At 53.6% G+C, this 57,671-nt stretch carries 48 protein-coding genes and 4 pseudogenes (1 of these 52 running past the window's edge); 33 read left to right on the forward strand and 19 right to left on the reverse strand.

Translation table 11 applies throughout. The annotated features are described in order from the left end of the window. Positions 1–102 precede the first annotated feature (102 nt). From J2751_RS11075 to J2751_RS11090, 4 genes and pseudogenes are all read right to left on the reverse strand, one after another. A pseudogene (locus J2751_RS11075) lies at positions 103–2,013 on the reverse strand (type B DNA-directed DNA polymerase); the annotation flags it as partial. 3 nt (positions 2,014–2,016) lie between these two features. Next, complete coding sequence (locus J2751_RS11080; RefSeq protein ID WP_209486048.1) at positions 2,017–2,274, reverse strand: hypothetical protein; 258 nt, start codon at positions 2,272–2,274, stop codon at positions 2,017–2,019. Then, a complete protein-coding gene (locus tag J2751_RS11085; RefSeq protein WP_209486050.1) occupies positions 2,274–2,969 on the reverse strand; it encodes a P-loop NTPase family protein in 696 nt (231 codons plus the stop codon). The genes J2751_RS11080 and J2751_RS11085 overlap by 1 nt, the downstream gene beginning before the upstream one ends. Positions 2,970–3,068: 99 nt before the next feature. Then, a complete protein-coding gene (locus tag J2751_RS11090; RefSeq protein ID WP_321168715.1) occupies positions 3,069–3,539 on the reverse strand; it encodes an HNH endonuclease in 471 nt (156 codons plus the stop codon). Between J2751_RS11090 and J2751_RS11095 the strand changes: the two are divergent. The 5 genes and pseudogenes from J2751_RS11095 (at position 3,489) to J2751_RS11115 (ending at position 6,621) form a co-directional block, all read left to right on the forward strand. After that, positions 3,489–4,398 (forward strand): annotated as a pseudogene (locus tag J2751_RS11095) (ADP-ribosylglycohydrolase family protein). The gene J2751_RS11090 and the pseudogene J2751_RS11095 overlap by 51 nt on opposite strands. A gap of 244 nt (positions 4,399–4,642) precedes the next feature. Then, positions 4,643–4,978, forward strand: a complete 336-nt coding sequence (locus J2751_RS11100) for a hypothetical protein (protein ID WP_209486052.1) — start codon at positions 4,643–4,645, stop codon at positions 4,976–4,978. Between the two features lie 102 nt (positions 4,979–5,080). Further along, positions 5,081–5,428: a hypothetical protein gene (locus J2751_RS11105; protein ID WP_209486054.1), complete on the forward strand. Its 348-nt coding sequence runs from the start codon at positions 5,081–5,083 to the stop codon at positions 5,426–5,428. Positions 5,429–5,615: 187 nt separating this feature from the next. Further along, positions 5,616–6,191, forward strand: coding sequence for a DUF7342 family protein (locus J2751_RS11110; protein WP_209486056.1), 576 nt, complete (start codon positions 5,616–5,618; stop codon positions 6,189–6,191). Beyond that, the gene (locus J2751_RS11115; protein ID WP_209486058.1) at positions 6,184–6,621 is read left to right on the forward strand and encodes a hypothetical protein; all 438 of its coding nucleotides are present in this window, start codon (positions 6,184–6,186) and stop codon (positions 6,619–6,621) included. The genes J2751_RS11110 and J2751_RS11115 overlap by 8 nt, the downstream gene beginning before the upstream one ends. Positions 6,622–6,635: 14 nt before the next feature. Here the strand turns inward: J2751_RS11115 and J2751_RS11120 are convergent. The 8 genes and pseudogenes from J2751_RS11120 to J2751_RS11155 all read right to left on the reverse strand — a co-directional run. Beyond that, positions 6,636–6,749 (reverse strand): annotated as a pseudogene (locus tag J2751_RS11120) (7-cyano-7-deazaguanine synthase QueC); the annotation flags it as partial. A 116-nt stretch (positions 6,750–6,865) separates the two neighbouring features. After that, a complete protein-coding gene (locus tag J2751_RS11125) occupies positions 6,866–7,117 on the reverse strand; it encodes a type II toxin-antitoxin system HicA family toxin (RefSeq protein ID WP_209486060.1) in 252 nt (83 codons plus the stop codon). Further along, positions 7,118–7,378, reverse strand: coding sequence for a type II toxin-antitoxin system HicB family antitoxin (locus J2751_RS11130; RefSeq protein WP_209486061.1), 261 nt, complete (start codon positions 7,376–7,378; stop codon positions 7,118–7,120). It abuts the gene before it with no gap. A 171-nt stretch (positions 7,379–7,549) separates the two neighbouring features. Then, a complete protein-coding gene (locus J2751_RS11135) occupies positions 7,550–7,732 on the reverse strand; it encodes a ribbon-helix-helix domain-containing protein (RefSeq protein WP_209486062.1) in 183 nt (60 codons plus the stop codon). A 229-nt stretch (positions 7,733–7,961) separates the two neighbouring features. Beyond that, complete coding sequence (locus tag J2751_RS11140) at positions 7,962–9,845, reverse strand: ATP-binding protein (protein WP_209486063.1); 1,884 nt, start codon at positions 9,843–9,845, stop codon at positions 7,962–7,964. Beyond that, the gene (locus tag J2751_RS11145; protein ID WP_209486064.1) at positions 9,838–11,118 is read right to left on the reverse strand and encodes a DNA double-strand break repair nuclease NurA; all 1,281 of its coding nucleotides are present in this window, start codon (positions 11,116–11,118) and stop codon (positions 9,838–9,840) included. The genes J2751_RS11140 and J2751_RS11145 overlap by 8 nt, the downstream gene beginning before the upstream one ends. After that, on the reverse strand, positions 11,119–14,427 hold the full coding sequence (locus J2751_RS11150) for an AAA family ATPase (protein WP_209486066.1): 3,309 nt from the start codon (positions 14,425–14,427) through the stop codon (positions 11,119–11,121). After that, on the reverse strand, positions 14,424–15,617 hold the full coding sequence (locus tag J2751_RS11155) for a metallophosphoesterase (protein ID WP_209486068.1): 1,194 nt from the start codon (positions 15,615–15,617) through the stop codon (positions 14,424–14,426). The genes J2751_RS11150 and J2751_RS11155 overlap by 4 nt, the downstream gene beginning before the upstream one ends. 271 nt (positions 15,618–15,888) lie before the next feature. Here J2751_RS11155 and J2751_RS11160 point away from each other — a divergent pair, with 271 nt between their 5' ends. From J2751_RS11160 to J2751_RS11180, 6 genes and pseudogenes are all read left to right on the forward strand, one after another. Then, positions 15,889–18,279: an MBL fold metallo-hydrolase gene (locus J2751_RS11160; RefSeq protein ID WP_209486070.1), complete on the forward strand. Its 2,391-nt coding sequence runs from the start codon at positions 15,889–15,891 to the stop codon at positions 18,277–18,279. A gap of 595 nt (positions 18,280–18,874) precedes the next feature. Further along, positions 18,875–21,007 (forward strand): hypothetical protein, encoded by a 2,133-nt coding sequence (locus tag J2751_RS11165; protein WP_209486072.1) that lies wholly within the window; start codon positions 18,875–18,877, stop codon positions 21,005–21,007. A gap of 8 nt (positions 21,008–21,015) precedes the next feature. Next, a complete protein-coding gene (locus J2751_RS11170; protein ID WP_209486073.1) occupies positions 21,016–22,203 on the forward strand; it encodes a BREX system ATP-binding domain-containing protein in 1,188 nt (395 codons plus the stop codon). Between the two features lie 240 nt (positions 22,204–22,443). Continuing rightward, positions 22,444–22,686: pseudogene (locus J2751_RS15545) on the forward strand (DNA-directed RNA polymerase subunit H); the annotation flags it as partial. Continuing rightward, the gene (locus tag J2751_RS11175; protein WP_394357388.1) at positions 22,684–23,844 is read left to right on the forward strand and encodes a BREX system ATP-binding domain-containing protein; all 1,161 of its coding nucleotides are present in this window, start codon (positions 22,684–22,686) and stop codon (positions 23,842–23,844) included. The pseudogene J2751_RS15545 and the gene J2751_RS11175, both read left to right, overlap by 3 nt. 804 nt (positions 23,845–24,648) lie before the next feature. Continuing rightward, entirely contained in the window at positions 24,649–25,002 is a 354-nt protein-coding gene (locus tag J2751_RS11180; protein WP_245202741.1) for a hypothetical protein, read from the forward strand. Between the two features lie 23 nt (positions 25,003–25,025). Here J2751_RS11180 and queC read toward each other — a convergent pair whose 3' ends face one another. The 3 genes from queC to J2751_RS11195 form a co-directional block, all read right to left on the reverse strand. Further along, complete coding sequence (queC, locus tag J2751_RS11185) at positions 25,026–25,715, reverse strand: 7-cyano-7-deazaguanine synthase QueC (protein WP_209486078.1); 690 nt, start codon at positions 25,713–25,715, stop codon at positions 25,026–25,028. Positions 25,716–25,809: 94 nt separating this feature from the next. Further along, the gene (locus J2751_RS11190) at positions 25,810–26,586 is read right to left on the reverse strand and encodes a 7-carboxy-7-deazaguanine synthase QueE (RefSeq protein ID WP_209486080.1); all 777 of its coding nucleotides are present in this window, start codon (positions 26,584–26,586) and stop codon (positions 25,810–25,812) included. Further along, a complete protein-coding gene (locus J2751_RS11195; RefSeq protein ID WP_209486082.1) occupies positions 26,586–27,047 on the reverse strand; it encodes a 6-pyruvoyl trahydropterin synthase family protein in 462 nt (153 codons plus the stop codon). Before J2751_RS11195 ends, J2751_RS11190 begins: the two co-directional genes overlap by 1 nt. A gap of 180 nt (positions 27,048–27,227) precedes the next feature. On the opposite strand from J2751_RS11195, the gene J2751_RS11200 reads away from it, so the two are divergent. The 5 genes from J2751_RS11200 (at position 27,228) to J2751_RS11220 (ending at position 33,678) form a co-directional block, all read left to right on the forward strand. Then, positions 27,228–27,887 carry a queuosine precursor transporter gene (locus tag J2751_RS11200; RefSeq protein ID WP_209486083.1) on the forward strand — a complete coding sequence of 220 codons (660 nt, stop codon included), beginning with the start codon at positions 27,228–27,230 and terminating at the stop codon, positions 27,885–27,887. Positions 27,888–28,332: 445 nt separating this feature from the next. Further along, positions 28,333–30,315, forward strand: a complete 1,983-nt coding sequence (locus tag J2751_RS11205) for a tRNA-guanine transglycosylase (RefSeq protein WP_209486084.1) — start codon at positions 28,333–28,335, stop codon at positions 30,313–30,315. 74 nt (positions 30,316–30,389) lie between these two features. Continuing rightward, positions 30,390–30,848 carry a DUF6884 domain-containing protein gene (locus tag J2751_RS11210; protein ID WP_209486085.1) on the forward strand — a complete coding sequence of 153 codons (459 nt, stop codon included), beginning with the start codon at positions 30,390–30,392 and terminating at the stop codon, positions 30,846–30,848. Continuing rightward, positions 30,848–32,092 (forward strand): tRNA-guanine transglycosylase, encoded by a 1,245-nt coding sequence (locus J2751_RS11215; protein WP_245202742.1) that lies wholly within the window; start codon positions 30,848–30,850, stop codon positions 32,090–32,092. Before J2751_RS11210 ends, J2751_RS11215 begins: the two co-directional genes overlap by 1 nt. Continuing rightward, a complete protein-coding gene (locus J2751_RS11220; RefSeq protein WP_209486087.1) occupies positions 32,092–33,678 on the forward strand; it encodes an ATP-binding protein in 1,587 nt (528 codons plus the stop codon). Before J2751_RS11215 ends, J2751_RS11220 begins: the two co-directional genes overlap by 1 nt. 56 nt (positions 33,679–33,734) lie before the next feature. On the opposite strand, the gene J2751_RS11225 is transcribed toward J2751_RS11220, so the two are convergent. Continuing rightward, on the reverse strand, positions 33,735–34,910 hold the full coding sequence (locus J2751_RS11225) for a hypothetical protein (protein ID WP_209486089.1): 1,176 nt from the start codon (positions 34,908–34,910) through the stop codon (positions 33,735–33,737). Between the two features lie 557 nt (positions 34,911–35,467). Here J2751_RS11225 and J2751_RS11230 point away from each other — a divergent pair. From J2751_RS11230 to J2751_RS11255, 6 genes are read left to right on the forward strand one after another with little or no spacing between them, the layout of a single operon-like run. Beyond that, positions 35,468–37,342, forward strand: a complete 1,875-nt coding sequence (locus J2751_RS11230; RefSeq protein ID WP_209486091.1) for a hypothetical protein — start codon at positions 35,468–35,470, stop codon at positions 37,340–37,342. A gap of 3 nt (positions 37,343–37,345) precedes the next feature. Further along, positions 37,346–38,314: a hypothetical protein gene (locus tag J2751_RS11235; RefSeq protein WP_209486093.1), complete on the forward strand. Its 969-nt coding sequence runs from the start codon at positions 37,346–37,348 to the stop codon at positions 38,312–38,314. A 2-nt stretch (positions 38,315–38,316) separates the two neighbouring features. Beyond that, complete coding sequence (locus tag J2751_RS11240; protein WP_209486095.1) at positions 38,317–41,238, forward strand: hypothetical protein; 2,922 nt, start codon at positions 38,317–38,319, stop codon at positions 41,236–41,238. Next, on the forward strand, positions 41,231–42,082 hold the full coding sequence (locus J2751_RS11245) for a hypothetical protein (RefSeq protein ID WP_209486097.1): 852 nt from the start codon (positions 41,231–41,233) through the stop codon (positions 42,080–42,082). Before J2751_RS11240 ends, J2751_RS11245 begins: the two co-directional genes overlap by 8 nt. Before the next feature lie 5 nt (positions 42,083–42,087). Beyond that, positions 42,088–45,915, forward strand: coding sequence for a DEAD/DEAH box helicase (locus J2751_RS11250; protein ID WP_209486099.1), 3,828 nt, complete (start codon positions 42,088–42,090; stop codon positions 45,913–45,915). After that, positions 45,908–46,588, forward strand: coding sequence for a DUF1998 domain-containing protein (locus tag J2751_RS11255; RefSeq protein WP_209486101.1), 681 nt, complete (start codon positions 45,908–45,910; stop codon positions 46,586–46,588). The genes J2751_RS11250 and J2751_RS11255 overlap by 8 nt, the downstream gene beginning before the upstream one ends. A 190-nt stretch (positions 46,589–46,778) precedes the next feature. On the opposite strand, the gene J2751_RS11260 is transcribed toward J2751_RS11255, so the two are convergent. Both J2751_RS11260 and J2751_RS11265 read right to left on the reverse strand, forming a co-directional pair. Beyond that, entirely contained in the window at positions 46,779–47,945 is a 1,167-nt protein-coding gene (locus J2751_RS11260) for an ISH3 family transposase (RefSeq protein ID WP_209486103.1), read from the reverse strand. A gap of 181 nt (positions 47,946–48,126) precedes the next feature. Continuing rightward, positions 48,127–48,357, reverse strand: coding sequence for a helix-turn-helix transcriptional regulator (locus tag J2751_RS11265; RefSeq protein WP_209486105.1), 231 nt, complete (start codon positions 48,355–48,357; stop codon positions 48,127–48,129). A gap of 177 nt (positions 48,358–48,534) precedes the next feature. Between J2751_RS11265 and J2751_RS11270 the strand changes: the two genes are divergently transcribed. The 7 genes from J2751_RS11270 to J2751_RS11300 all read left to right on the forward strand — a co-directional run bounded on the left by J2751_RS11270 (position 48,535) and on the right by J2751_RS11300 (position 53,603). After that, positions 48,535–49,131, forward strand: a complete 597-nt coding sequence (locus J2751_RS11270) for a hypothetical protein (protein WP_209486107.1) — start codon at positions 48,535–48,537, stop codon at positions 49,129–49,131. Further along, positions 49,131–50,087, forward strand: coding sequence for a hypothetical protein (locus tag J2751_RS11275; protein ID WP_209486109.1), 957 nt, complete (start codon positions 49,131–49,133; stop codon positions 50,085–50,087). Before J2751_RS11270 ends, J2751_RS11275 begins: the two co-directional genes overlap by 1 nt. Continuing rightward, positions 50,084–50,341 carry a hypothetical protein gene (locus J2751_RS11280; RefSeq protein ID WP_209486111.1) on the forward strand — a complete coding sequence of 86 codons (258 nt, stop codon included), beginning with the start codon at positions 50,084–50,086 and terminating at the stop codon, positions 50,339–50,341. The genes J2751_RS11275 and J2751_RS11280 overlap by 4 nt, the downstream gene beginning before the upstream one ends. Then, positions 50,331–51,179: a hypothetical protein gene (locus J2751_RS11285; RefSeq protein ID WP_209486113.1), complete on the forward strand. Its 849-nt coding sequence runs from the start codon at positions 50,331–50,333 to the stop codon at positions 51,177–51,179. Before J2751_RS11280 ends, J2751_RS11285 begins: the two co-directional genes overlap by 11 nt. Positions 51,180–51,633: 454 nt before the next feature. Next, positions 51,634–52,572, forward strand: coding sequence for a hypothetical protein (locus tag J2751_RS11290; protein WP_209486115.1), 939 nt, complete (start codon positions 51,634–51,636; stop codon positions 52,570–52,572). A gap of 2 nt (positions 52,573–52,574) precedes the next feature. Further along, positions 52,575–52,808 carry a hypothetical protein gene (locus tag J2751_RS11295; RefSeq protein WP_209486127.1) on the forward strand — a complete coding sequence of 78 codons (234 nt, stop codon included), beginning with the start codon at positions 52,575–52,577 and terminating at the stop codon, positions 52,806–52,808. Positions 52,809–52,853: 45 nt separating this feature from the next. Continuing rightward, on the forward strand, positions 52,854–53,603 hold the full coding sequence (locus J2751_RS11300; protein WP_209486116.1) for a hypothetical protein: 750 nt from the start codon (positions 52,854–52,856) through the stop codon (positions 53,601–53,603). Between the two features lie 445 nt (positions 53,604–54,048). Here the strand turns inward: J2751_RS11300 and J2751_RS15885 are convergent, their stop codons facing one another. Further along, positions 54,049–54,315 (reverse strand): UPF0058 family protein, encoded by a 267-nt coding sequence (locus tag J2751_RS15885; protein ID WP_394357387.1) that lies wholly within the window; start codon positions 54,313–54,315, stop codon positions 54,049–54,051. Positions 54,316–54,516: 201 nt separating this feature from the next. On the opposite strand from J2751_RS15885, the gene J2751_RS11310 reads away from it, so the two are divergent. The 4 genes from J2751_RS11310 to J2751_RS11325 all read left to right on the forward strand — a co-directional run. Then, the gene (locus J2751_RS11310; RefSeq protein ID WP_209486118.1) at positions 54,517–54,786 is read left to right on the forward strand and encodes a HalOD1 output domain-containing protein; all 270 of its coding nucleotides are present in this window, start codon (positions 54,517–54,519) and stop codon (positions 54,784–54,786) included. Positions 54,787–54,898: 112 nt separating this feature from the next. Next, positions 54,899–55,549, forward strand: a complete 651-nt coding sequence (locus J2751_RS11315; RefSeq protein WP_209486119.1) for a helix-turn-helix domain-containing protein — start codon at positions 54,899–54,901, stop codon at positions 55,547–55,549. A 62-nt stretch (positions 55,550–55,611) separates the two neighbouring features. After that, positions 55,612–55,977, forward strand: a complete 366-nt coding sequence (locus J2751_RS11320) for a HalOD1 output domain-containing protein (protein WP_209486120.1) — start codon at positions 55,612–55,614, stop codon at positions 55,975–55,977. Positions 55,978–56,119: 142 nt separating this feature from the next. Beyond that, a protein-coding gene (locus tag J2751_RS11325) for a hybrid sensor histidine kinase/response regulator (protein WP_209486121.1) crosses the window boundary here: on the forward strand, positions 56,120–57,671 show its 5' portion. Its footprint extends 623 nt past the window's final position; the window shows 1,552 of its 2,175 coding nt (coding positions 1–1,552); its start codon is at positions 56,120–56,122; its stop codon lies off the right edge, out of view.

Here is a 57,671-nt window from a genome sequence, read left to right on the forward strand (position 1 = left end):
CCATACGAAGAGCTTCGTCGAGTCGTCAGCAACAATGAGATTATCTCACGGGCTCACGCTGTGCCGGCTGTCGAGACCTCGGGGTAAACACGTACCCATCGTGTAGTCGTCGACGTGTTTGGAGACACGGTTGTCGATGACGAGGCGGGCGGGATCGACGTCGCCTGCACGCAGTCGAGCAAGGGCACGTTGAAGGCGATCACAGACGGCTTGTGGTGAGCGTGTCTCAGCGAAGACCGCGAGGGCGTCGGCTTGTAGGTCCTCGACCCATGGGGGAGTTGAGCGCTGTCGCCCCTCGATGCCGCGGGTTTTGATCGCGTCGCCGAGCTCGCCTTCGGCCTCGGGGACATCTTCGCTGCGGCGTTTGCCGAAATACCTGGTGAGTGCGCCGGACTCGCTGTTACGCATCGGGCAGAACGCAATCCAGTCGAACGCGCATTCGTACTCCAGTTCGATCCCGGTGGCTTCGGTGATTTCGGCGGCGACCGTCTGTAGGTCACGTTGGTCGCGGCCCGCAGCGGGTGTCACCCAGATCGAGTCGACGATGCCGTGGACGACTCGCCATCCGGCGTCTTCGAGTGCGGTCTTGGCGTCCAAGAGGAGTTCGCGGGCGAACGCGTTGATCGCTTCGTGACACTCGATCCGACCGAACTTCGCGTTCGAGAAGCCTTGGTACCCGAAGCAGGAGACGAGAATCCACTTGATCGCTGACGACGCCGCTTCCAGCTGCTCGCGTTCTGCGCCGGCGGCGGCTGAGATCTGCTGTTTGATGTCGCTTCGCGCGTCGATCAGCGGGCCGAGTACGTCTGGAAGGTACCCGTCACGATCGCAAATGGAGTACCCGAGGTCGGGGACATCGTTGCTGTCACAGCACCCGCAGCGGACGGTTTCCGGTGAGATGTTTCGTGTGCGGATGATGTTGGGGTACAGTGAGGCGAAGTCGAGTTCGTGAACGGTCTCGTGAATACCGACGTCGGGGGCGAACGTGGTGCCGCCGCGGTCGGCGTCGTCTAACGTCAACGCCGTTTTGAACAGTTCGGGTCGCCACGCTCGCCACGGGGTTAGGACGTCCCGACGTCGGGCTTCTCGGATCTGTATGGCGGTCAGGACCCGACCGATCGACGCCCACCCAAGCTCTTCTAACGGTAATCCGGCGCGTTCAACGAGATCGAGACAGCCTGCGAGGCCGGTTTCGTGGTAGAAAAACGAGTTGGATTCGTCGATGATGACGCGGCCGGGAACCGTGTACCGCGCCGGTGAGTGACCGACAGTCCCGTAGGAGGTGTATGTCGATTCGCTGGCGAGTTGGGTGTACCCGGGTTGCCGACCGAGTTCGAGGTTGATGCCGTATGTGTCGGCGGCCTCGAACAGGAGCGGGACGAGGTCAGCGCTCGACATGACCAGCACGTCGGGGTCGCGCTCGTTGAGCGTCTCGTGGACGCCTGTAACTACTTCACGTGGTGTTGTTCCGACGCGATCACCGTCAACGGTGAGTTGCGGGAGGGATTCAATGCCGGATTCGTGGCTGGGAAAGGTAAAGTGGAGCGTTTGAACGTCACGGACTGTTCGGTCGGGGGCGGCTGGTGTTCCTGTTTCGAGGCAAAACCGTAGTTGTCGCGTGAGATCGACGTTGTAGCACGTGTACGTGTCCGGTTGGTCGAACTGTCGAACACGCTTTGTGATTGTTCGGAGAGCGTCGATCGATGTCGCATCAACGCGGAGGAGTGGCCGGGGGTCCGTCCGGAACGTCTGGCGGTGGGACTCCACGTCGAGGGCTGCGACCGCTTGTTGACCGTCAAGGAACGATCGGAGCTGCGCAAGTGCGTTGGAGAGCTCGGTGCGTGGCGGTGGGGTCGGGTCGGACCCACCGCTCCGTCCGTAGAGATCGCTTGGAGCATCACCAACAAACAGGGTCGGTTGGTACTGTTCAATGACTTGGCGGGTGACGCCGTCTGTGGTGAGTGTCCATGCGGCGACGCGGGCGTCATCGAGGTAGTCCAGCGTGAGGGTCACGGATTACTCGTCGGTGAGTGCGTCGACTTGGGCTTCCAGTTCGGTGATCCGTCGATCCTGTTCGAGCGCGATCGCCATCCAGACCGGCGCTAACGGATTGGAGTGGTTGAGGTTCCCAGCGGCGTCAGCGTGGTCCCGAGCGTACACGAACAGGTGATCGAAAATGAACTGGTCGTCTCGCCGCAGCGTCCGGCGGTACTCGCTCCACTCGTTTTCAATCGATCCGAGTTGGTCTCGGTAGGTCGGGTTCGTCCGTCCCATCACTGCGTCCCCACAGGGCTTGCGGCGCGTTCAAGCGTTGACGCCTCGTGCATCCGGGCGCGGTGTTCGAGCACGTCCTGCCAGTACGCGAGTGTCGTCTGTATCCACCCGTCACTTGTGTGGTACACCAACGTCTCCGTGTCACCTGTTCTGTCCTTGAAGGAGGGGCCGAACGGTGTCACTCGGCAGTGGAGGTGTGTCGTTGCGGCGCGACGGAGCGGCCGTGAGAACTCGTCATCACGGCACCGTGTCACGATAACTGGAATGTCGTGTACGCGGGCGATCCGTGCAATCGACGCGATCGCCCTGATGAACAGTTGTTCGGCACGGTCGTCGGTGATGTCGGAAGTGCGGTACGTGCTATCGACCCCGGTCGCAACGACGAGCGACGGGGACACCTCCGTGTTGAGTCGGCCAGCGAGTCGGTCAAGTAGTGACGTGTGTTGGTGTGCGGTGAAGCCGCGGGCGACGTCGATCCGGGTGAGCACGCGGTCGGCTGGCGCGAGTTCGCGTAGCCGGGTCGTGTTCGCGCTGTTCGCGCCATCAACCCAGTAGGCAGGGCCGTCCCGGGTGAGGACGTGATCGAGGAGGAGTGCTTGGACGGGTGTCACGCCGAGATCAGCGTCAACATCGACGAGTGTGATGCCTGGCGTGAGTTCGGGGAGTTGGACCGTCGGTTGGTGTGTCGTTCGCATACTCACGACGATGGACAGATACGTAAAAGGGGTGAGCCACGCGCGGGCAGTGAAACTGGAAGTGGTATGCGTCCCGGATCTCAGTAGTGTCTCGATTCGTTACGATAGCCAGGAGAGGCCAGCGTTGAGATCGTTGAGGAACGATGGCTGGATCTGTACTGTGGGTGGACGCGCGAGTTGGTCGCCGTTCCGGTCAAGGATTGTTTCGCGGAGAAACGGGTGCGCTGGATCGAATGAGGAGCTTGTCTGGATGCGGTAGTCGCTGGCGATAGTGGATAGTGCGGCGTCAAATGCGCGGTGGTGTAGCGAGTTCAATACGAGAACGCTCTCCGGATGTTCGGCGAGCTCAGGGCGTTGGCTCCGCGGGAGAATATGTGCGAGATTGAGTAGCTCATCTTCTCGAATGCCAGTCAGGGTACACGCGTGATCGTAGTAGTCGAGTGTCTCTGTGCGGAAAGCGTCGCTGACAGTGACTTCCGCTGGTTCATGTTTTTCTTGCTGCTTGTTCTTGCGTAGCGTATGGATTCGGATCGTGCGCGTGGGGTGTTGCTTGGATTGGCATGCGGGGATGCGCTTGGCCGGCCGGTTGAGTTCAAGTCTGCGTCAGCGATCACTGCTGAACACGGCCGGCTTGATGAGATGGTCGGGCACGGGACGTGGAATCAGCCGGCAGGGACGGTTACGGACGACACTGACCAAGCGCGATGTATTGCTCAGAGCCTCATCGAACGGCGTGGGTTCGACCCGGTAGACATCGCGGACCGGTTCGTCGCGTGGTACGATAGCGAGCCGTTCGACATCGGACGGATGACGGCGAAAGCGATCAATCGCCTCAAACACGGCGACGCGTGGGACGAAGCAGGCCGTCACGTGTGGGAGAACAGTCCAGAGGGGGAGAACGCAGGGAACGGGAGCGTGATGCGGTGCGCGCCGCTCGCTATCCCGTACGCGAACGATGCCGACCGGCTTATCGAAACAAGTCAGCAGTCCTCGGAGATCACGCACGCAGACCCGCGGTGTACGTACGGGTGCGCGGTCCTGAACCTCACAATCGCAGGGATTCTGAACGGTACTGCTTCACCGTTACGAAACGCGCTCGATCGTGTCGATCCGGATGCACCCAACGAGCTCATGGCAGCACTAGAACCGCTTGCCTGCGGTGAGACACCGGGCTCACTGGACACATCCGGGTTACGTCGTCCATTCGCTGCAAACAGCACTCCACGACGCGCTCTCTGCAGAGAGTGCCGAAGAAGCGATCGTGACGGCTGTGAACCGCGGCGGCGACACTGATACGATCGGAGCGATCGCGGGGGCAGCCGCCGGAGCGAGGTTCGGAGCGTCAGCGCTCCCTGGACAATGGATATTCGTCCTTGATGACTCGGACCGGCTCGCTGACATCGCAGATCAGCTCGTGACCATCGTGTGACACAGAGGACACGCGTTCGGTACTGTACCGGCCGCTGGGATGGGGACCGCCAGTCCGACTTTCACTCGGGACACCCCTCCCCCGTTGTGGCGCGTTACATCCGCGCGCAAATCACTACCGACCGAGAGATCTCACAACGATTCGTGTGTAACTCAGTGACCGGAGTGAGGTCGTACGTCGCAGAACTACCTGTAGTAGTACAGAGGCGGATCTTCACGAAGCGCTAGATCTATTGGAAGAGACGATGGAACTGGCCTCAGAGGATTACGAAGAACGAAACGTCGCAGGGCGACTTGCGGAGACACACTGGAAGCTCGCCAAGACGATCAAACAAGAGAACGGTGTGACGGGCGAGTGTGGGGAGCATCTCGACAAGGCTGCTCAGTACTACTGTCAGACGTTGCCTCGCTACGACGGGAAACAAGGCCTAGCGAAGGTTAAGCGTCAGCAGGGCAAGCAGCATCCCGATGACGGAGACGAAGCGGCCGCCCGCGAATGTCTCGAAGAAATCGCTACTCTCGAAGGTGAATACGATGTGCACCTCCTCACTGATGCTGATAAACGCCGACTCGACGAGTGACAGTAGCGCGCCACGCTTCAGGTTTGACGTGTCGAGTATGGTGCCTACTCTCTGACCAAGGACTGGTTGGAGTTTTAGCATTTGGAATTCGTACGCGGCAATATGTATTCCGACGAGGGGTACCGGATTCGAGAAAACACGGGAGATCCATCGGCTCCGTCAGTCGATGCGGTTATTGATCTGGCATTGGAACGCGCCGCTGATCCGCGATCCACCGAACATCCAGATGGTCATTTCGACCAGTATATCAGCGACGCTGTCGAGCAATTCGGGGAAGACGACGTAGTGAACTGTATCCGTTTCACCCTCGTCGACGGCTATACTCATCGCATGGCGGGTACTGCTGCCTTCGGTGAGGATGACTATGCTTGGGGGATTGACGTTGGTGTCGCAGCGATCGCCTACCTACGAGATCTTCACGAACAGCGAGAGTCGGGAAGTGATTCATGACCTCATGCCATTCCACTCACCACAGCAGGGACGATCCACGACCACCTCAACGCACTACGCGACCCTTTCGTCGACGTATACGTACCCGTACAGAATCAATACCAGCAGGACTAAAACAGAAATAATTCAGCGCACCATAGATATATATCGCTACAACCGGTAGACCACCGTACGGAGCCTCTCACACATGGACCTCACAGACATCCCCGACGACGCATACGACGGCGGGGAGTCACCGCCTGCTCTCAACGAGCAGGAATCCCCCGACTCGCTCCTCAAGCGCGGGCCGATCCGAGAGCGACTTCTGGATATTGTCGTCGGGCTTCGCACGCCGACGAAGGTATCGACGATCGCTGAGCGCGCCGACTGTGACACCGAAACAGCTCGGGATTACTTAGAGTGGTTCGACGAGATGGGGATGGTTCAGCGGCACGATGGCCGCCCAGTCCGGTACGAACGCAAGGACGCGTACTTTCAGTGGCGACGCATCGACCGGATCCGCGAAGAACACTCCGAGCAGGAGATTGTCGACGCACTCGGTGATGCGCTCGAACAGATCGAGGACTACAGAACACAGTTCGAGGCAGAACACCCGGACGAAGTCTCACTCGTCGACGCAACCCAAGAGCAAAATCTCTCCACCGAAGCAGCTTGGGAAGCGCTCTCCGAGTGGGAGACACTCGAACAGCGAGCCGCACTCCTCGACGCAGCACGCCGAAACAATCCAGTCACTGGTAGCAAGCCCGGTCCAGTCGATGCCTGAGGACACGGCTGACCCGCCCAGTCGCGGTCCCACCGATACAGAAATCCTCGACCGGATTGCTACACATCTTCTCCGTAGTGAACGGTTCGACGACATCCAGACACGACCGGAATACGCGCCGAACGCAGTCGTCGCTGACTATGATCTCGAATACTATCCAGGCGGGGTCACCCGCGCGTATCTACGGATCCGCTGGTTCGAGACCGACGACTTCAGCATCCACTATTCTGAGCAGTATCAAACGAACAATTCGTGGGAGTGTCGATGGGATCGCCACCCCAACGATCACAACACCCGCGAGCATTTTCACCCGCCCCCGGATGCATCAACACCAGGCGACGATGCTGAGTATCCACCCGAGTGGCGAGACGTGCTCGCCTCCGTACTCTCTCGTCTTGACGAACGGATCGAGGCATTCTGGGACGAGTAAAATCGACTCGTGAGTTACGAAAACTCCGGCCGCTCAGCATACCCGATCGGATCGCGTGACCCGGCATTCCGGAACGCCTCAAGCCGGAACGCACACGCATCGTACGTCCCGCACGCCGGTTCCTCGTCCCAATCTCAATCGTCTGCTGAAACGTGCCAAAAGCGCCAGACTGCAATAGGATATCTTTGGAAATGATCCGAGTGTGCGCGAGTAAATGGTCGACGAGTCGGCGTCGAGCCGAACGTCACCGATGCTCGTCGATCCACTCACACCACGTGTGAAAGTCGTCGGCTCCACACTGGTCAGCAATCGACTGCAGCGTTCCGGTCGGAATCTCGTCTTCTGACGCCATAGGAACAGTCACGATCCGGACTTCGTCCGTATCTGGTGATTCATACCGCATTTTCAGGTGACTACCGACACGACCCGCACGCTTGTACCCGAAGTCGTGGAGAACAGACGCAATCTCGCGCCCGGAGAAGTTCGTCCGGACCATTCACCGCATAAATTCGGGAAGCTCCTTGTCACCGGGCTCCGTATCTTCGATGTCCCACTCTTCGAGGTCCTCATCAGTGACGGGTTCGCCGCCGCCTTCGTGAAGTTCGATCGCTTCTGCAAGCATTCGGAGAGCTTCCGCTTTCGTCTCGCCGAAGGAGGCGACACCGGTCTCGATATCTCTCGCAGTGATCGAGCCGTCATCTTCGTGTATGAACTCGACGCCTTCCCCGTTGGATGCGTCGCGTGTCGCACTCGCCATACTCTTTCTTCGTGGACCGCTCGAATAAGCGTTCTGTCGGATGCGACCAAAGAAGTACAAGAAATCGGTACTCACGTACAAACAGATATCACTCATCATCGCTTCTCTTGAATGCCTCCATTAGGGTGGGCTCCGTGATGGGACGTTCCCCAACCCCGCGTTGAAATGGTGTTACTCGGTCACCTCCGGATCGACCCGATCATGTCGTTCGTCGATCTCATCGAGCATATCGAGTGTTTTGCGAATCGAGGCCCGGACCGCGTCGCTTCGGTTGACAAACTTCCCATCATCACCAACGTGGGTATCGAGATCATCAAGCAACTCCTGTGGAATCTCCACGCTTACTTTCGGCATACCAATGTATTCTCACAGGAATATCATTAGCGTGTCGCCCACTCACACCAGACACACCACGGTCAGCACCTCACACTAAAAAACCGATATGATTGTGCCCGTTGCGTCGTGGGCACTCCGTTAGGAGAATTCGGGGCGCTCAGCGTACTCGATCAGATCGCGTGATCCGGCGTTCCGGAACGCCTCAACCGGAGTACGGACGCACCGCACGTCCCACAGCCCGGAATCGTCAGTTACCGTGTCGGGTGACGCAGTAGGGGAGACCTTTGACCTCAACCGCTTCGACATCTGGTGCTTTCACGACGGCTTCTCCCTTGCCGAAGTTCGGGAGATCTTTTTTGAACTCGGTGGGGATCGATGGCACGTCATCGACGACCTCGGCCTTCAGTCCGAGGAAGATGTTTGTATTGATTTGCTTGATCACGTCGTCGTCAACGTCATCCGGATTCTGTGTGATGAGACACAGTCCAAGCTTGTACTTCCGTCCCTGCTTGACAGCGACGCGCGCCCGTCGGAGAATGTATTCTTCGCGGAGGCTGCTCGCACTCGCCAGGTAATTGTGCGCTTCGTCAACCGCGACGAGCATCGGCGTGTCACGAACTGCCGGATCAACCTGATAATCATCGATCTTGTTCTCGATGATGTACGAGAGGATCGACAGTACAGTGAGGCTCTCTTTCCCGCCGTTGAGGTGACTCGTTGGGATCACCGTCACCTGCCCTTCGCGGAACACCGTATCGGAGATGTCCGGGAGAAACGCAGTTCCCTGGTCGAACACCTGCCGGAATGTGTCACGGTCAACACGCCGATTCACTGCACTCCACGTTCCCCCCGCAATGTTGTTCTCCTCGCGTAGTCGGCTCTCATCGTAGTCGTGCTCGTCGAGGAACTCAAGGAAATCAATGTACTTCGGACGGTCAACGGAGCGGTCAGGGTAGCCGCCCTGCGAATCGAAGCACGAAAAGTACGCGTTGATGCAGTCTTCGATCGCACCGCGTGTAACCTCGGTCGGCGTGTACGGCATCAGCATTTCAGGCCGACCACGGACGATCTCAAAGGGAATCGAGAGTTCACGGCTCTCCATCGTCGAAGGCGCATTCGTGCCGGCAACCTGCGGGACGAACACATTCAGGTCGTCGACGCCGCCGTGCTTGATGTTGTGTCGGCGGAGCTCCTGCTGTACCGCGTCATTGTTCACGACTGCGCTGTTGTCCTCGCGCATCTCCCAGTACTCGTTTTCGGGGTCGATGATGACGAGATTGAGCCGTCGCTGTTCCTCTTCACCTGTCTCGTGGTGGCGAATTGGATAGCGCTTCTCAGAGACGAACTGTCGCAACACGTTCTTCGTAAAGTGGGTCTTACCCTTCCCGGTCGAACCCGCAACGAGAGCGTGTCTGAACACGGCGGGCTCACCGTCCTCAACGTCTCCCGTCTCCCGATCGATCCCGGGGTTACTGAGGTAGTATGGGAAGTTCTCGTTGTTAACCGTCATCGGCTCGCCGCCGACAGAGAGCCATCCGGTGAAAATCCCCTCGCCCGGAATGTTCAGTCCGGTTCGGAGACAATCTTCATCACGAGCCAGCCGTGCTGGGGAGTTCGGTTTCGGAATCCGGTTGACAATGCCGCTCTCAATGTCATCCGATCCCACGTTTTTGAGAATAGCCAACGGTTCCAACTCGGCAACTTGGACGAACTCTGACTCGTCAAGGTCAACATGCGCGCTGATCTGGTTGTGGGCGTCAGATTTGTCGTCAAGATCAGTGTACGTCTCGTAGCGCAGCGAATCCGTCACTGCGAACAACTCACTCCCGTCGTCCGGATACGGGATCTGCACGTAATCACCAAGGCGGATCCCCGCTCTCGCTCCCGTTCGAATGAACGCGTTCACTTGATAGTCGCGTCTGCTGACGTGGATCTCCTCGCTTGCGAGGACGTGTCCAAGTTCATCATCTGTAGGTGTAGACACGCCATTCGGGACCGTTCGCTCCGGCACTTCAGTGCCGTCAGGCTCGGTGTCTACTGTACTTGATTCGTCGCTTTGTGTCTGTTCGGACTGCTCGGAGTTGTTTGCGACCGGGTCCTTGTCGAGAATGTCGTCGATGTTGTCACTCATAGGTTCGGGAATCTTCGAGGTGGCTCCAACGCCCGTCGCGGTTATAGTCGAACGCAGACTCGACCGTTTGGAGCGCGTCACGGATCGTTTCGCGGTTGTCGGGACTGATGCGTGCGATGCGGTCGGCGCGCGCGACGGCTCGCGGCACGTCGCTTTGACGGGCAATTTCTTTGAGCGCTTTCAGGAGGATCTGTTCTCGACGCTCGTCATCAGTGAGAAACAGTATCGGCGTCTCGATTCGGAACACGTTCCCCGTTTTTGGTGTGCGAACATACGCGAACGCACGCCGGTACGCGTCCGGTTGACCGTGGCTGAGCTCATCAGACACTGCTGTCAGCAGATCGAATGAGTTGCCCCGGAGTTCGACATCTGTTTGGACGAACCAGGAGGTGTACGTGAGGTGGTCAAGGCTGTCATCGCGGAGCACTTCCCCGATGAACTGGTGGTCGCGGAGCCACGGAACGTCATGTAGCGTCCCGTGTGGGCCCCGGAGATCGTGTTGTGTGATCTTCGTTCTGAGCGAATCTGTGAGTTCACCCATTGAGGAGGTCTTCACGACGCCCAACACGGGCACATCGCGTTCAAAACATGCATCGACGACTGCGACGTAGTTCTCGATGACATCAGTGGGAAGATCCCAGTTGCCGATCGGTGCGCCTTGCCCGGCACGGTCGAGCAGCGTCCAATAGATGACGCTGAGCGGATACACAGAACCGTCGAGGAACAGTGGCCCGTCCACCACGTCGAGACACCGCCGTGCGTGCTTCCCCTCTGCGAGCCGCTGTACGGTGGACGTAAGAATCGAGGTGACATTCGCTCGCTGACGCATCTCAGGGATGCGAATGATTTCGCCTTCGACACTCCCACGTTCAGTCTGTTCGTGGTGGAGTGTCACATCGTCGTCTTCGAGGTACACCCCAGTGACCACTGTCCCTCGGCGCTCGGCACTTCGATCGCTGTCAGCGCCGCTCACCCCGATTTTTGCGTGTGCTGTGTCGACGACGAGTCCGTTGTTGTATTCCAACGGCCGGGTCGTACTGGCATCGACACCGTACGTCGGCTCGGTCCACGGGTCGTCAGTCCATGTCCCGAGCTCCGCCTTGCGAGTCTTGAAATACTCCGGTTCGCCGATCGGCTCAACCGTTCCCCCGTCATACCCAAGGAGCCCGAACAGTTCGCGGGCGTGTGCGGCCTGATCATTCACTTCGCGCGGGATGCCAGCATCAACGCGTTCGGCGAGCTGTCGCACCACGTCGAAAGCGCGTTCGTCCATTTACTCGTCACCTGGGATGCGTCCACCTCGATACACGTCGACTCTACTGGCGTTCGTGGCGTCGTCGATTGAGACTTCAATCTCGTGTTCAGCGCCCTGAATGAGTCGCTCGTCATGAGAGACCACAATCACTTGCGGGACATCCCACTCGGAGATACTGTCAAGCATCTGTTCGAGACGCCCGATGTGGCCCTTATCGAGGAATGTCGTCGGCTCATCGAGGATGAATGGCGGAAGACGACCGCTGTCGCCCTCACGCATTTCGGCGATGAGTTTGTAGATGCCGGCTCGGAGCGCGAGGTTGACGATGGCACGTTCCCCGCCGCTGGCGTTACTCGGGTGTTCGAGCGTCCCGTCATCACGAAGTAACTGAATCGCATATGGTGTGCCATCGGGGCCCTCTTCGAGGATACGCACCTGCTGGTAGCTACTGTTCTTGTAGATGTCGCTGAAGATGTCGTTCGTGTACTGGTTGATGTAGGCGAGGTACTGCTCACGGAGATCCGCCTTTGTGCTCCGATACACCGCGATCATGCGATCGAACTCGTCAGAACGCTCTTCTGCCCACTTCCGTTTTTCCTCTTCGAGTGCGAGTTGGTCGCGGAAGTACTTTAGATTCTCAAGGTCATTTGTAAGCACTGTCCGTGCTTCCTTGAGCGAGTCTAATTCGGTAGTCAGTTCGTCTAGTGTGGCCTCGCGCTCCTCGATCTTCTGCGTCGCCGTTTCTAACTTTTCTCGCTGCGCTTCGACATCGATGGACCCGAGTTCATCGTTGAGCTCATCAATATCTTCCTCAACACCGGTGATCTGGGCGTTCAGGTTTTCGATTGTCTCCCGAGCGTGGCCGATATCCTTCTTATGGCCTGTGATCGTCGTCTCTAATTCATCGATCTCTTCGTATGCATCCACCGTATCGGCAACGAGCTCGCGCTGTTCCGTTGCGGTTTCAACCGCTTGCTGAGCGTCCTCAAGCGCCGATTCGGCCTCAGCAACCGTATCGCGCTGCGCTTCAATCCGCTCGTCGTACTCGTCGATCTCTGCGTTCGCGTCAGCGATTTCGGCTTCAAGCTCCTCCTGTTCAGCTTCGAGATCAGCGAGCTCATCCGCAAGATCGTCCCGTTCTTGTCGGAGTTGGTCGACGGATTCGAAGGCTGCAACAACGTCTTCGCCTTCTTCAATCTCCGCTTCGAGCGACTCGATGTCCGACTTGAGGTTAGCGATCGTGGTTTCGAGATCCTCAACCTCCGATTCAGCAGATTCGAGCGTGGTCTCAGCGTCAACGAGTTCGGACTCGGCCTCGGAATGATCGTCCTGTAACGACTCACGCTCGTCTTCGAGCGTACTCACGCGCTCAGCTTTCACCTCAACCGTATCGTCACGGAAGCCCCGCAGTTCGATCGCCTCTTCACGACACTCGTCGAGAGCGTCTCGCCGGTCGACAAGCGCATCGTGTTCTTCTCTCGCTTCGGCAAGGTCGGCTTCAACCTCGGTGAGTTCGGATTCGATGTCTGTGAGTTCGGTCTCAACGTGAGACGGATCGACATCTTGGCCGCACTTCGGGCACGTCGCTACTCCATCGAGTGCCTGTAGCTCGTCGCGGTCTTCCTCAAGCGTCGTTTTGCGCGCCTCGAATTCCGTGACCGTCGTGTTCGCTGTCTCGATTGCGTCCTGTAACTCTCCCTTCGTTTCCGGGATCCGTTCGTCGATGAGCGTCTGCAGCGTGTCACCGGACACGCTCAAGTCAACGGTAGTGAGATCGGCATCGAGGCCCTCAAGATCTTCCTCGAATTGATTTTTTGCCTCCGTTTTCGCCTCACGGGCGTCTTCGAGTTCCGACTCCACCTCCGCGAGGTCGTCCGACAACTGGTCTATCTCGTCACGTGCGTCCGTGACGGCTGCTTGCGCCTCTTCACGTGTTGATTCGGCTGCGTCGAGAGACGCCTCAGCAGCGGCACGCTCTTCCGACAGTTCATTTTTCTCTGTCGTCAACCCCTCAACGCGTGTGTCGACAGTCTCTCGCGTCTCGTCAGTAATTGTGTCCGGACAGGACTCGTCTGGGAGGAACTCGGTGGTTACAGCGTCTCGCTTCTCGACGGCGGTCGCAACGTCTTCCTCCGCAGCCTCGACATCATCCGCTACGCTCTCCTTCTCTTCGAGCAGGTGATCGAGGTCCGCTTCGAGCTCTGCGGCTTCCTCGCGTGACGCATCTCGTTCGTCGATAAGTCGATCTCGCTCCGTCTCCGCGTGGTCGAGCGTTCCCTCCCGATCTGTTTGCTCGATCTGTGCCGCTTCGACCGCTTCCTGTGCGGCACTCAACGCTTCTTTAGCGCTCTCTTCCGTCGAAAGATCAGCGGTTATCGGGTCTGTTGTCGATGGGTCATCGAGCTGGTTGAGTGCCTCTTGGTTCTCGTCGATATCATCGTGGAGCGTGTCGATCTCCGTTTCGGTCTCCGCAATTGCCGTCTCGGCGTCCTCGATTTCACGTTGTTTCGCTGCTCGCTCTTCGATGAGTTCCTCGCGCTCCTCTTCGGCCTCTTCAAGCTCGGTCTGTAACTCGTCGTGATTTTCAAGGCGTTGCTCGACGTCCTCTTTCGCGTCTCGGAGCTCCTGCAGGAACTCCTCTATCTCCTCGATTTCTGCCTGTTGATCCGAGATCTCCGCCTCTTTATCGGCAATGGCGGCCTCGTAGCCCTCGACATCATGATCAAACTGCTCGTCAATGGTCTCACGATGGTTCTCAGCGGATTGCTCATTTTCACTCGCAATGCGACCCATCGCACGACGGGCACCCTTTGCCCGGAGTTCATAGCGATCGATCCGATCGAGTCCGAGCAGGTCATCGATGAGCTCCGCCCGAGCGTCGTCGTCAAACAGGCTATCAACCTCCCCCTGCTGTACGTACACCGAACGAGAGAAACTGTCCTCGTCCATGCCGACCACATCGACGACTTCCGAACTGACGTCACGAATCCCTGAGATGGGCTCCGAGAGTGCGGGCGAGTCAAGCTCTGCGCTGTTTTGCCCCTCCGTATCGATTGACCATGTGACGGTGTACGGTGTCTCTGCCACTTCGAACGTCAACTCGATCTCGCCTTCTCTCGTACCTCGCCTGACGATATCGTCGAGATTGAAATCGTTCGACCCGACGTTCCGGATATTCGAGAGGAAGAGTCCGCCGAAAATCCCCATGAGCAGTGTCGTCTTCCCGGCACCGTTCTCTCCATGGACGAGCATCGTTCCCTCGGGGAACGCGATCGATTCGTCCTCGTAGCTTCGGATGTTCTGTAGGTCTAGATCAGTGACTTTCATTCGTCAACCTCCAACGATTCGACGCCCTCCGGCGTCTCTTCCGGTCCGGCATCATCAAATGCTTCGCGCTGGGCATCACGGAGCGACTCAGCGAAGGTGTCCGCGACACGATTCACGTTCGTGTCGAGTTCATCCGCTTTCCGAACCTGCTGATCGACGTCGAGCGCAACCGTCGAAAAGTCCTCATCCGCGAGTTTCTCCTCGATGGCCCCGTCGAGTCCCTGTAGCGACATGGCCTCGATTGACTCGACGTCAAGATCAACGCGCCCACGATTGTCGTCGACGCTCACGACAGCAGCACCGGCTTCGCGTGCCATCTGCGTCACCTCGTTGGCAGTGACCGCGGCCCGCTCACCACTCAACTCGATCTTCGCCACAGCCCCCTCAAGATCATGTCTCTCAAGCACGTCACGGGCGTGGGTCGCCCCGTCATCCTCACCGAAAGCGATTTCAAACACCGCGAACGGTCGCGTCTCCAACTCAATCTGCCGACGGTGAATCCCGCTGTTATCGATATCGAGCAGCTGTACGACGCCCGTCTCTTCCTGATCTTTCCCGCCACGCTCTGTCGCACTCGCGTACCAGACATCAGTCCCGTCCACGACCGAACTCGCCGGCTGGTGGAGGTCGCCCAGCGCGAGCCCATCAAGATCGATCCCGGCTCGGTCAATAACCTCGGAAGCTGGGTAGACACGCCCCATTCCGTGAACAAGCGGCGTGAGGAGTTCGTGCATACACAGGATCGTCCACGCCGCCTCCGCAGGCGGTTCTTCGAGTTCTAAGTCGATATTGTCCCACACGCTCGGCCGCACGGCGTCGATCCCGTACAGCGCAACCTCACCGACCATCGTCGGCTCTTTGCCGAGGCGAGCAGCAGCGCTCGTCCGCCGGAGGAGATCAAGCCACTGCTCGTCGTTTTTTCGTTCGTGGTTCCCCACGATCCCGTAAAACGGAATTCCGTGCTCTTCAAGCGGCTTCAACGCATCAGCGGCCCGCATCACCGTCGGGAGCGACGGAACCGGATCGTCAAATAAGTCCCCCGTATGAATCACGGCATCAACGTCACGCTCGACCGCAACCTCGATCGCCTGCTCGAAGGCTTTTGCAAAGTCCTCACGTCGAATATCCGATCCATACTGTCGCTTCCCCAGATGGGTGTCACTGATGTGGAGGATACGTGTTCTAGGCACTACCAGTAGATGTTAGCGTGGCTATATAAAAGTCGAGTAACCGGAGTGAAAGTGGACGACTGCGGCGACTCTACCGTCGTGATCGCAGTGGAGTGTAGAGTGACTTGTTATACTCTTCACAGCGGGAATTTCTACGCTCTAGATTACTCGTAGACGGCGTTTGTTCGATGAAATTGCCCTTGGAATCCCTCTTGTTGCGATGAATAACCATCTATGGGAGCATATGTAAACCGACACATCATTATGACCTGCGAATAGAGTAGAAGTTCAGGTGAATCTCTCTTATCATCATGCGAACCCGCGCGGGGGAAATGAGTCCTTCCTCTTGCGATTTCAATCTGCGAACACCGATAGTCCGACAACCATCTTAGTCGATGCCGGGGCAGAACTTGAGCTTGATCGGATACTGAATCCCGGCGAAACAATTGATGCTGTCTGTCTCACTCACGCGCACTCGGATCATTACCAGTCTCTCAATCAGTGTGTAGACCCCGACACGTCAGTATACACCTCGCCAGCAACGGCGAAAATCATCGGCGACGTGTTCGATATCGCCACACAACAGACAGGCGTTGAAGCGGATGATTCGATGGTAGCGGCGATCGAACCGGTCGACGAGTGGACGTCGGTCGGATCAGAAGTAGCGTTTCATCCGGTTCCTGCCGGCCACGTCCCAGGGGCAGTGGGGTACCTATTCCGATTTGAGAAGGATCAGGGTGTCGACACCGGGTATATTCTTGCGACGGGTGATTTTACACTCACCCGGGCGGGCGGCTATCCGGGACTCCCACTTGAGTCGATTCAAGACGTAGATGTTCTATTTCTCACCGTGGCGACGAGCAGCAACTTCTCTTCAGAGTTGTCTGAGGGGCTAGGTATTGCGCTACAGCAAGCACATAGCGGAATGCAGACACTCGTCACGACAAGCGGTATTGTGGGTGTTCACGTTGCGTATCTATTGGGCGCGTTGATTGAGCAATTTGAACTTGGAGTCCAAGTACGCGTCGTTGGGCAGGCCGCAAAGCTGTATGAGCGATTGGGATACGAGGCAGACACTGTCCAACCTGTCCCGGAGTTTTCGCATACCGATGAGGCCTTAGGACGCGGGATAATCACGATCGCTGGCCCAGATGTTCCGAGTGAACGTAGTTCTGGCCGACTATATGGCGTGTTACGGGATCAGCCAGACGCGTGTGTCGTACAGCTGATTGGGTCCGGTCAATCTCCGATTCGGAGTGGACAGTGTACCGTTCATGACTTCCGCATCGTGAACCATCCGGAATACGACGCGCTTGAATCGGTACATGAGTCGGCTAACCCACAGCACACCGTTATCACACATACGCATCGCGGGGCTGGTAACCAATTCAATTATCTCGATAGTAACGTTTGGTCACCATCGGATGCTGACGAGTACACGCTGTACGCGAATGGACAGTGGCGCGCACCGCCGTGGGCTCCCAACGGCGGTCGGACCCCAACACAAGCCACGACGCAAAGCGTCCGTGCATTAACTGAAACAGATCTCTTTTCCGATGTTGATTTGCCCAGTCTATCACGTTCCCCAACGGTCGATCTTCCCGCTGAAGGCATTGACATCGAGCACGTGAAACAGGTACTGGCCCAGGAGACGGCGTATACCGGCCCGACCACAACAGAGGCTTCTGATAGCGCTTCCGGCTCCTCGACGGCAACTGCCCGAAAATCAGACTCACCCAGCATGACAACCTCAGATGACGATCAGGACGATACTAAATCCGACTCGCAAGGCTCACCTGCCGAATCCGTAGGGCTTGTTCGCACTACTGGCGCATCATTCAACCAACTTGATGACTGGGTTGTGTCTGCAATACAATCCGGGGAGCTCTCAAAAGGAGATCTCAAAGAAATCGTACGGCGTAGTCAGCAGCCAGCGACATCGGCAGACGAAACCGAGTCACCTGATGATGATAATACCGATAGCGCTGGTGATGCCGATCACAATACATCACAATCAGATTCAGCTCGTTCAACCGCTGAGTCTGATGATTCGGACGCTACTACGCCGGCAGACAGTGATGAGGATGTGAATTCTCCTGATGCTCCATCTGTGTCGTCGGATTCGAAGCCGGAAACAGAAACAACCGAAACTCAATCCACATCGGAGAATTCGGAAACAGAAACAACCGAAACTCAACCCGCACCAGAATCCCCCACTACATCGCCTGAGCAGGAAGACCACCGGGCATTCTCCGTTGTGTTAGAGCCGCTAACAACTGCACTTGCCACTCACCTCATAGCAGAGACTGACGAAGGTCCGATGACCATCGCTGATGTTGCTACCGACGCGACGACAGCATACCTTGGTGACCGACTTCGTGGAGCAGAGACTGAGCCGGAGACTAGTGCCTCCTCACAATCGTCGATAGTGGATCAGGCCTTAGCTGGCGTAGTTGCGGATTCCGATGAGTTCAGTAATCTTGATTCGTTCAAAACCACGGCCTACGGAGAACTCCTTGGAGATCTTGTCGGACTCGACAAAGACGATCAGACACCAAGTGTAACGATCCGCGTTGACCCAGCCCTCGTTGACGCCGTTACCGAACATCCTGCGTCGCCTACTCAATCACGTGATGATGTCGTCGCTACCGCGGTTCGATGGTACGCAGGGACCGACACATAGTCTACATCTAGCTTCTTGATTACGTAAAATCATCAGAATGCGTCGGGATCGGGTCGGTAACCCATTGGTTCGATAATCCTGAGTAGAGAGTTCTAAGCAGAGTCCTCAGAGGAGGAATAGAAATCAGCCACCATCGAGTGGGCGATCAATCATCTGTTGTATACTCACTTCCACGGCGTCATCAAAATGATATCCTACTCTTGTGTCGAAAACCCATAGAGACTGAACCTCCTGGATAATAGTTCGCGGAGAATAAACATCTAGGGAGATAGATTTCGTCAAACAAGACTTGAAATCTCCAGTTGTCACCCACCTTCTTTTTCGACTACGGCTTGTCAAGCTGGTCAGCAAGATAACCCAGAACGTCTGTTTTCAGTTGCCTCTTTCTCTTCTCAAACTTCTCGTCATCGGCTGTCAGCTGTACCTCCATATTAGACACACTAAGCGCACGAGGGCCCTGAGAAAAATAGTTGATTTACCAATAATACACTTCCACCGACGGTAACGTTCCCTCACTCCTCGTTCTCAAGATGACTCGATTCTACACCCGGTTCTCATCAGTAGTTTTTACCTTCATCCTGTCTAGTTTCCTGTAATGAGCGATAGCGAATCCGGACTCTTTGCGTCTACCCCGGAAGCGGTGTTCTACTTAGTGTCTGATGAAGATACGGCAGAGGAACTCACGACTGAAAAAATCGAAATTCTCGATGAGCAACCGGGTGTACAAGCAGCGCTTGAGCTAGAACAGTTGCCCGACTCAAATCTATTCGACCAGATACTGAAACAAGCCAAACTCGGGTCTCGCTGGGGGAAAGACCTCTCGAAGGTGTACCGTGACTATCTCGAAAACCGCATCGAGCAGGTCGATGAAAGCGTTCTTGCTGATGAACTCGAAGCGCAATTCAGTCGCTACGATGCTGACCCATACGAATCAGCTGTTCTCGGCGACCCGATGACGGTTGGGATTGACCTAACGAGCCAAATACAGTCAGAGCTTGATCAGTGGGACCAACAACAATTCACACGTGCTGATCTTGCCGCTGCCGTTGGGATCTCAGATCAATCAGATCTAACTGACCGGAACACTCGCGGTGGGATCGTTTTCTCGAGTGGCACTCCGCTATCTGAGTTGAAGCACAACCGTCAATTCGTGCGCGCAAGTCACAACCTACAACAATTGCTTCTTATTGGGCTCGATGTGGCACTCATCGCCCCGGTTGGTGGGCCCGACGAACAGGAGACTGTCGAAACAACGTTCCGCGGAGTTGGCTCATTCACGGTTGAGTCAGTATCTGGCGCTGAGTTCAACGTTGGCGATGAAATCGCTACAGCCGTTGATGAATGGTATGACAGATTACTCTACTCTGTCGCCGACAACCGGGTCGTTGAAAACGTAGTCCGTCCAGCGAGCGTTACTGCCTACGATCTCCCAAGCGAAGACTGGGCACGCCACTTCAAGAACGCGATTACAATCGGGCTTCAAGGCGTATACTCAGAAAAGTCGTTCAGCGAAACTCGGTTTAACGACATGTGGGAACAGCGGGTTAGTTCCCATGAGAACTACGATCAATACCGTTCACGGCGGAAGACGTTCCCTGAAGTCAAAGTTACTAGGAAAAACGATGGTGGGACTCACAACTTTGCGCTTTACCACGAGGGTCCCTCAGCGACTCCGCATGTCTGCGGCTTGCCTACACAGAGTTCGAATCCAGAAGAAGAGCTCGTGGATCTGATTGAACGATTTCTTGATGCCGATCGTGTCTCTGAACAACGGTGGCAACATCTTCTTGAGGGCTTTGAGGGGATCGCTGAGTCACTTGATGCGCCGTCCAAGGATCTCGTCACGAACGCTCTTCTCCACAGACACCGGCGACGGCAACAACTAACTCCGCTTCTCCCCCCGTCTGAAGAAGATACAGACACGTTCAACGCTAAGAGAGAACACCACAACTACGACGATGAATGGTACGAGGATCACTGGGCAACTATCCTCTCCGATTATAAAATTACAAAACAGGGAGGTGTCAGAGCTATTGAGCGGAAGCAGAACCTCCAAAACTCACTTAATCCTGAGTGTGGCGCAGATACAGCGCTCTACTACAAATTAGAACAGGACATCAACAACGCATGGCAGTATTATCTTGATAGTGCTGAAAGGGAAATTCAGCAAAGTCTCCCTGACGATCAAAACCTCAGCATTGAACGTCGAGAGACCAGCTCTTCAAAAATACTCGATATTACTGTCATTCCCACCAACGGTGAAAAACAAACCGTGACTGTAGAGGTGCTACTCCCCTATAGCGAGGTCTACGTCAACGATACTGAAGTTCCTGCGGCCACAGTTACGAACACCGTTAGTGAAGTTATCGACACGCTCGGAACATCTCATCAAGCGCAGTCTCTCAATCTCTCCCACAAGGAGACAAGCGATGTACTATACGAGATAACAAAGATGTATTTGGACATAGCTGAATTCGAACAGGGAGAGCTCGTGTACTTCGACGACGTAATCGAGTTCTGTCAGTCATTGTCGAACATACAGGATATTTTCAATACACCTGATGAGAGCGTTGAGAAAAATGTTCGAGAATTTCTCGGAACAGAGGATTATATCAGCCGTCTCCGATCGAGTGTTAAATTCCATCGGAAGGGGAGCGATCAACACGGAAGTGTGAAAGTTCAGGGAGACCGATATATTGCGATGGAGTTACAAGAACAGTTACAGTAACGCAGATAATGACTGGTAGTGATGCAGGGGACGCCCTCCAGATCGGACAAGATACAGCTATTGATATCCTCACCCGGATTCAACAAGGTGTCCCACCCAAACCCGAGCATGTGAAACACATCCGCGTCGGTCGGGAGGCAGAAGAACGGCGATTATGCGATAAGCCGACTGAAGGACTCCAAAGCGTCCAGCGAGGCAGCGGACAAATTTTCTTCGTCTTAGGTGACTTCGGGTACGGGAAATCGTTCTTCATCAATCTGATCGCTGATAGAGCAACCGACATGGGCTTCATCCGATCCGAGTTCGACATTCAAGACCTCGAAGCAATCTCTGACAAGGGTGAACTCTACCGGGGAATCGTCCAGAACATTCGGTATCCAGATGAGAACGGGACTGGCGTCACGCCACTCCTCCGGCAATTCTGTGAAGAAGTATCTCGCAGCGAATTCGAACAGGTAGCCACCCAGTACGGATTTTACGGACATTCAATCTACAGTATTCTTCGGAATTTACTCGACGCATGGGCCAACGGGAAACTACACGTTGAGCGTGACGACGTCACACTAGACCGTGTTGACGTACTCAACGCCGCAAGCGGATATCTACAAGGGGAAAACATTGCACTCGAAGAGTTACACGCGATCGGGAAAGTCGGCTTCGACAGCATTACAAAAGAAAACGAGTACAATTATCTCCGCCATCTGCGATCCCTCGCCCTTGAGTTAGGGTACAATGGGTTTACGATCCTTATCGACGAAGCCGCGGAGCAACTTGAATGGAACCCCGAATCAGCGACTACACAACGGCTCATTGACCTATACAATAAATGCTATCAGAAAGGTCAATTCGAGCATATGATGTTCGTTTTTGTCGGAAACCAAGAGAAATGGGACTCACTAATTGACGAAGCAGGCCACCAAGCCTTACAAGACCGATATCGAGCAGCGAAGCTCGTCTTAAGCAACTTCACGGAGGAAGATTACGTAACACTCGTCTCCAAAGTGGCAAACCTACTTGAGATCGCATACGGTGAGTCAGCAACACTCACCGACGATGAAGCCCGTAACATCGTTATGAACGCAGCAGACCACCACGGCGGAATCAGTAATCTGAGCCCTCGGCGACTACTCCTCACCCCGACCGGCCAAGGGGAACAACAAACACTCGTAGACGTTCTTGAATCACGTTTCGAATAACGAATCTGCTTCGGAGAGAGCACCTCTTCTAACGGACGGTCACGACTTGATTATTAGTAGAAATCCACAAGAATAAGCCAGGAATTCGATACTCCTAATTAGCCAAGGATTCAGTCCATTCTATACATGACAACAGCGGTCTCCTCGTGCTCGGAATGCGGAAGCCCATTGGTCTCCGATGCTATATACTGCCCCCACTGTTTGATCGACCGACTTAAAGTCGAAGAATCGTGGTTCCCCATCTCAGGCGAGGGACTCGACAATACGACGGTCAACCATACGCTAGTGCCTGAACACCGAGTTGTGTCTGAGGAACGAGTTACACAGTTGTGCCGTGAATATTCGATCGACCGGACCGATCTGCCACGTATCAAAACAACCGACCCCGCCATTCAGCACCTAGCTTGCGAACCCGGGGACGTCATCGAAATCATCCGCGACAGTCGAACCACAGACACAGCCCGAAGTTACCGTTTAATCATCTCCGGGTCAGGCGGAACCAGTAGCACCTCCGCACAAGCGGAGTGGCGAAACCCTGCCGGGCCTGCCGAGACAACGTACTCACGCACAGGGGAACTTAATGATGTACAAGCACTCCACATTATCGAAAACCTCCGGGCACACATCCCACCTTCACAACCCGGAACCTGTCGACAAATCGCTATCGGCCGAGAATCAGCGATCGACACAGCGATCACCCGCGTAGAATCCGCACAACCATACACGTTCATCGAAGGTGAACTCGGATTCGGCAAATCCTTCTTCCTCCATTGGATGCGCGATGAAGTTCTGCCATGGGCTGCTGTGAGTCTCGTAGACCTTGATGACGAAACAAACTTCTTGAACCAAGGAGCGCTCATAGAAACCTTCCGGACGAACCTCGAAACTCCCCGCTCTCTTGACCACGTAGACTACGCCAATGGACTTGACGAACTATGGGACACGACCCTTCGAAAAGTCGCAGATCTGTGTGCGTCACACTATGAACGAGAAGGCTTCGAAATCCGGGAATCCCGCATGAAGAAATCGCTCGAATTAGCTGCAAAAGACATTCTGTCAGACACAGCGATTCCCCAACCCGTCATTGATCAAATCGGAAAAACCGCAAGTGAATACTTCAACAGTACGTCCCAAAGCCTCACTCAGAGTCTTCTCGAAGAAATAGAGAATAATGAACCCATGGACGTGCTCGGGTTGATTAGTTCACTCGCACAAATCAATGGGTACAGAGTATTGCTCGGTGTTGACGAACTGGAAAAATCCGTTCGCACCGAAGAACACTTCAAAGCACTTGACAACTTCGCTGACGCCCTCCCGAAAAACGTCTCTCTCTTTGTGACCGGGACGCCAGAACTCGTTGAAGGCGGCAAGCAAGGGAACGCACTCCGGGAAACCTATCATCCACTATACGAGCGAACAACCACTAACAGAATTCGACTTGACAGCCCCACTAGGGAAGCTCTCATCGAATTCTCCACTCGGATCGTCGATCTAGAGACCCAAGCCATCGAAGCACCAGTTAATCGTGAGTACGCCTCCACAATCGACGATCTCGGAGGATTCGAACAAGCAGCAGACTCGTTCCTTGAGCAGTACCCGCCCGCATTCCGAGCATACCTTGACTATCTCGAACAATACTAATAGTTCTCTCTACTTTGTTGGTTCCAATGGACGACATCATCAAACTCAGGAAAGAAATTAGAGGCTCTGTTGAAGTCCCCTTCTTCAGATACAATATCGAGTGAAACAGCCGGTCGGTGAGGGCTGCGCACTGAACGTAAATTATTGAGAGACGGCTTTATTGAAATCCTTGGTCGTAGATAGTTCGTCGAGGCCGTACTACATACAGAGCGCAAATCTATCACAGAGATCCGATCACAGATCACCCGAGTCAGCAACAGAAGGCGATTAAAGACGCTTTGAAGCGAGATTGGTGATAGCCGTCGCCGCTACCAGCGTCACAAGGACGGCAGCGCGTGTGCGTTCTGTCCCAAACACAGTTTCAGCGGAACGCCCGATCAGAACGAACGCACCAGCCCATATTGCTGCGTATTTCAACACGGCAAGCCATCCTCGAACCTCAGTCCAAACGAATTCTTTCATGCCTGCGAGGATCTCCCCGAGGGACTACATACTAACTCCGAACAATATCTGCTGATATGAATGTTCCCCATAATGACATGTGCCATGCTCGGTCGTGGGAATGAATGCCACCGCCATTGGATTCACACTCAGTATCTCGCACGGCGATCCTATCAGATTTCAAGAATTACAACAGAGCCTTCGAGGGTTAATTTGACTTGGGCGAGGTCGGCTCTGTAGCTGTACCAAATACTGGTGTGGTGTGCCGGTTTACCAGTCTTAGACAAACAGATCTGGTGACCGGTAAGGGCTCAGACACCCAGACACGAATGCTTTTGCGTGGGGTTTGAGAACTCACACGTCATGACAAATCACATGGAGCCCACCGAGGAGTATGACGGGCGAATCAGAGTGAAACTCCTTGATGACCATGCTGATACACGAGTGATCCCGTGTTCATCCTACACGAAGGCGATAACGCTCGTCAAGAAACATCAACACGAGGTCACCACCGCGAAAATCATCGACCGAGAGCAAGAAGTGGTCTTCAGCTCAGCTGACATGGACATCGACGTCTGGGAGTCGATTTGGAAAAACGAAAAACGTCGCCTATCAGTCAACGTCGAGGACCGCGACTGCCCGTACGATAACATCTCCTGCTTTTTCGATGACCTCTGTGTCCAATGTAAGATGGACAAATTACAGGACGAGTTCTAACTCATTCAGCAGGGGCGAAGATGTTACGAGAACTCCGGTCGCTCAGCATACGCAATCGGATCGCGTGACCCAGCATTCCGAAACGCCTCAAGCCGGAACGCACACGCATCACACGTCCCACACGCTGGCTCTTCGTCACGGTAACACGACCACGTCATCTCGTACGGCACGCCAAGCTCCAACCCCCGCTCCGCAATCTCCGTTTTCGACCACTCGACGAACGGCGCTTTCAGCTCGATCTCCGTCTCCGGTTTCGTGCCGACGTCGATCACGTTCTGAAAGGCGTCAAAAAAGGCGGGGCGACAGTCGGGATACCCAGAGAAATCTTCCGAGTGCGCCCCAATAAACAGCGCCTCTGAATCAGTCGCCTCCGCGTACGACGTCGCCATCGACAACAGATTGGCGTTGCGGAAGGGGACGTACGACGTCGGAATCTCATCACTCTCAAGATCCGCGTCGGCCACGTCCATCTCCTCATCCGTCAGGCTCGACGCGCCGATTTGAGAGAGATGGCCCGTTTCGATGTGGAGGAAGTCAGCCGCATCGACCTCCTCAGCAAGCGCCTGTGCGCACTCGAACTCTTTGTCTTCGGTGCGTTGCCCGTACGACGTATGGAGAAAGTACGGCTCGTACCCTTGCTCCATTGCTTCGTACACCGCTGTCGCACTATCCATCCCGCCGGACACCAGAATCACCGCGCTTTTGTTGCTCATGTCTGCTTGGTTGCGTCGAATCGATTATCGCTCTGTTCACCACACCGCGCTCGCGGCACCGCGCTCTGCCGACCGGCCTCTGAAAGTGACGTACTCATGTTCCCGGGGCGTCGTTCCATAGGTCCACGTGCAGTCGCGGCGTGTACCGGTAGCCGTACTCCATCGCTAACTCGGCGACCTCGCTTCGCGTCCCATCGAGTTGCTCGCGCGTCATGCCCTCCGGCATCAACAACACGTCATCATCGGCGACGGTCGTCGCCGTCGCTTCTCGTACCCGATCAACCAGGTCCGTGATCTCTGGGAGGTCCGATTCGTCGGTCACGACGAACTTGAGCTGCGTCTCGTACGCATCGACCATCTGGGAGAGCGCATCCATGTCGATCCGATTCTGTTCGTGTTTCTCTTCCCACTCGCCCTCCCCCTTCGGGTCACGCTCCGGTGTCGGCGTGCTGCTCGCCAGTTTTGGGCTGATACTCGCCAGATCGATCGGCGCATCCCGGTAGATCGTCCCGTTCGTCTCGATCGTCGCGTGATACCCCTCTTCGTCGAGCCGTTCGAGGAGTTCGACGGACTCCTCGTGGATGAGTGGCTCGCCGCCCGTGAGTACGACGTGGTTCGCCTGCTCGTGGGAGCGGACTTCCTCCAAAATCGAGTCGACGTCGCGCCACGCGCCGGTCGGCTCCCACGACGTATGGTACGAATCACAGAACCAACACCGCAGGTTACACCCAGAGGTCCGCACAAAGACAGAGGGGACGCCAGCAAGCGTTCCTTCCCCCTGTAACGAGTAGAACACCTCGTTGATCGGGAGGCCCTCACCAGCCGCGTCAGCGTCCGTTGTGGGCTCCTCGACGTCGCTTGCGACCGGCATTAGTAGGTCGCACAGAGCTCGCCGGTTTCGCTCACCGACACGGAGACGTCCGAGACGGTGTCTGGGAACGCCTCAAGCATCCGTTGTTCGAGGAGGACGCTCATCACCTCTGCCGTTGGTGGGTGATCGAGGACGACGAGGGCGTCGCCGTCGCCGGCCTGCTCGAACGCGTCAACGAGCGGGTCGCCTTCCTCAACGAGGAACCGGTGGTCCCAGGCGTCGATGACGTCCGTGACGTCGCCTTTGTCGACGACCCACCCTTCCTCGGTGAGTTCGCCGCTTACCTCGACGGTGATCTCGTAGTTGTGGCCGTGTGGCCGCGAGCATTTCCCGTCGTGGTGGAGGATGCGGTGGCCCGAGCTGATTCGGATGGGGTTGTCGGCTCCGATGTGGAGTGTTCGTTGGCCTGCTTCCTGAAGCACATCTGCTTCGGATTCGTCTCTCGATATACTTCGGGCCATACTCGAAGAATATTCGGGGAATATATAAAGATTGAGTTTCGTTACTTCATCGATGGAACAGCAGCACCACTCACGATCGTCTCTCCGCCGACTCTCTCGTTGGCCATCGGTACCCACCTCAGCCGAGCCGCAACACAGCACCGTACGCGGTGGTCCGGTCACAGACGGTGGTGACAGCTGATGGAGACTGAAGATACTCGTGCGATCTTTACAGCCGTATTCGCCGGCTCAATCGTCCTCGCAAACGTCCTCGCAGCGAAACTGACGTGGATCGAGCTGCCGGGGCTTGGCGGTGTCGCCGTCCCTGCTGGGTTCGTTGCGTTCGGCGTCGCGTACCTCGCCTCGGACTTGCTCGTCGAGTACCACGTGAAAGAGTACGCTGCGACTGTGGTCAACGGAACCGTCGTCACGCTCGTCATCGCGTATGCGCTCGTCTTCCTCGCCATTTGGATGCCGTCTGCACCGTTCTACGGTGGGCAAGAAGCGTTCGTGTCGACGCTTGGCGGCTCCGCATCGATCATCCTTGCCTCCGTCGTCGCGCTTGCCGCCGCCCAACATCTCGACGTCCGACTCTTCGCCAATCTGAAGAGTCGCACCGGAGGTCAGCATCGCTGGATCCGGAACTGCGGCTCCACGGCAATTAGTCAGGGCGTGGACACGGTCGTGTTCATCACACTCGGGTTCGCCATCTTTCCGGCACTCGGCCTTGGCGGGGACCCGACGTGGGGTTGGGCGCTCGTGTCGATCGTTGCTGGGCAGTACATCGTGAAGTTGTTTGTCGCGCTGATTGATACGCTCCCGTTCTACGCCGTTACGGAGTTCGTGGAGCGGCCGGCTTGATTACTTCATTTCGATTAGCATTAATTATCGATTAAAGGTCGTTTGATACTTTTCGAAGTGAGACAGCATTCTCAGGAGCGTTCCAAGGGCGCTGTGTGCGGCATCATACTTGAGGAGGGTCAGCATCAGCAGGAGCAAGTACCAACTGGCACCTGCGCTCTAAACCAACATCCTGCTTGTGCCCTTTGAGAATGTCTCTACTCACCAAGGTCGTATCCGAATACCCACTCATCAATCAGCCACCTACTGTCGAAGAATATTCTACCCAGAATCGCTGCGCCGTCGTCTTCATCGGCCAGGAGTCGGGCTCCGGTAGGAGCGTCGAACAGTGGTTCGACTACTCTACCGGCAGCCACGAAGTACACCCACGAACCGATATACGGCAGAGCGGTGAACAGGCAAAAACAAAGCATTTGCGTCCCCACCTGATAGAATACCCGAATAGATGCCGGAATTTGAAATAGAGTTGGATAACGAGGAGGAATTCGGTCGGCTAGGAACATTAGATGTCCCTCATGGCCCAGTCAACACACCAGCGCTATTTCCGGTAGTGAATATTATTGGGGGAACAACCCCGAAATCGGGAGCTGCGTGGCGACATTTCCGAGACAATCTTCTCGATAAGGATCACGTCCAGGGAGTGATGTTCCAGGCGATGAGCTTCCTAGACTACGGAGTTACTGCGAATACGCTCGGACGATGGCGAGATGAGACGTTTAGGGAGAAACTGGGTGATGACTTTGTAGATATCAAGTGCCCGATATTCATCGACTCTGGTGGATTCAGTTTGATGAACTCGGATACGTTTGGAGATCCGCCTTCTGAGGGGGGAAAAGAAAATGAATGGGGGTTATATACGAATCCGGACAGCATTCTCAAGCTCCAGGCTGATTTTGGAGGCGACATTGTTGCGACACTCGATTATCCAATTCCACCCGAGCTCCGCGAAGCTGAGAAGACCGAACGAATGCAGCGCAGTATCGAAAGTGCCGTGCGATGTCTACAACTCATCGAAAATCCGGAGCAGATTGAAACACGTAATGAGGGCGATCAAGCGAGCATCGAAAGGTTACGTAATAGGAAGACTGAGGGTACCGATCCGGGAGTCTTCGTCGCAATTCATGGACATGACTACGAGACGATCAGCTGGTATGTCCAAAATTTCCTAGACAGGATACAGGAAGAAGGTATCACACACCGGTTCAATGGTTTTGCGATCGGATCACTCGTTCCACTTCGAAGCCGAACGAATCTTCTAGTTGATATCGTTCAGGGTGCAAAAGACGCGATCCCAGCCCACTTGGAAGATGAGATCGCGTTACACATATTTGGTGTCGGGGGCAAACAAGTGTCCCTCCTCACGCTACTAGGGGCAGATTCGTTCGACTGCTCTACACATATGCAGACTGCTAGGTATAAGAAGTATGTCGTGCCAGGTACTTGGGAGCATATCAGTCTGGACAATATGGAGGAGTTCTTAGATGACGGCGAATTCCCATGCGAATTAGAGCACTGTACGCTCCGTAATCACCCAGAATGGGATCCGAAATCTGTGCGTGAGCGGCTAAATATGGAACCAACCTATGGAGCGGGTCCAACAAAAACGGAACCATATGGGCTGCTTGCGCGGCATAACTTCGAAGTATATAACGACGAGATGCGACGAGTTCGTGAGAAAATTCGGGACGGAGAGCTCCTAGAATACATAATCCAATTTGCCCGAGATCACGAGCAAATCAAGCAGGGGCTCAAATATGCTCAAATACGTGATAGGAAACTACAACAGCAACTTCGGGAACGGGGTGCATACGATCTGATTGTTGGTCCCGATATTGAAACTGACCAGGCAAAGCTCACAGAATTTGGCGGAGGTGTTGATGATCAGACACACCAACAGCGCGTCTCGCTTCAGCACACACCGAACAGTTTCAATATTCTCAATCATCGGTACACGCCACCAGCAGGAAAGAACATCCTTCTGCTTATTCCGTGTAGTAAGCGAAAGCCATACGCAGAATCTAGAACGCATCGAGTCGTCATCAAACGATTACAGGAACGCCGCGACAATATACATAAAGTGACAATTTCGGGGATGTACGGGCCAGTCCCGGAAGAGCATGAAACAGATAAGGAAGTGATGGAATACGAGTACGTACTATCTGAACAAGATACGGAACAAATAGAACTTGTCCGTGATCGTCTAATCTCATATTTACAAGAACACGGTGAGTCATATGATCTGGTAATTGGCTATGCTGCCAGCAGCACCTACCGTGGTGTTATCCAAGATGCGCTGAATGCCTACGGACAGGGTGAGCTCTTCCCTAAGGAACCAGAGGCGTTACGACTAACGGAACATTTCCGCAAAGAAAATATCAAAGAACTAATGGAGTATCTTGACATTTCAACCGAAGATATGAGCCTCTAATCCGCCTTATGAGAGATCTTGTCTAGAGTAAGAACACCAGTAACGTTAAGGCCGAGGTGAACAAAGCCGTCCCTATGCAAACTCTCTTAGTACAGTCCTGCTCTAAATCCAAGAGAGAACCAAGTGAGCCGGTTCCTGCGCTAGAATTGTACTCCGGATACTACTACAAAATTATAAAGAAAGCGAAACGAGAAGATGATTTTGACCCGAATATTGATATTTGTATTCTTTCAGCAAAACATGGCCTAATTGATTCTGACACGAATCTCTCTTTCTACGACAAAAAAATGGACTCGGGGCGTGCTCTAGAGATTCGGGACGAAGTGAAAGAGGCTCTTAAGAGTCGACTTCATGCTCATACGTACGACGAAGTTCTAATCAATATGGGCCAGCCCTACAGAGAAGCGATCCGCGGAATCGAAGAGGAAATCGACACTCCAGTCCATGTAATAGAGGGAAAGCTCGGAGAACGAGGTCGAAAATTGAAACAAAGAATTCGACAAAGTGCTCCTAGTTCTGTGGGGGCCGATTGATGGCTGTGGATAACCGACTTCAGCAAGCCGCTGGGTTCAATATTGAGGGAACAACAGGTGACGCCCGTGCCGGGGAACTCACTATTAATGGGGTTTCGATGGAGACACCCAGTCTCTTTCCGGTGATCAATTTCTACGGGGGTGGACGAAGTGGTAGTGTCTTTGGTGGGAGCACTCACCGTACTGTTAAAGAACTCATCAACGGTGATGACAGGGTCGCTGGCGTTGATTGTAGCCATATATTCGAAGGAGCCATGATGTCGGTTGGGTCTCTTACTGATTATGGCATCAATCGAGATCTCCTACAGACCTACCTTTCTTCACCAATAAAACGGCGCGCTGAGTTTCACGGATTTGAGGGAATCATATTCGCGGACTCTGGTGGATACAAAAATCTGACACAAGGGGCCTTAGACGGGAGTGACTTTGAGCTCGAAATGAACCAAGCGCGCGTGTTCGAGATGCAACAGCAACTCGGCGGGGAAATCATCGTTAACCTTGATATTCCTATCGAACCAGACGATTCATTCGAAGAGCGCTGTCGGAAAGCTCGTCTGACTGCCGAAAATGTAGACGAGTTTCTTGAGCTGTCCAAGGACTACCCCGCAGCTCGCTATCTCACTGTCCATGGGTATAATTACTCGATGATAGACACCTTTATGCAGGAGCTACAGAGCATACTGGGAGATATCGATATTTCTGCCACTTTCGACGGGATTGCGCTTGGCAGTCTCGTTCCTAAAAAAGATGATCGGGAATTGCTTATCAACGCCGTTCAAGGCTGCCGCGATGTCATGGCTGAACGGGGTTTTGACGACCTCCCGCTTCACGTTCTCGGGATCTCGAATACAGCGATTCCGCTGCTTGCAGCCGTTGGTGCGGATACCTTCGACTCCTCTTCATACATGCAAGCTGCGATCAACGGGAAGTACTACAAGTCCCTTCTGAGCACGGTTAGAGTCGAAGACGCGGACTTCAAGGATTGCTCCTGTCCCGTATGCTCTTCACCAGAACTCCGATCCCGGATGAACGGCAATACACAGTATCGCAAAGACCAGATGGGTCCAGCGGCTGTCCACAACTTATACGTACAAATGACTGAGCTCAAGAACATCCGTGAGAGGATACAAATGGATGGTACAGACGGTCTGGTTGACTATATCGAAAATACAATTGGTCGCAACGATAGTACGCGAAAGCACGCTCATCGCGTCGTCAACGAATCACTTGGAGGGTACTTCTAATGAAACGAACACCAACAGTCAATGAAGTCAACGAGTTCCTCGAAATTGCCAGTGATTTTGAGGATCCGCTTGAATTACTCCGTGAATCACTCTCGAACGCGTTTGATGCAGGGGCTGAATCTGTTGATATCAGAATCAAGTCCCAACCGGACGGCTCTGACATCATTATTGAGGACGACGGACACGGGATGAACGAAGAGGATCTCAAATCCTTTTTCGATCTCGGTAACTCAAGCAAGACTGACTCAATCGGATACAAGGGACACGGGACAAAGATATTCTACAAAAGCGATCATATCAAAGTGAATACGAGTAGAGATGGTATCACTCTCTCTGCCGAGATGAAAAATCCGTGGGAAAAGCTCAATAACCGAGTTCTTCCCGAATATGACGTTACAAAGACGGATGCTCCATCATCCCGATCTGGCACGCTAATACGGATTAGTGGATTCAAATCAGGGGAAGGGTTTAGTCCGGAATCACTCACCTATCCGAAGGTCCATAATTATCTGAAGTGGAAGACAATCGTGGGCTCCACGGCGCACTTCTTTGAAGATGATTTTCACGAGATGGATATCACAGTTGAACTGGACGACGAGATTGACGATTCGCGTGAGCAGCTCACTACCACAAATAAATTCGAATTCCCGTCGGAACAGCTCCTACCAGGTGACGGGGAATTCCCCGCTGAACGCATGTGTAAGTTGTACGGCCCAAATGAAATAACGCTGAACCACGCAGAGGGAACCTCTACTGTCGAAATAATGGGGATGGCAGGTGGAAAAGCAGCACGCAACGAACTCCCTACATTCGGTCGACATTCGACGCAGTTTGGTGTCTGGCTAGCAAAAGATCACATTAAGGTTGAGCGGTTGAACGAAGCCATCTCACATGATAATGAGTTCATCCACTTTCTTTTCGTGGCAAATTGCCAGGACATAGAGCTCTCGGCCAACCGTGGCAAGATCCGGAATAAATCGAGTAGTGTCTATCAGGCTCTCGAAGAGGAGCTCAGTCATTTTCTCTCGAAAGTCACCCACGACCCGTGGTTCGAAGGTTATCTAGAAGCTCGACGCCAAGGAGAATTAGCCCGAAAAGCTTCCTCAGAATCAACTAAAGCTCACGACCGTGTTGACCGCATCAAATCGAGAGGTCGATTCATGCCAAGTAATGATGCGGAGATTCTCTTTGGGCTACAGCGGCCCTCCGCCCAGAGTAACGCCCCTGAAATCTTTGTTGAGGATTACCATCCCACAGACGATATTACAGCCATCGTCCGAACCGATGGAACGCTTCAGGCAGCCGCTGTCAGTTCAACCTTAGTCGATTATTTCGATGATGAAGGCCCGTTGGAACCAGCAGAGCTACTTATTTGCTGGGAGTGGGGAGACACGGACGAATTGCGAGAGATCCAGCGTACTGGCTACCTTGGCAGCGACGTTGATATTGATTTTGAGCGATCAAAAGTCAGCTACGAGACAAAGGATGGTATTAGTGGCTCTTGTGATGTGATCATTGTTAGTAAGTATATTGACACACCTATGGTTGAAGAAGCTGGAACAGTGTCCTCTACATCAACAGACTGATTGACAAATTAATCTACTGTAGTCTGAATATCAAAGTTCACATCGAAGTAATCAGCCTACTCCCGTGGAATCCAAGGCTTTAGCGAGGGGTCGAAATCAGCCAATTTTCCGCTATGTCCGCTCGTTTCAGGAGCCAGCACCCCGATGTGTTTGAGCTGTTGGACAAAGTTTTGGAATATGTTTGACCGAACCGCTGCTTTCCAGATTTGCTCGTCTTTGAAGATTTGGTCCGCATCACCGGACTCAATAAGAGCACGTGCTTGCTCTCGGCCAGATTCAGACCGACCTGGTGAAGGATTAGCAGTGCAAAAGACGTTCAAGAATACGTTCGGGTATTGATTGACGAGGATTTCCACCAGCTCCGGGAATGGGAGTTCACCGGAAACCTCGGAAAGGGCTTGAAATAAGAGCCTGATCTCCGGGTGCTCAGTATACTGAGACCGAAGAAGTGTCGCTATTTGCGGGTGCTCATCAGCAACAACAGTCCCCCTGGGGGGTTTCAGTTGTTCCAACTCATCGAGTTCGCTTACACCATATCCGTTGAGCATCGTGCCGGCAAGTCTTCCACGGTCGGTGAGCTTAGATTTATTCTCATCAGATATTAGGCCTAAAACGACGGCACCATCATAGATATGCTCGGGTGCATGGAAGTCGTATTCATCTACAATAATATCGTGGAGAGCTGCCTTCGAAACTGATTCACGCTCTTGGAGGATGAGCGTCGGGGCAAGGAAATTAATGGGTTGTGTGAGCGCCATTCCAGCAATCTCTCCGGCTGACCCACGGCGTTGTAGGCGATACTTGAGTTGCCCAGCAACGTCTTGAACGTGTACATTAGCCTCCGTCACTGCGGGATTGGACCACTCACTGTTTGTATTATCTACTTCGATCATGCCAAGTCCTTTTGAAAGGGCAACGCTCGACACTTGCCGAATAGCTTTAGAATCAGCAGCTAGGTAAGATATGTGAGCCCCTTGTTGATAGGTCAATGCCTGTCCAATCCCCTTCAACATATCACCAGTACCCTTCACCTCTATCGCAAAAATACGATTAGTGTTGGTAAATCCAATCACGTCCGGAAAACGCCCCCCAATACTGATTCTGTGTTCACCACACCGCTCAATCACCGATCGATATCGGGTGGAATGGGACCCAGGAACGTGAACAAATGCATCATATCCTCTGTCCTCAAGATCGTCTACGACTTTCTCGAAGACTTCCGGTTCCTCCATTCTATATCACACATTTGATACAAGGGTAATAATTGTTTTGTAAATCAGAAGCACGTACTTGCCGAATCTAAACTCGTTCCGTCGATGAGATTGATGACCCGAAAAGGCGGAAGTCTCTACAGGACTGTTAGGTACCTCAAACTCCCCGAGCCATCCATTGTTGCTTTTATATTATACAGTGAAACTCGGCAGCTGCTGTTTCCCGCTTTACCAGAAGGTGAAGACGCTATTCGTCTATCGCTCTTCTGTAGGAGGTTGTTGATACAGTTGTTACTATCTGAGCGGGAACACTAATCGATTTTCTAAGCACCTCTACTGTTGACTCACAATTCAATACACGCAGCAGCAAATCGCAAGACGGCAATCCATCAACAATGTGCTACACAAGAGCATCGTCTATAGTGTAGCTTCAACCGTAAATTGCTAGATATCTGCTACGCCCAGTCTATCGGTTATTTCTAGCACTTTAGGATTGGATCCGCACTAGGTGGTACTTAGTAGTGCGCTAGATTCTAGCCACATCCCATATTTTTATCCTTCGGGTTAAATGAAAGAGTATGCCAGCCGATCACTTCGCCTCTCTTGTGTCAGAATTAGAATCTCGAAGAGGACCTAGCTATCTACTACTCTACCCCGAAGAGATGGACCGTGGTGACACTATACGGAAGATCAGAGAATCATTCACACAAGCCTCAGTGATAGAGACAGAACAACGGTCTATCATGGATATCCAACCTGTTGGCTCCGGCCCGCACATCGTTCCTTTGCTCGACTTGTCTGAGGCGACTACACCAGATGAATCGGAGGATCAGGCACTGAAGAGTCTCTGTGAGACATCACAGATAATATTCATCGCCCCTGACTGGTTCGAGATATGTCTGAATTACCCATCTCGTCCACGATGGACCTCGAGAGTTGACGTTATTCGACCTCTGGACTCGTCTTCGATAGAGGAGGTTATCACTCGGTTCCCCTCTTCAGCACCTCTTCTCGATAGGAGTCAGCGTCGGATAATGTATCGATACTTGGAGAATCGTCGATTCCGGAGGGCTGTCGAAGCGATGTCCCCTGAAACAAGTGAGCGTATCAACTCGGAGATTGAGCGGTACAGTCTCAACAGTCTCTCGAGTGAGGTCCAGCACTTACTTCCCAAACCGAATGACTCGCTGTTCCGTTCGCTTGCCGCCACCAAATTGCAAGAACTGGGTCATCTACAGTTGGCGGAATTCTATAGAATTTACGGGGAAAGTAGAACGTTGAGCAGTGTCCCAGAGGACTCACCATTCATCAATGCTATCTCGGATTCTCTTGTTGATGAGCTACCTCCGCCTCCATTCGAATCGACCGGAATACGAGTTCTGTTCAGCCTGCTCTTCCGACAGCACGAAACAGAGGAAGTTCTTACTGAAGAAGTTCACGAGTGGCAATCCGAAAATCCATCAGATTGGAGGAAACCTGCCGATTCCGGACTGCAGGAATATATCGTGGACAGGGTTGATTTGCTGAACAACATCTGTTCTAGTGCCAATCTGAGGGACTTTTACCGTCTTCTTCCCATCTTACTCTTCATTCGTATAATCCGTCACTCCCCCGCGACTACCGACCTCTTGGAGGGAATCGATCGATACCGGGAGATAAAGAATATCGAAATGACAAAGCTGGCTACAAAATCACTCGCTGATGGTTATCGGGGTAACGAATACGACGATCTCCACAATGTCGAGCGCATCGCCCGATTTTTAGAGGGTCATCGTCCGAAAGTAGTGCTCGTGGTTGACTCGCTGAATTTGATGCAGCAATCCACTCGAGATCTCGTCCAACGTTACCAGAAAGATACACCTGGATATGCTCTCGCACCGCCCGTCTCCAAAACTGATACATTTGTCGACGAACTTCGTCAGCGAGTCGATTTCGACACACTCGGTGGATATACCGATGGTGAAGATTTAGCCAATAATTCGATTCGAGAATTTGTCAATCTAGACGAAAAAAGAGAGGAGTTGACGGAACGTCTGAACACTGGTGAGTCATTCATCATATACGATCCGAGACTCGACGTACAGGCCCGATATGAGCAGAGCCGTGATGTGGAAGTCAATCAATATGTCAGCACGATCGAGAACTTTATCAAGAGCTATCGAGGTGTTGCAGATATCATGGTAACATCTGATCACGGAATGGTTCAGGTTCAACCCGAGCTCTCAGTAAGCGGAATAGGAGGTGGAACACATGAAAGAGGTCTCCTCACGAAGGAACAGAATCTAAGTGGTGATGATATGATAGAAGTTGAACTCGGTACAGATTACAGGGAAGGTTTATTAACACCAGCGAATCCACATAGCCGTATTGGTTCACATAACGAGCCGCTCTGGACACATGGGGGAATCTCGGTCGAGGAATCGATTGTGCCCTGCATAACCGTAGAGGACTAGATTATGGTTAATTATCCACCTCCAAAAGGAAAGTACGAGGCGCTTCTTAATGTTGTAAAGGTTCTGGCTGAAGACGGTCCGTTGTCCCCAAAAGAGCTTGTTGAGAAGGATGAGATACGAGCATTCGGGTATTCAGAAGCTGACGGGACAACACTAAGCCCGGGAAATAGCTCTCAAGCATACGACGAACTTGAGGATGTCCTAGGTGTCGTCACCAGCAATACAAATCGGAACCTTCGACTTACTAGGAGCTCCGAAGAAACCGACCCGTTCCTTCCAGATGCAAGTGGAGAAGGACTGGCCACCCTGCTGAATTCCGATGGCAATCAAGAGTTACGACGTGCGGAGGTGACGGCATTCTTACTCAGGAAACTGAATACCTATGATATGAGTATCCAGGGGGGAACAATCGACAAGGCATTCCACGAATTCACGAGAGTTCTCTGGAGAGAACGCGATTCTACGACCGGTGTTTACAAATCTGACTGGTCGCCAAAAAACCTCATCGGGAGTGATAAGCTTCCAGGTGGCGGTAAGTGGAATAATAACAAGGTCAAGTTTATCCGGGATCGGGCAGTCAATCTTGGGGTAGCAGAGCGTGAATACACGAATGCGGGCAGAGATAATCTCCTACCGGTCTTCAGTACAGACGTTTTCCAAATTGGCTTCTATCTCACTTATCAGTACTTCAAGCAGCAGGAGAACGAAACGAGCCCTGAATTTGAAGAATTTTATCAGAAATTCAAAACTGCGTGGTACCCCCTTCCAAGAGAATTCTACAATCGACATATCATGACTCAAGGACTATTAGCCCGTGAAACGATTATCTCCAGAAACTCACATCCGATTCTCTATTCGAAATTGGAAGAGGAAAACGAAGCTCAAGAACAATTCAAAGTTAGACACTTTGAGGCGGAGACGGCATGGAGTGAGGACATCACAGCGAGCGAATTCGAGATTGAGGCAGTATAATAATGGTAAATGAAAGTCTTCAACCAGTCTTTGGTATCGATCCGAAGCGATTCAATCAAACATTCGCCGAATACTGGCAGGACAAGGATAGCAGCGAGAACCGTGTTCATGTCGAAACAATCGTCGAACGGGAGGTGATAGATGCAGTCGATGAATGGAGTAACCGAATTTATCAAGAAGCCCAGAGTGAGGACCAGAGCACTGGTCTCTTTCTGATAATCGAGGGTGCACAGGCAACAGGGAAAACGGCGATGACGAGATACATTCGAGATCAACTGGACCCCCTCGAAAACACGTCTCGTCAAAATCTACCAATTGTCCTCCCAATCTGGCAGAAGGCCGATAGCAACCCAAGTTCATACAAATACCTCCAACAACTCCAAGATGAGGGCGAAGAATATCTTAAGGAGCTTGAGAACGTCCCAGATTTAAATAAGAAGCTCCAGCTTCTAGAGCAAATAAGTACCCAACTTTCAGAAGAAGAACTGTCCGCATTAACAGATGGGACGGACATTTCGGGAACCCAGTTCCAGAAGCTAGCAGAGCGGGCTGGATTCTTTGAAGGGGAAATGAATCCGTCGGATGTAGTCTCCGAACTTACTTCCAAGGGATACACGTTCGTGTTTATCTTTGATGAAATGGTCCCCTCTCATGCAAAGGAAGAGGCTCAAAACGTGCTAAAGTGGTTTGAGAAGCATCTCAATCCGCATGTGGGCTTCGTCCTGTTCTGCCACCCGGACATCTCGTCTATTACTCGTGATGATATGTTCGATCAGATGCGACGCCGGAATGGTGATATCACCCTTAATATTGCTGGTACAGAGCACCGGCTAGACGAGAACCACATCATAAACATCCGCGGACGGCAGGATGAGCTGATCGACCTTCGGCAGCTTCTGAACGAGTATTTCGATGATGTCTACCTTGATGAGCCAGAAGAAAAGTATGGGCCATTTACTGAAGCGAATCTTGAATGGATGAACTCTTTACTCGGGGCTCATGGACTAATTGGGAATCTTATTGATGGCGTTGGCTCTGCAATGAAGCGGTACGCGAAAGACGCCGATGAATCGAACGAGTATGGGGATATAGGTGCGTATCTCTATGACGAATGCGACCGCGCGATGAAGAGTGCCCGACTCAAAACGGCATTCCGATCTGTCAGCAGCCTCGATCCGGATGACCGTACAGAGGATGTGGCCATCGCAAAAGAGCTCATAGTCGGCTCCAGGAGCGTAGATGACCTCTCTAATAAGCAGAAGGAAACGCTTGAGGACGCGCTAGTACTGTACGATGACGATGGTGACCTCAAGATCCACCCTAAATTACTGGATCCCAATTTCGGCACCTCAGATTCAAATATTGAATCCGACTCTCGAGAGCGACTCATCGATGAATATCTCCGGAAAGCTGAGGAATTTGAGTCGGAACTAGAGGATGCAGATCGAGATGAACTCCGCCATGATATCGAGGATGCATTAATAGACGTTATCGAATGGTTCGGAACCCAACGAGCGAACATAACAGACCGATCCACGCTCTCGGTCCCTGGTCTCGACAGCCCTACATTCGCAGAGACAACCTTCTCACGGGTGGAGACTGGGGGACAGGCCGAAAAAATTCAGCCGAGATCGGGGGGATTAGAGCAGTACGAAGGCGAATTCCTCACATTCGCACTCTTAAAAGACGAATCACTGGCCGATAGCGGAATAAAGAACAAAATCCAAGACTTATATAATAAAGACTATCGAGATTCTGGAATTTTCGTCTTCACTGACGAACCCCCCGAGAGCTGGGAGAACCCTGACTGGCTCACAGATCAGATATCTACCCACCGTCAATGGACTCCCGATTACACGTGGGGGGATGTTGTCGAACGCGTCTACGTATCCAACCTCCAAGAACCGCGAACAATCAGCCGGATCTGTGACAACCGAAATTTCGAAACCGTCGTAGATCGGATATCAGCAATCCAGGCACTCTCTGAGGATCATCTAGCGCCCGATCTGTACGAGAACTTTATGGGACTAGCCAGTCGACTTCATGAAGGTGCTATCAACCTACAGGATAATATATACCTGAAGTACGATGGTCCAACGCTTTCCGAAGCCAAAGCGCTCAAAGAAGTGAAAAAGTTAGTCGAGGAGCACGGATTCATCACCGTAGATGACCTCATCAGCCTCCGTGGCGATTATCGTCACGAGCTAGAGGCACTCATTGAATCAGGTGGTCTTAAGGAAATCGACGGTACTAATGATACATTCGTGTTCTTGGCAGATGAGTACGGAGGGATATCCCATCTGACTGGGCGGAGTGTCAATGATCTTCGCAACCTCCGTCCGATTCCAGTTCCTGTTCTGGAAGAACTGGAGGAGATTGCCAAGATGCAGGAGGATTTGCAATCCGTCTACCAGAATCAGGACATCAAGGACGCTCTCACCGAACTCGAAGAAGCTGAATCACTAATTAATCATTTCGTCACCAAAGACAAGAAACTCGAACAGCTAACTGAAGAGATGACCGATATTAGTTCACTCACCTCTGTTCGAGACGATATGGAGTCTGTCGTCGATAATTTCAATTACGACGCCTACTCCCGAATAACACCAATGCTGGAAACGGATCGAAAAATTTGGAACGAGATTCAGGAGTTAGAGGATGCAGATATCTCGGATATTCATCGGACGCTATTCTACGCTCGGCTAGTTGAAAAAACTCCGAATGCTGCGGAGGACTATCTAGATGATGATGAGTATTACCCCTATTTGTTGTACAAATCCGAAGACCAAATCCGCGATATGCTGGTACAACTCCAAAATAAGGAGGATGAAAAAGTCAACGGCTATGAAAAGCAGACAGAATCACTTACTGAGAAACGTCGGAAAGTAAGAACATTTGTCGAAGGGGGTGATACCGATGAGTAACCAACCGGAGAGCGAAGAAGATTCGATTGATAGAACAGATATTGAGACGGCTCCATCGCTCCAAGAGACCGATCTAGAAGATGCACCTGTGAAGACGCTAACCGAACTCGATTACCAAGAGTCGATCCAGAATATCGGTAATATTGACTCCCAGTTAGATAACCTCTCTGATGCTACTGCATATATTCAACGTGTGCAGAGCGCTATCAAGGACCTGAAATCAGAATGTGGTATCACTTCGTTACAAGAACTTGACGAGTCGGTTGAGTCGAGATATGTCAAAATTGGTGAAGTCCTCATAGAACAAGTCGACGACGAAGAAGTACTATTCAAGACTAGTGACGAGCCGGAGAAACTCGTTACTGATATCGAGGATTATTTCGATGCGTTGGAAGACGAGTATGAGCGCCAATCGGCATTAAAGAGAGCTCGGGAGGATCTGAAAGAGTGTAGAGCTGAGCTGGAGGACCACCCTGGAACAGACGTCAATGAGGCAATCAGTATTTACAAAGACCAGCAGGAGAAACTCGAGACCGCCCATCATTTCCTCCAACTCAAGGATGGTGAGTGTAGTAGGTGTGGTGTGAAATGGGAAAATATAAGTAAAAATCGTCGAAGCGAGATTGAGCAGAAGCTAGAGGAACTGGAGGAAGAGTTTGAACCAGATGGTGGGAAATTCGATGAGAATTTCGCTCGGGAGACGAAAACCTCCGTTGATTCGAGCCTAGATGAACTTGAAGATCTACAAAACAAAATCCGAGGACTTGAGGACGAAATCGATCGCCACGAGCGGCAAGATACCGATACCCTCGATCGTCTCTCTACGACCTACGTGGAGGGCTAACAACAGTGAACGTCCACGAACTTACAGAACGTGCGGTGGGTCATTCTACAGAAACAATCTGGTGGAACAAAGGACTCACGAAGCTCAATCCTGAGTCAGTTGCGAACTACGATGAGTTCATGGAAAATCTGGTCCAAGTGCAGGGCCCCTTTCTTGAGAAAGTTCAGCCACCATTGTCGGCAAGTCAAACCTGGCAGGATTTCTGCTCTACTCTTGAAATCCATACCGACCTTCAGCAAGCTATCCAAACGGCTATTTTTGGTGATTCAGATGGCCGATTGTACGACCACCAAGATAGAGCTATCCGCCGTATTCTCGACTCCGTCGGAGAGATAGAGGGTAACGACGCTGTTCTCACGGTACCGACAGCTACTGGGAAGACGGAATGTTTCCTAATCCCCGCCCTGCAGGTGGCACTCCAAGCGAAGACGGAGACTAGCAATCAAGATGACATCAAGAACCTGATTATATACCCGCAGAAGGCACTAGAGACAGACCAGCTCAATCGACTGGTAGAGTACGGGTATTATCTAAATCAGGAACGAGATACTTTCAATCAGATTACGGTGGGAATCTTCGATGGGGATACCCCGCAAGGAGCCTATGAACTGTATGATGGGCAGAACATCCGCGGACTCCAATGTCCTGAGTGCGACCAGAAGCTCGAGTGGGATGGGAACACCGAATCATTGCTATGTGCCAATACCGATGCTCATGCTTCGAAGCAGTTCGTGGAAATTGATTTCCTGAAACTTACACGAGGTGCAATCGGGAATGAAGGCGCTGATATACTGATAACAAATCCTGAAGCCTACGAATTCCGATTCTTTTCCTCGGACTCCCGTAGCCTCGTTTCCTCCGACCAACTCGATCTAGTCGTCTTTGACGAAGCCCATGTCTGGGATGGCAACGGTGGTGCCGCCATCTCCCATTTCATCGAACGTTTGCGGGGACGATATGATGCAACGATGGTGCTGGCAAGTGCGACTATCGAGAATCCAGAGGGCTTTGCTAATGAGCTGCTGCGGCGTGATGAAGCACACATCGATCACATAGATTTTAGGCCTGCTCTTTCTGAATCAAACACGCCCGTAACCCTGGATGAATCAACGTCGATAGTAGACCCGCACGACGTAATCGAAGAGGTAATCCGGTGGGATGAAGGTACCATATCGACCCTCTCCGGGGAAGTGGCCGCTATTGGAACTGCCGTCGGACTTCTCGATGAGAAATCAGTGACTGCGTTCGGGCGGAGTGTGATTTCAGCACTCGACGACCCAGCTGAGTGGGACGATGAACCACTTCTATCGCTCTTTCAACAACGACACGATCTTCGTGAAACTTTAGAGACAGAGCTGCTGCAGAACGTACCACAGGTTGCTACAATCCGTCGAGAATTTGGCGATAATAAGTTTGTAGCACTCGATAAGGTAACTGCTGCAACCTACCCGGAACTCTCAACGACCGAAGCAACCGAGAATCTAGACAAGATCCTGACATGGTGTAAAATCGCCGGGATACTGTATGATCGGTATCATTACTTTATCAAGCCCTTCAGAACGTTCTACTTCTGTCCCGAATGCCGAACGTTGCACATCAGCCGGTCCGACAATTGTGTGTCACGAGGGCATAAGTTCTACCAAGTCGAATCCTGCTCCAACTGTGATACCCTCTATTATACCGATGGTGAATCCCGTTGGCCCATCGATCAAGAATGTTCGTGTTCTGGGATATATCAATTATCGGAGCAGCGAATCAATTCAACCACGTTCCTCTCATATCTTCTGACACAGTTAGGCCGCGACCTGAAGCAGTTTGGCCAAGGGAAGGCATTATGCTTCTCCAATCGGCGTAGTGATGCAGAAGGTATCGGTTCACTACTCCGGAGTCTGGATTATTCACTCGAAACACAGCGACTTTTGATCGCCAAACTTGAACGGGGTCCAAATGATGATAGCGAGCAGTTCTATACTGTAGAAGCTATCCAAGAGACACTCTATGATGAACTGAAGGAGATATACATCGACACTCCATATGAGTATCTAGAGGACGAAATTCTCTACAAAGGGCTGTCTCGAGATCTTTATCGATACTCTGACCCGTTGAATGGTGATAGCCACCGCCGATTGTTCGATAGTGGACTTATTAGTATAGTCCCGGAAGGGGATTCAGAAGTGGATTTCCTGATGAACGAGGTAGTGAAAGTTCTCGCTTTTAAGCCCCATCAGGACTTAGATCGGAAGATGAGCGTCCGGCGTGATGGACTTAAGGGTAAACTCGGGAATTCAGTATCACAGTACACGGATGCATCCCCCGACGTGAGCGACAAACTGAAGACCGCAATCGAGAAGCTCGAAAACCGCGGGGCTATCAAAGTCGATAGAGTTTCGGATGGAGAGGGAATCTCGACCATTTTGACACTTCGTCCAAGATTCCTTCATCTGAAAGCGAATAAAACGTCCAAGATTTGCAGTTTCTGTCACGCAGGTTGGCCGTTCTGGGATCGAAGTTTCTGTCCGGATTGTGGAGAGGAATTGACAGAGGTTAACCGAGATGGCGAAATGAATGTCCCGCCCTCAAATGGACAGTATACTACTCCGTATTCGCTTGACCACTGGGGGAAGGTTATCTATCAAGCAGATCCTGACCCAGTAGTCTCGGCGGTTCACAAAGCCGGCATTGACCCTGATACGAGAAACACCATCGAAGAAGCGTTCTCGGCCGAGCCTCCACGCATAAATATTGTTTCTGCCACAACCACGCTCGAGCTCGGAATCGATATTGGGAGTTTGGATTGCGTCATCAACCTTGGTATTCCTCCAACGAAGGCAAGCTATACACAGCGGGCGGGCCGGGCGGGACGAGATCTTTCGGAATCGTCTGTCGTCTACACGGTTGCAAATCCTCACAGTGCCGTAGATAACTACTATTTTGAGGAGATCGAATCCCGATTCCTGAATGCAGATCCGAAGCCGACTCATATTAACAGTCTTGGAGAGACTCCATTCACTACTCAACTGCTGTCGGAAGTACTCACATTCTTAAACCAGAACGGGGGACACTACGAGTCGTACGAGAGAATTGATACAGACGATGACATCGAGACAGTCCTCAATAACGTCTACACCAGTGTTGGGCTGTTCCTCAAGGATATCGAGACGAGTGAGGAACAGTTACTGGAGCACTTGACAAGCATGTTCAACTCCAAGTCTCGCCCCGAAATCCAGCAAAGAATGGAAACTCTCGTCGGGGAAGATGGGATGATCCGCCGACGGACCACGAGGAGGCTCTTCAAATTCTATAGCATTTTTTCTCGACTCACAGCATCCGATTCGAGTGTATCTGGTTTAAAACGAAGACGGGTGATCCAGGAGGAGATCCTTTCGGAACTCAGTCAGGAACTCGGATATCTACCGATGATACTATCACAAGCCGGACTCATAGCTCGGTTCCGCTCCTCTGATGATGAAGCAGTTCTTCTTAGGGAGGAAGGTTCCGAATCGGATACGAATCATTACCAGTATGAATCGAAGAGTCTCGATCAGGCACTCCGGGAGGCGTATCCTGAAGCTGTTGATACGTATTCTGGTAGCAGGTACGAAGTCGTGAACACGCAAGTTAGCGAGGACCCATTGTACACAGCAAACATTTGTTTGAACAATAGCTGTCCGCTTTCGTTCCAACAACAGCCGTCGGTGCTCACTGACTGTCCGCTCTGTGGGGAGCCACTCGAATCGATGCCCATACACGAATACCTGGGGGCAATTCTCAAACCAGCAAGGGGTTCAAAACGAACTCGACCGCTTACACTCAGAGGTGTGAGTGATGACTGACAGACTCGACGAGTTCGCACGACTAATCGACAACGAGAGCTTCGAGATGGAGTTGCTGGAACAGGATGTCAAGACTATCGAAGAACGGAAGATCGGACGAATCGAATCCCGTTTCGTAAAGAATCTACAGATACAACGTGCAGTCCCCCATGTCGAAATTACTTATAAATCTACATCAAAAATCAAAGAGGCCTATGGTGAAATACTTGCTATCGAAGATGGTGAATTAAAAAGTGAGCAGGCGATTGCAGGTTACGAATATCTGACTGACGGTTTTGAACTTCAACTGTCGAAGTCTACGCTTCGAAATCACGGTGGGACCACTTCCCCGGAAGATCTGCTTACCGCCCTGTACTCCCTCGGCTACGGCCTTCGAAGTGTCATGGCGCGACGGCTTGGAGTCAACCCAATAGAAATTCAATGTGAACCGCACCTTTTCCCGGAGCAGATTCGTTTGTTGATTTATGATAACGAATCAGGTGGCGCTGGGCTCTCGTATCCAATCTTCCAAGACATAGAGGAAGTTATGGATGAAACTGCCTTACAATTGCAATCTTGTACTTGCCCCGACTACTGTGAAAACTGTCTACTCCTGCCGCGAACGCCGACATTCTTGCTGGAAAATGACTTATTAAATCGTGAACTCGGAGCAGTTCTTCTTGAGCATCGGTAAGATGAGGGGAGATCCTCAGTACCTCACAAAGCATCGTCAGCTAACCTGACCTGAGCCGCCTATCCTGTTACAATGAGTCGTCGGTAGCGGTTGATCAACGCTGCTCGAAGCCGGAGCTGTCGCTGTCGGCGGCGATCAGCCGCCGACGCGACAGCGTTGCCACTCACGAGACAGTGTACTCGGTCGGTGACTACCGGTGGAACCGGTCGTCTGGTGGTCGATTCGCGGGGACGGCCCGACGCACCGCGAGGGCCGTCCACGCAGCCCGGCGGACCATATTGATGAACTCCTTGTACGGCCACCACCAGAGACGACGCCCGCCTCGGCGGGGCGTCGCCACATATTCGTAGTGGAGATACCGCCAAGCGTTCTGTAACAACAGACTCACCACGACGTACAGCAGTCTCACCGTCGCATCTCGTGTCGTTGTCGTCGCTATCGCTTGCTCGGACAAGCGATAGCTCGACTCGATACCGAAGCGTTTCGCGTAGTGGTATCGAGCGTCGCGTGGTGTCTTGATGAACGGCGCGTCAGCGGCGTAGCCGTGACGCGCCACACCGTGTTCGTCATACTTCCCGTTCAGGTACGTACAATCGATGTAGACGGGGAACTCGACGGTCCAGCTGTGACCGTCGAGATTCCCTGTCAGATCATGCTGAATGACACGACTCCACCCTTCCGAGAGCTCTTGTTGAATCGTCTTACCCCACCGGATGATCGGGATCACGTACGCGTAGTTGTGCGCTTGAAGCAGTGTGAGGCACTTGCTGTCGTAGAATCCGCGATCAAGATAGACGGCCTTGACCTCGGTGTCAAGGCCGTCGAGGACACCGAAGAACTCAGCGAGGACGCTGCTGGCGGTGTCGCCGTCTTCGAGACGGCGCACCGCCAGCGTGTAGCGTTTGTTCTTCACACGCGCGTAGAGCGTCGCGTAGGCGTGGAACGCAGTGGTTCCACGCTTGGCTTCTGAGTGATAGAGGTTCTCCGTGTCGTCTTCATCGCCGTAGTAGGGCCGCAGGTGGAGGTCTGCGCAGACCTCCACCTGCTCAGGAAGCAGTTCGACGATATCTTGTCGAAGGAGCGTGTTAGCGACTCGTTCGAGCCGTTCCGGCTCGAACTTCGTCCGGAGATGGTAGAGGATCGTGTTGGCAGCGGGGCCGTTCTGACTCGACGCACAGAGCGTAGAGACAGAGGTCCCGTCGGCGCAAGCGCCGACGACGACCTCATAGATGTCCTCAGCAGTGATTTCAGCGTTATTGGCTAAGGATAGCGGAACTTCCTGGTCGAGACTGTTGACGAGAAAGTTAAGAAGCTGGTCCTCGTGAATCTCACTGTCTGCTTGCTTGTTGGAGTGCACATCCTCAGCAAGCAGACGTTCTAACTAAGCGGCTTTGTGAAGTACTGATCCTCTATTACCCTGTCCGATAGTAGTATCAGTATATTAGACCGCTTAGACGTGGAAGTAGCTCAGTTGTTTAGCCAATGATACTGCTAGACAATTTCTCAGCGCCCGTGAAATCTAGCCAATAATTTTCATACTATTCAGTAACTTCCCATGCGAGTGAATTTCCAATCATCTTTTTTTCTACACGACCTTGATCTAGTAATCTCCTGAGACGGTAGTCGGCACTCTGGCGGGCAATTTCTAGCTCATCTGCTACTTCTTGGGTGCCGGCAGGTTCGTTCAATCGGACAGCTTGGATGATCTCATCATCCGTATGCTCCGCCTCAAATTGACCACTCTCATCCCTTTCTCTATCGCCATTCATTATCGTCAAATCATGGCTATCAACCTTCAGCGTTCTGGCTCAGATTCAGATACCAAAGATATTTAACCATATGCTACATAGCAGATGGTAGAGAGTCAGGTCGTAGGCATGATCGATCCGGAAATGCCCGAGTGCTAGAACACTCGGACCGGGCTTCTCACTGGCTGAGAGATACCCATGAATAAGGAAATCACAGATTGTCATGAGAGTATCGGTGAGGAACGAATTGAAGAAATATCAAAATTAAAACAAGTTGCGCTCGGGGAAGGGCCGGCAGCATGTCAAATCTGCGACCGAAAACTCCGGGAAGGCGACGAGCTGACCGCGTATGCCTTCCGGGCGGCTGGCAACCCCATTTTTGAAATCGGATACGTGATGTGCGGGGCGGACGAGCACGCGCACCCGACAGAGTTCATGAGGGGCGTCCACGAACTCGTCGTGACAGGCCGAATTGGCCTGTGTACCGATGTGGCGACTCAATCATCGTGGCTGGTACTCATCGCGCCAGAACCGATTGTGGAGAGCCGACCTAGGTCAAGCGACGCCTACACGATCGGCGAGAACACGACACGAGAGACTGACCCGCTCCACACACACCAGGCCACCGAGGCGGACCCGACATCACCGTTCGGAGGTATCCACGAGCGCGGGTCCACGCAACTCGAAGGGGCCACTGAACACACAGCTGATTACTCCCAGATAGACGGGACACACCAGGCCGAACACAACGAGCAGGTCCACCAACACGCGACCAACCAGGGGGGTGACGAGTAATGCCCCCGGCATTCGACACCGAACACCTCGATCACGAGATGTCGCTCCCAGACGACATCGAGAACCTCACACTCCCGGACCTGTACGTGGGGCTCGAAATCCCACTCCTCGCGCCGGGCGATGGGATCGTGACGGACCGCCACCATGCCTCGGCGGACCGGTACGAGGCGGACGACCCGCAGAACCAAATTGGCGGGATGGTGTCGCCGTTCCCACTCTCGGGGTGGCTCCGCCACGGCTGTGAACGCGTGATACAGGTCGCCGGCGGCACGGCGTGTCATCCGGGCGAAGCGAACGCGGACTACATGCTCGAAGACGTGTACGAGCGCGATCTCGACGCCGGGTACCACGAGAAAGGCTCGTGCGTCGATGGCGACGCCGGCTGCGTAATCTACGACCTGTTCGGTGGGTTCAACGATCGGGCGGGGCGGCTGATCCGCCGGCCACTCCGATTCTCGCCGATTCGTCGACAAGTCGACGTCCTCCAGGGTGAAGCGGAGGCGCATTACCGGCAGTTGAACACGCAGGTGCGTTCACGCAATAGCGAGGATGACGGGCAACCGCTGCGGATGGCGTCTCGGGATGTTGTCGGGAATCTGGTGGGGACGTGGAAACTCTCTTTTCGGGAGTTGAAGCCGGAGTACGTTGGGTTGCTCGTTGAGGCGGTCGATTACTTGGATGCGCATAGCGATGAGTTTGAGTTGCAGCTCGGTGGGGCGCGGAATTTCGGGGCGGGGATGGTTGATGCGCGTGTGATCAATCCCTTGTACTCGGATGCGGAGATCAGGCGGGTGTTTAATCGGGCGCAGGACGCGACGTCGGGGATGGAGGAGAAGGATGAGGTGTGGGCTTCGGAGTGCCGGCAGGAGTTCGTGAGGGCGTTGCAGGGGCGTGTGGCGTCGCGTGATGGTGATGTGCCGGTGCCTGACGTGTCGTCCGGGGGTGGTGCGGTGTGAGCGATGATCGTGATGACGGTCGTGGTGAAGATGATGGTGATGGTGTGTGGCCTGGTGAGTCGTATGATTCGCGGAAGGATGAGGTGGTGGAGCCGACGGGGTCGCCGGGGTCGGTGCAGGAGGTTGTGAGTGATGCGCAGGAGGAGTCGGAGTTGGAGGGTGAGTTGAATGAGGTTGCGTCGGTGACTGATGCGGGGAGGTCGGTGCAGCGGGTTGTTGAGGAGCCAACTGATGGTGACGGTGATGGTGAGTGATGAGGTGGGGGCGGTGGGGGGTGTGGGTGCGTTGGTGGCGGCGTTCAGGCATGATGTGCATAAGTTGCGTGGGCGGTCGCATGCGGATGCGGAGCGGGAGGTGTGTGGGGTGCGGGTGAACGAGTCGGTGGCGTGCGGGGCGGATGGGGATGCGGCGGTGTTGAGTCGCCCGGACGGGGATCCGGAGGTGACGGTGGAGCGTCATGTGTCGCCGGTGCGTCTCTCGCTCGTGACGGGGGCGACGGTCGCGGATCGCGGGGAGGTGCCGGCGTCGTTAGAGGAGGTACGTGGGTTGGTGGTGCCGGGGTGTTCGGACTCGGCGGAGTTGCACGCGGCGTGGTTGACGAGTGGCGTGGCGGCGCGGTTCAACGAGTCGGTGTACGTTCCGTACACGTCGTTGAAGTACCACACGTTGCTGGTGGCGGCGTTGCTCGATAATTATCGGGCGGGGTACGCGTTCGATGACCTGTTCATGGTGGCGGAGCGCCCGGCGCGTGGCCCGCCGACGGGCGAGGATGATGGAGCGGCGGCGGCGCTAGCTGCGGATGTGGTGGTGTCGTGCCGGACGGTGTTGTGGACGTCGGAGGTGGCGGTCAGGGTGACGGGTGACCCCCCATGTAACGGGGCGGTGGCGTCGTTGGGTGCGGGGCCGGTCCGGTCGTTTGCGGACACGTGGTCGCGGTTGACAGCCCAACCGCTGGATTTGGACCGGGAGTGGCTGCGCGTGGTGGATGCGCAGGTGCGTCGCATCCGGTCGTTTTCGACGGCGCTGCAGTACGTGGAGGATGTGGTGGAGGGCGGTGACGCGGTTGAGTTGCGTGGTGGGGTGGGGAGGTGATCCGGGTGGGTGGGTGGGCGCGGCGTGGGCGCGTGGCGTCCGTGGTGGGTCGCTGCGCGAGGGGCGTGGTGTTCGTGGTGGGGGGTTGGGTCGTGTCGCTCGTGGTGGGGCGACGCGATCGTTGGGTGGGTCCAGGGCTGCGGGTCGTGGTGGGCTCGCAGTCACAGTCGGTGCGTGGTGAGGGGAAGTTGGTCACCGGGGCGTTCGTGGTGGGACGGTCCGTGACTGACGCGGTCCCCGGGATCGGTGGGTGCGGGTTGGGGTGCGTGGTGGCGTGCCGGCCCGTGCGTTCCGTGATGGTCAGTGGTCGTGGTGGGCCACTGGAAACGGGGTGTGTGCAGGCGTTGTCTGACGGGGGCTTGGGAGCACTGGAAACGGGGTGTGTGGGATGTTCCGTGGGTCGTGTGGTGTGTGATCGTGGGTCGATTTGCAGTGGAAGTGGTGGGGTGGTGGCGTGACGCAGATTCAACAAGTGTTGTTTGAGGTGGAGTCGCCGTATGCGGGGCGGCCGTATCACGTGTCGGGGAATGCGTTGTTTAATGCGTTCGCGGACCAGGTGAGTGGTGCGGCGCGGGGTGCGGTGCATGTGAGTCACGGGGTGTTTGTTCCGTCGGAGTACGGGGAGTTCCCGGCGGCGCATTCGTCGCCTGGGTATGCGGGGAAACTCGGCGGGTCACTACCCGAGGTTGAGGCGTACGCGGATTTGTTTTTGTATCGGGATGCGGCGCATCGGTGGTTGTTGGACTCACGCCCGCGGGATGCGCAGAATACGTTGGATGTGCAGACGCATGGTGGGCGGTGGGCGTTTGCGCCGGAGTCGTTTTTCGGGGTGCCGGAGCATCATCGGAATTCGAAGCGGCGGGTCCCGTGGTTCCTGCACTGTTACGTGCACGCTCCGGGTAACGACTCGGTGCTGCCCGTGTCGACGGACGCGCTGGACGGCATCCAAGTCGGGGGCCAGCGGAACTACGGGTTTGGTGAGTTGTCGGTGGCGGACACGCAACTCGTGGATCTCGATGAGGTGTCGTTTGACGGGTTACGCGGGCATGACGAGTTCAGTATTGAATTGCTGTCGCCGTTCGTGCTGCAAAGCGGAGTTTCAGGTGCAGATCGGCAGTCGGTCCCGTCGTGGTGGGGTGCGTCGCGGGCAGGCGAGGTTGTCGATGGTGATGGGTTGCGGCGACGCGGTGAACGGCTGGTGACGAGTGACGGCGTGTTCGAGTTGGCGACGGTTGATCACGGGCACGTGGTGCCGTACACCGGAACCGACCCGGTTGGGACAGCTCGGAACGGGATCATGCGTGTTGGGACGCACTCTCGGTTCGGGTTTGGTGAGTTGCGTGTCAGGCCGGCTGATGCGGATCGTGTGCCGGGGCGGGGTGAGGAGTTGTGACGGTGCTGGAGGTGGTGGCGTTTGATATCGAGACGACTGGGTTTGACGTGACGGCCGAAGTGACTGTGGTCGGGTTCGCGGTGCCGCTTGGGTGTCGTGTGTTCGTGCGGGGAGACGCTGAGACGGACGGTGAGACGGACGTGTTGGTGGTGGCGTTCAACGGGGAGGCGGAGGCGTACTGTGCGAAATCAGAGTTTACAGTGAAGTCGTTAACGCCGACGGGGTACGATCAATGATTCGAGACACGAGAGATACGGGACGCTACTGGGAGGTGTACAGTCATGAGTGAGTTTGACGTGTGGGGTGCCAGTGAGTCGTTTGAGACCGCTGGGACGGAGTCACGTGAGCACTTGTGGGCGAAGCTAGAGTTAGAACGGCGGCGGCGGAGAGAGGAGGATCCGTGGTTTCCGGGGGAGTACCGGTTTGAGCGGAAGGTTGCGGATCGGGTGCCGGATTGCGTGGTGCTTGGTGAGTCGGTGAATCGGTGGATCGAGTTCGTGGTCGGGTCCGAGCAGGAGTACCGTCAGAAGACGCGGGAGGCACTCCGGTTAGGGTTTGTGATACACTGGGTGTTCCTTGCGGAGTGTGATGAGGCGATGCGTGAGGCGGAACGGGAGTTGACACCGGAGTTGAAAGAGCCGTTCCGGTTCGGCGTGTTCGACCCGCGAGACGGGACGCTGGAGTTGGGAGACCCGGTGACGTACAAGAGCTACGCGTTCCCTGTTGAGGGGATGGGTGAGTTCGAACCGGAATCGATCCTGGGGTATCGGAGCGGTGCGGCAGGGATTCGCCGGCGGTGTGGCGGATTCGATCTCGGGCAGTTCGAGTTTGCCGGGAGTCAACGGCGTCTCATCGCGGTGGATCCGAAAGGTGCGTATTTCCGCTCTGTGACACCGGGACAGTCACTTGAGGACGCGCCATGGGGGTTCCCGACGCGGGACGGGTTAGAACGATTAGTTGAGGACGGGCACGTCACGCGGCTCGGCCCAGTCGGGCACGGGAGGCAACTGAGAGACTCGGACGGGGAGTGACGGACGCGGGGCCTGTGGAGGTGATTTTCCACACTGTGAACGGTGCGGGGTTGATCAGGTGTGATACAGTTTTTCATGGTGCTGTGTGGCGATTCAACGGTACCAGATCTGTTGAAATCCTATTCTTCAGATATATTCTCACCTGAAACAGCCGGTCGATGAGAGCTGCGAATTGACCGCCGAGAATTCTGCCAGCTCAGAGAGATGTTCTGAGAGACGTGCGAGATACACAGCGCGTATCGCGCATAGGAGATGATTTCCCAATTATCGCTGATCGGTTAACCAAGTGATCCCATTCTTCGAAGACCGAATCCACATCGTTTCGGTATCCTTGTCTGTCGCATCTTTGGGATAGAACACGTAGATCGTGTCCTCGTCGTATCTCCCAAATTGTACCACATCCAATTCGCTTCCCTCGTCACTACGGTCATGCATAGACACCATCTTACAAGAGGGGCTTCCCCGTAGAACTGGTTTGTATCTGATGATGAGATTCGTCAATCAACTGGCTACAGTGACTTGACAAGTGTTTGACTGCGGTCGTGTGTGCGTCCTTCCCACGGTGGATGTCGTGCGGGCGGGTCGGCTGTGTTTTATAGTGGACAAAGACATCACCACCTATCGACTCATCTCCTTTGAGATAGTCACCCACCTCGAACAACAATGCGTGAATGTGGACCAACTCTTGCCGTTTCATGCCATCAAATACCATACCAACAGATAAAAGCTAATTTACCACACTTGTGTAGTATTCTTAGGCATCTCTAGTTAGGTCGCTCATACACAACAATTCGGCTCTGTTGAAATTCTCAGGAGGTAAGAAGTTCTACCCGGGCTCCGGTCAGTAGTACACCCAACTATTAGGATAGAAAGTAGTCACCACAGTTATTTTGTTTAAGACTAACCTGTTCGGATGGGAGACACGAAGGAGTTCTATTATGAGCCGGAAGAGGGTGAGGAATTAAGCGTAGCAGTTGTTGAGGCGGTTGCCGAAGCTCACGACGAGGATATAATCCAACAACGCTGGCTCATCAGTGAAGACATAAACGCAGACGCGCTTGACGGACTCTTTCAGGAACAAAATCTCAAGATGACTCTCCAATTTGAGGCGGACTCGACGACGGCGACAATCATTGCTGACAGCGATGGAAACCCGATTATAAAAATTAAATCTCATCGGTAAGTACGCAGCTCTCATCGACCGGCTGTTTCAGACAAGAACCTGTCTGAAGAAGAGGGTTTCAACAGAGCCAATCAGCCAGTACACCTTTTCGACGGTCGCCCATATATTATCCATGGCAATTGAAGCGACGTTCACTGCGACTGGCGGTGAGTTTCCACTGGCTGCCGTCTTCGCTGAATTTCCCGCCGCCGAAATCGAGTTAGACCGCGTCGTTCCGACAAACGAATTTATTATCCCATATTTCTGGGTTCGAGATGTCGAGATCGAGAACATCTCAATGGAGAACGTCACGCACCCGGGCATCCACGACATTCGGGTGATTGATGACGTTGATGAGGCAGCGTTCATTCGCATCGACTGGGATTTAGCGTACGAGAGCGTCTTGACCGCAATTATCGAAAACGACGTGAATCTCATCTCCGCGCACGGGAGTGAAAACCAATGGTCGTTCGAATTTCGAGCTGAATCACGAGAGTCTCTCGCTGACTTCCAATCGTACTGTCGAGACCGCAAAATTCCCCTTGAGCTTACGAAGCTTCACGCACTCTCGCCGTTTGAATCGGGGCAAGAGTACGACCTGACCGACGCACAGCGCGAAGCGATAACAGTCGCGTTCACGCTGGGATATTATGATTCTCCGCGGGAGGCGACTCGTCAAGACATAGCGAACGAACTTGGGATTTCACCGCAGGCCGTTGGGTCTCGGCTACAGAGAGGAACTCGACGATTGATCGCAAGCACGCTCATGCAACTTGACCAGTAGTATAAATACATATTTCTTACGAAAAGGCCACTGACATCCTTCCGGCAATCGTACTCAGGCGTATGGAACACGCACCTACCGATGATGATGAACCCCAGACCGAAAGGACAGAACCATTGGAAACGGCGTCAGGTTGGGATCTGACGGACACCCCATTTATTGACGAGCTCGAAGAACAGGAGGGCTTCTATCGTGTGAAGTACGACTCGGGTCAAGCTACGCCGAGCTTCGTAATTATCACCATCGTCTCGAAAGTCACCGGGATTGACCCGCTGGATCTCGATCAATTATATGACAGCATTGATGGTGATGCATTAGATGCGCTGTGTACTGCTGATTGTTATTCAGTTACTCAAGTGACTTTCCAGTATAACGAGTGCGAAATCACAATCGGAACTGATGGCATTGTTGAGGTAGTAGCAGGATGAGTGACTCTGTAATTTTGGTCGTACAATTTCCTGTTCAGGAGAACGAACCGGAGGAGATTCCGAGCGATGAGCCTGTCAAATATGGCGAGATCTTAGCACGTAGCATCCGTGACTGGATTTCGAGCCTCAAGAGAGAACTATGATGGCAACCTCACCATCCCAACAAACCAACGAAGGAACGTTCCGTATTCTTCATGTTGATGATGAGCCTGATCTCTCAGAGATGGTCGGCATTTTCCTCGGGCGTGCAGACGAACGATTTGAGATCGTGCAGGCGACCAGCGCCAGCATGGGGTTAGATCAACTGTCCGAACAACCGTTCGACTGCGTCATCTCCGATTACGATATGCCCGGCTGTAATGGTATTGAGTTCCTTCAGAAGGTTCGAGAAGAATTTCCCGAGCTCCCATTCATACTATTCACCGGGAAAGGCACCGAGGAAATTGCGAGTGATGCGATTTCGGCAGGAGTCACCGATTATCTACAGAAACAAAGAGGGACGGATCAATATACTGTGCTGGGCAATACTGTTGCGAACGCTGTCGAGTCTTACCAGTCTACACAGATGGTTCGACAGCGTGAGCAACAGCTCCAAACTATCCTCGATTGCGTAACAGATGCCATCGTTGAGGTAGATTCTAATTGGCGATTTACCCTCATTAATCAGCAGGCTGAGGAACTCTACAAGATGGATGAGGAGTCTCTCCTCGGGCGTGATTTCTGGGAGGTCTTCAGCGAGGCGCTCGACACTCGATTCGAAGCGGAGTATCGGCAAGTGATGGAAACACGAGAACCCACCTCGTTCGTCGAATACTTCTCCCAGCTTGACGGTTGGTTCGATATCGAAGTCTACCCGAAAAACGAAGGGGGAATCGAGTTCTACTTCGTCGAAGTCACCAAACAACGCGAGCGTCAGCACGAACTAGAACAAGCGAACGCGGTGCTCTCGACACTATTCGAGACACTCCCCGTCGGTGTCCTCACAGAAGATTCCAACCGAAACGTAATCGCGGTGAACGATCACCTGCTTGAACTCTTCGGAGTTGCCGAAGTGCCAGAAGATATCCACGGTATCGACTGTGTACAGTTGACTGAGCAGGTCAGCGATATGTTCGTCGAATCTAACCGATTCATTAACGGGATTAACAATCTTGTAGCCGCCCGTGAACCAACAGATAACGACCAATTAGTGCTCCATGATGGTCGAATCTTTGAGCGCGATTATCGCCCAATCAAACATTCGGATGAGGATGGTCACCTGTGGGTTTATACTGATATTAGTGAGCAGGAAGCACAGCGAAGACGATACGAGGCTGTGTTCAATCAGACCTATCAATTCTCTGGCTTGCTGGAGCTTGACGGAACAGTGCTTGAAGCGAATGACACTGTACTGGAGTTCGGCGGCCTTGACCGCGACGAGGTCATCGGGCAAAAAATGTGGGAGATACAGTTGTTCCAATACTCTCAAGAAACCAGAAAGCGGGCACAGTCCGCCGTTGAACGGGCAGCTGATGGAGACTTCGTCCATCACGAGCTACGTCTCCAAGGGGCTGACCGAGAGGCGATTATCGATTTCTCGGTGCGTCCCGTGACCGACGAGGACGGGAATGTTATATTTCTCGTCCCAGAGGGGCATGACATCACCGAACGGAAAGAGCACGAACAGGCTATTCAGCGAGAACGAGACCAACTCG

This window comes from Halorubrum alkaliphilum (assembly GCF_017873815.1).
Taxonomy (GTDB): Archaea; Halobacteriota; Halobacteria; order Halobacteriales; family Haloferacaceae; genus Halorubrum; species Halorubrum alkaliphilum.

Bases quoted from the DNA above. Each gene is read 5' to 3' on its own strand.
- J2751_RS11270 (WP_209486107.1), top strand. From the start codon at position 48,535: ATGAATAAGGAAATCACAGATTGTCATGAGAGTATCGGTGAGGAACGA.
- J2751_RS11110 (WP_209486056.1), top strand. From the start codon at position 5,616: ATGGACCTCACAGACATCCCCGACGACGCATACGACGGCGGGGAGTCA.
- J2751_RS11210 (WP_209486085.1), top strand. From the start codon at position 30,390: ATGCAAACTCTCTTAGTACAGTCCTGCTCTAAATCCAAGAGAGAACCA.
- J2751_RS11130 (WP_209486061.1), bottom strand. From the start codon at position 7,378: ATGGCGAGTGCGACACGCGACGCATCCAACGGGGAAGGCGTCGAGTTC.
- J2751_RS11145 (WP_209486064.1), bottom strand. From the start codon at position 11,118: ATGGACGAACGCGCTTTCGACGTGGTGCGACAGCTCGCCGAACGCGTT.
- J2751_RS11265 (WP_209486105.1), bottom strand. From the start codon at position 48,357: ATGAATGGCGATAGAGAAAGGGATGAGAGTGGTCAATTTGAGGCGGAG.
- J2751_RS11100 (WP_209486052.1), top strand. From the start codon at position 4,643: ATGGAACTGGCCTCAGAGGATTACGAAGAACGAAACGTCGCAGGGCGA.
- queC (WP_209486078.1), bottom strand. From the start codon at position 25,715: ATGAGCAACAAAAGCGCGGTGATTCTGGTGTCCGGCGGGATGGATAGT.
- J2751_RS15885 (WP_394357387.1), bottom strand. From the start codon at position 54,315: ATGGTATTTGATGGCATGAAACGGCAAGAGTTGGTCCACATTCACGCA.
- J2751_RS11320 (WP_209486120.1), top strand. From the start codon at position 55,612: ATGGAACACGCACCTACCGATGATGATGAACCCCAGACCGAAAGGACA.
- J2751_RS11195 (WP_209486082.1), bottom strand. From the start codon at position 27,047: ATGGCCCGAAGTATATCGAGAGACGAATCCGAAGCAGATGTGCTTCAG.
- J2751_RS11135 (WP_209486062.1), bottom strand. From the start codon at position 7,732: ATGCCGAAAGTAAGCGTGGAGATTCCACAGGAGTTGCTTGATGATCTC.
- J2751_RS11180 (WP_245202741.1), top strand. From the start codon at position 24,649: ATGACAAATCACATGGAGCCCACCGAGGAGTATGACGGGCGAATCAGA.
- J2751_RS11080 (WP_209486048.1), bottom strand. From the start codon at position 2,274: ATGGGACGGACGAACCCGACCTACCGAGACCAACTCGGATCGATTGAA.
- J2751_RS11220 (WP_209486087.1), top strand. From the start codon at position 32,092: ATGAAACGAACACCAACAGTCAATGAAGTCAACGAGTTCCTCGAAATT.
- J2751_RS11245 (WP_209486097.1), top strand. From the start codon at position 41,231: ATGAGTAACCAACCGGAGAGCGAAGAAGATTCGATTGATAGAACAGAT.
- J2751_RS11085 (WP_209486050.1), bottom strand. From the start codon at position 2,969: ATGCGAACGACACACCAACCGACGGTCCAACTCCCCGAACTCACGCCA.
- J2751_RS11255 (WP_209486101.1), top strand. From the start codon at position 45,908: ATGACTGACAGACTCGACGAGTTCGCACGACTAATCGACAACGAGAGC.
- J2751_RS11230 (WP_209486091.1), top strand. From the start codon at position 35,468: ATGCCAGCCGATCACTTCGCCTCTCTTGTGTCAGAATTAGAATCTCGA.
- J2751_RS11225 (WP_209486089.1), bottom strand. From the start codon at position 34,910: ATGGAGGAACCGGAAGTCTTCGAGAAAGTCGTAGACGATCTTGAGGAC.
- J2751_RS11200 (WP_209486083.1), top strand. From the start codon at position 27,228: ATGGAGACTGAAGATACTCGTGCGATCTTTACAGCCGTATTCGCCGGC.
- J2751_RS11215 (WP_245202742.1), top strand. From the start codon at position 30,848: ATGGCTGTGGATAACCGACTTCAGCAAGCCGCTGGGTTCAATATTGAG.
- J2751_RS11275 (WP_209486109.1), top strand. From the start codon at position 49,131: ATGCCCCCGGCATTCGACACCGAACACCTCGATCACGAGATGTCGCTC.
- J2751_RS11170 (WP_209486073.1), top strand. From the start codon at position 21,016: ATGACTGGTAGTGATGCAGGGGACGCCCTCCAGATCGGACAAGATACA.
- J2751_RS11125 (WP_209486060.1), bottom strand. From the start codon at position 7,117: ATGGTCCGGACGAACTTCTCCGGGCGCGAGATTGCGTCTGTTCTCCAC.
- J2751_RS11140 (WP_209486063.1), bottom strand. From the start codon at position 9,845: ATGAGTGACAACATCGACGACATTCTCGACAAGGACCCGGTCGCAAAC.
- J2751_RS11165 (WP_209486072.1), top strand. From the start codon at position 18,875: ATGAGCGATAGCGAATCCGGACTCTTTGCGTCTACCCCGGAAGCGGTG.
- J2751_RS11315 (WP_209486119.1), top strand. From the start codon at position 54,899: ATGGCAATTGAAGCGACGTTCACTGCGACTGGCGGTGAGTTTCCACTG.
- J2751_RS11310 (WP_209486118.1), top strand. From the start codon at position 54,517: ATGGGAGACACGAAGGAGTTCTATTATGAGCCGGAAGAGGGTGAGGAA.
- J2751_RS11105 (WP_209486054.1), top strand. From the start codon at position 5,081: ATGTATTCCGACGAGGGGTACCGGATTCGAGAAAACACGGGAGATCCA.
- J2751_RS11150 (WP_209486066.1), bottom strand. From the start codon at position 14,427: ATGAAAGTCACTGATCTAGACCTACAGAACATCCGAAGCTACGAGGAC.
- J2751_RS11240 (WP_209486095.1), top strand. From the start codon at position 38,317: ATGGTAAATGAAAGTCTTCAACCAGTCTTTGGTATCGATCCGAAGCGA.
- J2751_RS11235 (WP_209486093.1), top strand. From the start codon at position 37,346: ATGGTTAATTATCCACCTCCAAAAGGAAAGTACGAGGCGCTTCTTAAT.
- J2751_RS11205 (WP_209486084.1), top strand. From the start codon at position 28,333: ATGCCGGAATTTGAAATAGAGTTGGATAACGAGGAGGAATTCGGTCGG.
- J2751_RS11300 (WP_209486116.1), top strand. From the start codon at position 52,854: ATGAGTGAGTTTGACGTGTGGGGTGCCAGTGAGTCGTTTGAGACCGCT.
- J2751_RS11190 (WP_209486080.1), bottom strand. From the start codon at position 26,586: ATGCCGGTCGCAAGCGACGTCGAGGAGCCCACAACGGACGCTGACGCG.
- J2751_RS11285 (WP_209486113.1), top strand. From the start codon at position 50,331: ATGGTGAGTGATGAGGTGGGGGCGGTGGGGGGTGTGGGTGCGTTGGTG.
- J2751_RS11115 (WP_209486058.1), top strand. From the start codon at position 6,184: ATGCCTGAGGACACGGCTGACCCGCCCAGTCGCGGTCCCACCGATACA.